The organism is Thioclava sp. F28-4 (genome assembly GCF_002020045.1).
GTDB lineage: Bacteria > Pseudomonadota > Alphaproteobacteria > Rhodobacterales > Rhodobacteraceae > Thioclava > Thioclava sediminum.
The window spans coordinates 1-55602 of sequence record NZ_MPZQ01000005.1; the positions used below are offsets into that span (position 1 = coordinate 1).

At 61.9% G+C, this 55602-nt stretch carries 57 protein-coding genes and 2 tRNA genes (1 of these 59 only partly in view); 13 read left to right on the plus strand and 46 right to left on the minus strand.

Features of this window, described 5'->3' with window-relative positions; all coding sequences use genetic code 11:
• The 16 genes from BMI87_RS11790 to BMI87_RS11860 all read right to left on the minus strand — a co-directional run.
• The coding region (locus BMI87_RS11790; protein WP_146681588.1) for a dTDP-glucose 4,6-dehydratase at positions 1-671 on the minus strand (671 nt) is incomplete at its 3' end.
• Positions 668-1240, minus strand: a complete 573-nt coding sequence (gene rfbC / locus BMI87_RS11795; protein ID WP_078521692.1) for a dTDP-4-dehydrorhamnose 3,5-epimerase — start codon at positions 1238-1240, stop codon at positions 668-670. The genes BMI87_RS11790 and rfbC, both read right to left, overlap by 4 nt.
• A 33-nt stretch (positions 1241-1273) precedes the next feature.
• Entirely contained in the window at positions 1274-2302 is a 1029-nt protein-coding gene (locus tag BMI87_RS11800; protein ID WP_078521694.1) for an EpsG family protein, read from the minus strand.
• 9 nt (positions 2303-2311) lie between these two features.
• Positions 2312-3415 (minus strand): glycosyltransferase family 4 protein, encoded by a 1104-nt coding sequence (locus BMI87_RS11805; RefSeq protein ID WP_078521696.1) that lies wholly within the window; start codon positions 3413-3415, stop codon positions 2312-2314.
• Positions 3416-3486: 71 nt separating this feature from the next.
• Positions 3487-4602 carry a glycosyltransferase family 4 protein gene (locus BMI87_RS11810; RefSeq protein WP_078521698.1) on the minus strand — a complete coding sequence of 372 codons (1116 nt, stop codon included), beginning with the start codon at positions 4600-4602 and terminating at the stop codon, positions 3487-3489.
• A gap of 194 nt (positions 4603-4796) precedes the next feature.
• On the minus strand, positions 4797-6008 hold the full coding sequence (locus tag BMI87_RS11815) for a glycosyltransferase (RefSeq protein ID WP_078521700.1): 1212 nt from the start codon (positions 6006-6008) through the stop codon (positions 4797-4799).
• A gap of 95 nt (positions 6009-6103) precedes the next feature.
• The gene (locus tag BMI87_RS11820; RefSeq protein WP_078521702.1) at positions 6104-7039 is read right to left on the minus strand and encodes a glycosyltransferase family 2 protein; all 936 of its coding nucleotides are present in this window, start codon (positions 7037-7039) and stop codon (positions 6104-6106) included.
• Positions 7020-8147 (minus strand): polysaccharide pyruvyl transferase family protein, encoded by a 1128-nt coding sequence (locus BMI87_RS11825; protein ID WP_078521704.1) that lies wholly within the window; start codon positions 8145-8147, stop codon positions 7020-7022. The genes BMI87_RS11820 and BMI87_RS11825 overlap by 20 nt, the downstream gene beginning before the upstream one ends.
• 145 nt (positions 8148-8292) lie before the next feature.
• Positions 8293-10089 (minus strand): ABC transporter ATP-binding protein, encoded by a 1797-nt coding sequence (locus tag BMI87_RS11830; protein WP_168175206.1) that lies wholly within the window; start codon positions 10087-10089, stop codon positions 8293-8295.
• Between the two features lie 139 nt (positions 10090-10228).
• The gene (tviB, locus tag BMI87_RS11835; protein WP_078522111.1) at positions 10229-11503 is read right to left on the minus strand and encodes a Vi polysaccharide biosynthesis UDP-N-acetylglucosamine C-6 dehydrogenase TviB; all 1275 of its coding nucleotides are present in this window, start codon (positions 11501-11503) and stop codon (positions 10229-10231) included.
• 10 nt (positions 11504-11513) lie between these two features.
• Positions 11514-11987 (minus strand): acyltransferase, encoded by a 474-nt coding sequence (locus BMI87_RS22125; protein WP_168175207.1) that lies wholly within the window; start codon positions 11985-11987, stop codon positions 11514-11516.
• Positions 11965-12537: an acyltransferase gene (locus BMI87_RS11840; RefSeq protein ID WP_168175208.1), complete on the minus strand. Its 573-nt coding sequence runs from the start codon at positions 12535-12537 to the stop codon at positions 11965-11967. Before BMI87_RS11840 ends, BMI87_RS22125 begins: the two co-directional genes overlap by 23 nt.
• Before the next feature lie 5 nt (positions 12538-12542).
• Positions 12543-13574 carry an NAD-dependent epimerase/dehydratase family protein gene (locus BMI87_RS11845; RefSeq protein ID WP_078521707.1) on the minus strand — a complete coding sequence of 344 codons (1032 nt, stop codon included), beginning with the start codon at positions 13572-13574 and terminating at the stop codon, positions 12543-12545.
• The gene (locus tag BMI87_RS11850) at positions 13567-13944 is read right to left on the minus strand and encodes a MarR family EPS-associated transcriptional regulator (RefSeq protein ID WP_078521708.1); all 378 of its coding nucleotides are present in this window, start codon (positions 13942-13944) and stop codon (positions 13567-13569) included. Before BMI87_RS11850 ends, BMI87_RS11845 begins: the two co-directional genes overlap by 8 nt.
• 562 nt (positions 13945-14506) lie before the next feature.
• A complete protein-coding gene (locus BMI87_RS11855; protein ID WP_078521709.1) occupies positions 14507-15775 on the minus strand; it encodes a DUF6538 domain-containing protein in 1269 nt (422 codons plus the stop codon).
• A 255-nt stretch (positions 15776-16030) separates the two neighbouring features.
• Positions 16031-17251: a M20 family metallo-hydrolase gene (locus BMI87_RS11860; RefSeq protein WP_078521710.1), complete on the minus strand. Its 1221-nt coding sequence runs from the start codon at positions 17249-17251 to the stop codon at positions 16031-16033.
• Between the two features lie 96 nt (positions 17252-17347).
• Between BMI87_RS11860 and BMI87_RS11865 the strand changes: the two genes are divergently transcribed.
• Positions 17348-18103: a FadR/GntR family transcriptional regulator gene (locus tag BMI87_RS11865; RefSeq protein WP_078521711.1), complete on the plus strand. Its 756-nt coding sequence runs from the start codon at positions 17348-17350 to the stop codon at positions 18101-18103.
• Between the two features lie 253 nt (positions 18104-18356).
• On the opposite strand, the gene BMI87_RS11870 is transcribed toward BMI87_RS11865, so the two are convergent.
• On the minus strand, positions 18357-19064 hold the full coding sequence (locus tag BMI87_RS11870) for a DUF1028 domain-containing protein (protein WP_078521712.1): 708 nt from the start codon (positions 19062-19064) through the stop codon (positions 18357-18359).
• Between the two features lie 101 nt (positions 19065-19165).
• Here BMI87_RS11870 and BMI87_RS11875 point away from each other — a divergent pair, with 101 nt between their 5' ends.
• The 6 genes from BMI87_RS11875 to BMI87_RS11900 all read left to right on the plus strand — a co-directional run bounded on the left by BMI87_RS11875 (position 19166) and on the right by BMI87_RS11900 (position 28013).
• The gene (locus BMI87_RS11875) at positions 19166-20755 is read left to right on the plus strand and encodes an ABC transporter substrate-binding protein (protein WP_078521714.1); all 1590 of its coding nucleotides are present in this window, start codon (positions 19166-19168) and stop codon (positions 20753-20755) included.
• Between the two features lie 76 nt (positions 20756-20831).
• On the plus strand, positions 20832-21779 hold the full coding sequence (locus BMI87_RS11880; protein ID WP_078521715.1) for an ABC transporter permease: 948 nt from the start codon (positions 20832-20834) through the stop codon (positions 21777-21779).
• Entirely contained in the window at positions 21776-23662 is a 1887-nt protein-coding gene (locus tag BMI87_RS11885) for a dipeptide/oligopeptide/nickel ABC transporter permease/ATP-binding protein (protein WP_078521716.1), read from the plus strand. The genes BMI87_RS11880 and BMI87_RS11885 overlap by 4 nt, the downstream gene beginning before the upstream one ends.
• Positions 23659-24627 (plus strand): ABC transporter ATP-binding protein, encoded by a 969-nt coding sequence (locus tag BMI87_RS11890; RefSeq protein ID WP_078521717.1) that lies wholly within the window; start codon positions 23659-23661, stop codon positions 24625-24627. The genes BMI87_RS11885 and BMI87_RS11890 overlap by 4 nt, the downstream gene beginning before the upstream one ends.
• Before the next feature lie 181 nt (positions 24628-24808).
• Positions 24809-27175 carry a Tex family protein gene (locus BMI87_RS11895; RefSeq protein ID WP_078521718.1) on the plus strand — a complete coding sequence of 789 codons (2367 nt, stop codon included), beginning with the start codon at positions 24809-24811 and terminating at the stop codon, positions 27173-27175.
• Positions 27176-27308: 133 nt separating this feature from the next.
• Complete coding sequence (locus BMI87_RS11900) at positions 27309-28013, plus strand: hypothetical protein (protein ID WP_078521719.1); 705 nt, start codon at positions 27309-27311, stop codon at positions 28011-28013.
• 113 nt (positions 28014-28126) lie between these two features.
• On the opposite strand, the gene BMI87_RS11905 is transcribed toward BMI87_RS11900, so the two are convergent.
• The 6 genes from BMI87_RS11905 to BMI87_RS11930 all read right to left on the minus strand — a co-directional run bounded on the left by BMI87_RS11905 (position 28127) and on the right by BMI87_RS11930 (position 31711).
• Positions 28127-28202: transfer RNA gene (locus BMI87_RS11905), tRNA-Phe, on the minus strand.
• Positions 28203-28300: 98 nt separating this feature from the next.
• Positions 28301-28492, minus strand: a complete 192-nt coding sequence (locus BMI87_RS11910; protein WP_078521720.1) for a DNA gyrase inhibitor YacG — start codon at positions 28490-28492, stop codon at positions 28301-28303.
• Positions 28489-29541, minus strand: coding sequence for a ribonuclease E/G (locus tag BMI87_RS11915; RefSeq protein WP_078521721.1), 1053 nt, complete (start codon positions 29539-29541; stop codon positions 28489-28491). The genes BMI87_RS11910 and BMI87_RS11915 overlap by 4 nt, the downstream gene beginning before the upstream one ends.
• The gene (locus tag BMI87_RS11920) at positions 29541-30110 is read right to left on the minus strand and encodes a nucleoside triphosphate pyrophosphatase (protein ID WP_078521723.1); all 570 of its coding nucleotides are present in this window, start codon (positions 30108-30110) and stop codon (positions 29541-29543) included. The genes BMI87_RS11915 and BMI87_RS11920 overlap by 1 nt, the downstream gene beginning before the upstream one ends.
• The gene (infA, locus tag BMI87_RS11925) at positions 30107-30325 is read right to left on the minus strand and encodes a translation initiation factor IF-1 (RefSeq protein WP_010397442.1); all 219 of its coding nucleotides are present in this window, start codon (positions 30323-30325) and stop codon (positions 30107-30109) included. Before infA ends, BMI87_RS11920 begins: the two co-directional genes overlap by 4 nt.
• 126 nt (positions 30326-30451) lie before the next feature.
• Entirely contained in the window at positions 30452-31711 is a 1260-nt protein-coding gene (locus BMI87_RS11930; protein WP_078521725.1) for an RNA-guided endonuclease TnpB family protein, read from the minus strand.
• A gap of 3 nt (positions 31712-31714) precedes the next feature.
• Between BMI87_RS11930 and tnpA (BMI87_RS11935) the strand changes: the two genes are divergently transcribed.
• Positions 31715-32134: an IS200/IS605 family transposase gene (gene tnpA / locus BMI87_RS11935; RefSeq protein WP_078521727.1), complete on the plus strand. Its 420-nt coding sequence runs from the start codon at positions 31715-31717 to the stop codon at positions 32132-32134.
• 72 nt (positions 32135-32206) lie between these two features.
• On the opposite strand, the gene BMI87_RS11940 is transcribed toward tnpA (BMI87_RS11935), so the two are convergent.
• The 4 genes from BMI87_RS11940 to BMI87_RS11955 form a co-directional block, all read right to left on the minus strand.
• On the minus strand, positions 32207-33085 hold the full coding sequence (locus tag BMI87_RS11940) for a carbon-nitrogen hydrolase family protein (RefSeq protein WP_078522112.1): 879 nt from the start codon (positions 33083-33085) through the stop codon (positions 32207-32209).
• A gap of 8 nt (positions 33086-33093) precedes the next feature.
• Positions 33094-33675, minus strand: a complete 582-nt coding sequence (locus tag BMI87_RS11945) for a GNAT family N-acetyltransferase (protein ID WP_078521729.1) — start codon at positions 33673-33675, stop codon at positions 33094-33096.
• Positions 33675-34082 carry a ketosteroid isomerase-related protein gene (locus tag BMI87_RS11950; protein ID WP_078521731.1) on the minus strand — a complete coding sequence of 136 codons (408 nt, stop codon included), beginning with the start codon at positions 34080-34082 and terminating at the stop codon, positions 33675-33677. Before BMI87_RS11950 ends, BMI87_RS11945 begins: the two co-directional genes overlap by 1 nt.
• 80 nt (positions 34083-34162) lie before the next feature.
• Positions 34163-34993, minus strand: a complete 831-nt coding sequence (locus BMI87_RS11955; protein ID WP_078521732.1) for an NAD(P)H-binding protein — start codon at positions 34991-34993, stop codon at positions 34163-34165.
• A gap of 111 nt (positions 34994-35104) precedes the next feature.
• Here BMI87_RS11955 and BMI87_RS11960 point away from each other — a divergent pair, with 111 nt between their 5' ends.
• Positions 35105-35479 carry a helix-turn-helix domain-containing protein gene (locus tag BMI87_RS11960; RefSeq protein WP_078521733.1) on the plus strand — a complete coding sequence of 125 codons (375 nt, stop codon included), beginning with the start codon at positions 35105-35107 and terminating at the stop codon, positions 35477-35479.
• On the opposite strand, the gene BMI87_RS11965 is transcribed toward BMI87_RS11960, so the two are convergent.
• The 6 genes from BMI87_RS11965 to BMI87_RS22550 form a co-directional block, all read right to left on the minus strand.
• The gene (locus tag BMI87_RS11965; protein WP_078521734.1) at positions 35480-35932 is read right to left on the minus strand and encodes a low molecular weight phosphatase family protein; all 453 of its coding nucleotides are present in this window, start codon (positions 35930-35932) and stop codon (positions 35480-35482) included.
• Positions 35933-35936: 4 nt separating this feature from the next.
• Positions 35937-36413, minus strand: a complete 477-nt coding sequence (locus tag BMI87_RS11970; protein ID WP_078521735.1) for a UPF0262 family protein — start codon at positions 36411-36413, stop codon at positions 35937-35939.
• A complete protein-coding gene (gene hisD, locus BMI87_RS11975) occupies positions 36413-37726 on the minus strand; it encodes a histidinol dehydrogenase (RefSeq protein ID WP_078521736.1) in 1314 nt (437 codons plus the stop codon). The genes BMI87_RS11970 and hisD overlap by 1 nt, the downstream gene beginning before the upstream one ends.
• A gap of 137 nt (positions 37727-37863) precedes the next feature.
• Positions 37864-38343, minus strand: a complete 480-nt coding sequence (locus BMI87_RS11980) for a DUF2948 family protein (protein ID WP_078521737.1) — start codon at positions 38341-38343, stop codon at positions 37864-37866.
• Between the two features lie 51 nt (positions 38344-38394).
• Positions 38395-39663, minus strand: coding sequence for a UDP-N-acetylglucosamine 1-carboxyvinyltransferase (gene murA, locus BMI87_RS11985; RefSeq protein WP_078521738.1), 1269 nt, complete (start codon positions 39661-39663; stop codon positions 38395-38397).
• A gap of 1 nt (position 39664) precedes the next feature.
• Positions 39665-39835 carry a hypothetical protein gene (locus BMI87_RS22550; RefSeq protein ID WP_165756964.1) on the minus strand — a complete coding sequence of 57 codons (171 nt, stop codon included), beginning with the start codon at positions 39833-39835 and terminating at the stop codon, positions 39665-39667.
• Positions 39836-39953: 118 nt separating this feature from the next.
• Here BMI87_RS22550 and BMI87_RS11990 point away from each other — a divergent pair.
• Positions 39954-40028, plus strand: a tRNA-Thr gene (locus tag BMI87_RS11990).
• A 29-nt stretch (positions 40029-40057) separates the two neighbouring features.
• Here BMI87_RS11990 and BMI87_RS11995 read toward each other — a convergent pair.
• The 5 genes from BMI87_RS11995 to BMI87_RS12015 form a co-directional block, all read right to left on the minus strand.
• Positions 40058-41365 carry a sigma-54 dependent transcriptional regulator gene (locus tag BMI87_RS11995; protein WP_078521739.1) on the minus strand — a complete coding sequence of 436 codons (1308 nt, stop codon included), beginning with the start codon at positions 41363-41365 and terminating at the stop codon, positions 40058-40060.
• Positions 41362-43125 carry an ATP-binding protein gene (locus BMI87_RS12000; RefSeq protein ID WP_078521740.1) on the minus strand — a complete coding sequence of 588 codons (1764 nt, stop codon included), beginning with the start codon at positions 43123-43125 and terminating at the stop codon, positions 41362-41364. Before BMI87_RS12000 ends, BMI87_RS11995 begins: the two co-directional genes overlap by 4 nt.
• Positions 43126-43147: 22 nt before the next feature.
• On the minus strand, positions 43148-43531 hold the full coding sequence (locus BMI87_RS12005; protein WP_078521741.1) for a DUF1850 domain-containing protein: 384 nt from the start codon (positions 43529-43531) through the stop codon (positions 43148-43150).
• Positions 43528-45609, minus strand: a complete 2082-nt coding sequence (locus tag BMI87_RS12010) for a TRAP transporter permease (RefSeq protein WP_146681591.1) — start codon at positions 45607-45609, stop codon at positions 43528-43530. Before BMI87_RS12010 ends, BMI87_RS12005 begins: the two co-directional genes overlap by 4 nt.
• 72 nt (positions 45610-45681) lie before the next feature.
• Positions 45682-46632, minus strand: a complete 951-nt coding sequence (locus BMI87_RS12015; protein WP_078521742.1) for a TAXI family TRAP transporter solute-binding subunit — start codon at positions 46630-46632, stop codon at positions 45682-45684.
• Between the two features lie 257 nt (positions 46633-46889).
• Between BMI87_RS12015 and BMI87_RS12020 the strand changes: the two genes are divergently transcribed.
• Positions 46890-47975, plus strand: a complete 1086-nt coding sequence (locus BMI87_RS12020) for an AbrB family transcriptional regulator (protein WP_078522114.1) — start codon at positions 46890-46892, stop codon at positions 47973-47975.
• Positions 47976-47983: 8 nt separating this feature from the next.
• Here BMI87_RS12020 and BMI87_RS12025 read toward each other — a convergent pair whose 3' ends face one another.
• The 4 genes from BMI87_RS12025 to tnpA (BMI87_RS12035) form a co-directional block, all read right to left on the minus strand.
• On the minus strand, positions 47984-48619 hold the full coding sequence (locus tag BMI87_RS12025) for a hypothetical protein (RefSeq protein WP_246831640.1): 636 nt from the start codon (positions 48617-48619) through the stop codon (positions 47984-47986).
• A gap of 52 nt (positions 48620-48671) precedes the next feature.
• Positions 48672-48806, minus strand: a complete 135-nt coding sequence (locus BMI87_RS12030) for an aa3-type cytochrome c oxidase subunit IV (RefSeq protein ID WP_078521743.1) — start codon at positions 48804-48806, stop codon at positions 48672-48674.
• A gap of 61 nt (positions 48807-48867) precedes the next feature.
• Positions 48868-48990 carry a hypothetical protein gene (locus BMI87_RS22935; protein WP_256376240.1) on the minus strand — a complete coding sequence of 41 codons (123 nt, stop codon included), beginning with the start codon at positions 48988-48990 and terminating at the stop codon, positions 48868-48870.
• A 67-nt stretch (positions 48991-49057) separates the two neighbouring features.
• Positions 49058-49459, minus strand: a complete 402-nt coding sequence (gene tnpA / locus BMI87_RS12035; protein WP_078522116.1) for an IS200/IS605 family transposase — start codon at positions 49457-49459, stop codon at positions 49058-49060.
• Positions 49460-49495: 36 nt separating this feature from the next.
• Between tnpA (BMI87_RS12035) and BMI87_RS12040 the strand changes: the two genes are divergently transcribed.
• Positions 49496-50773: an RNA-guided endonuclease TnpB family protein gene (locus BMI87_RS12040; RefSeq protein ID WP_078521744.1), complete on the plus strand. Its 1278-nt coding sequence runs from the start codon at positions 49496-49498 to the stop codon at positions 50771-50773.
• Between the two features lie 24 nt (positions 50774-50797).
• On the opposite strand, the gene BMI87_RS12045 is transcribed toward BMI87_RS12040, so the two are convergent.
• From BMI87_RS12045 to BMI87_RS12055, 3 genes are read right to left on the minus strand one after another with little or no spacing between them, the layout of a single operon-like run.
• Positions 50798-51172, minus strand: a complete 375-nt coding sequence (locus tag BMI87_RS12045; protein WP_078521745.1) for a hypothetical protein — start codon at positions 51170-51172, stop codon at positions 50798-50800.
• The gene (locus tag BMI87_RS12050; protein WP_246832690.1) at positions 51169-52221 is read right to left on the minus strand and encodes an MBL fold metallo-hydrolase; all 1053 of its coding nucleotides are present in this window, start codon (positions 52219-52221) and stop codon (positions 51169-51171) included. The genes BMI87_RS12045 and BMI87_RS12050 overlap by 4 nt, the downstream gene beginning before the upstream one ends.
• Positions 52218-53909 carry an acyl-CoA dehydrogenase gene (locus BMI87_RS12055; RefSeq protein WP_078521747.1) on the minus strand — a complete coding sequence of 564 codons (1692 nt, stop codon included), beginning with the start codon at positions 53907-53909 and terminating at the stop codon, positions 52218-52220. The genes BMI87_RS12050 and BMI87_RS12055 overlap by 4 nt, the downstream gene beginning before the upstream one ends.
• A gap of 114 nt (positions 53910-54023) precedes the next feature.
• On the opposite strand from BMI87_RS12055, the gene BMI87_RS12060 reads away from it, so the two are divergent.
• Entirely contained in the window at positions 54024-54986 is a 963-nt protein-coding gene (locus BMI87_RS12060) for an L-threonylcarbamoyladenylate synthase (protein WP_078521748.1), read from the plus strand.
• A gap of 76 nt (positions 54987-55062) precedes the next feature.
• On the opposite strand, the gene BMI87_RS12065 is transcribed toward BMI87_RS12060, so the two are convergent.
• Positions 55063-55602 carry the 3' portion of a YqgE/AlgH family protein gene (locus tag BMI87_RS12065; RefSeq protein WP_078521749.1) on the minus strand. It continues 21 nt past the right edge of the window, so 540 of the gene's 561 nt are visible here — the last part of the coding sequence; its start codon lies beyond the right edge, outside the window — the gene reads right to left on this strand; its stop codon occupies positions 55063-55065.

Below are 55602 nucleotides of genomic sequence, written 5' to 3' on the forward strand. Positions count from 1 at the left end.
ACATAGAGCCAGTCGCGCACGTTGGACCCGTCGCCATAGATCGGCAGCGGCTTGCCCGCGAGCGCGTTCAGGATCACCACCGGGATCAGCTTTTCCGGGAAGTGATAGGGGCCGTAATTGTTCGAGCAATTGGTGAGCACCACCGGCAGGCCATAGGTCTCGTGCCAGGCGCGCACGAGATGGTCCGAACCCGCTTTCGAGGCGGAATAGGGGCTGTTCGGGGCGTAGGGCGTCTCTTCGGTGAACTGGCCGGTGGGGCCGAGCGTGCCGTAAACCTCGTCGGTCGAGATGTGGTGGAAGCGGAAGCTCTCGGGGCGACCTTCACCCTCCCAAAAGCTGCGTGCCGCCTGCAGCATGTTGTAGGTTCCCATCACGTTGGTCTCGATGAAGGCACCGGGGCCGTCGATCGAACGGTCGACATGGCTTTCGGCCGCGAGATGCATCACCGCGTCGGGCTTGTGACGGGTGAAGATCGCCGTCAGCGCCTCGGGATCGCGGATATCGGCCTGCTCGAAGGCGTAGAGCGGACTGTCGGCGACGGGCGCGACATTCTCAAGGCAGGCGGCATAGGTCAGCGCGTCGAGGTTCACCACCTCATGCCCGCGCGAGACGGCGAGACGGACGACTGCGGAGCCGATGAAACCTGCGCCGCCGGTGACGAGGATCTTCATGCTGCGCCCTCCCAGCTGAAGGGGCTGTCGAACCCGGAGAAAAGCGGCGCCTCGGCATCCTTACCGGACAAAACAGGCTCTATTCCTGCGGAAAGCGGCCAGTCGATGCCCAGATCCGGGTCGTCCCAGCGGATCGCGCCCTCACACTCGGGCGCGTAGTAATCCGAGCATTTGTAGACGATCTCGGTGCCCGGCTCGAGCGTGACGAACCCATGCGCGAAGCCCGCCGGGATCAGGAGCTGCTTGCCATTCTCGGAGCTCAATTCGGTGCCGAACCACTGGCCGTAGGTCGGGCTGCCCTTGCGGATATCCACCGCAACGTCCCAGAGCCGCCCGCGCCCGCAGCGCACCAGCTTCGCCTGCGCGTGCGGCGGGGCCTGAAAATGCAGCCCGCGCACCGTGCCCACGGCCTGGGAGACCGAATGATTGTCCTGCACGAAACCGATCTCGATCCCGGCCTCGGCAAATCGCTTCGCCGAATAGCTCTCGGAGAAAAATCCACGGTGATCGCCGAATCGCTTCGGGGTGATCAGCAACAGACCATCGAGGCTGGTCTTTTCAATCTTCATGAATAGGAAACCTGTGAAGTTTGTTCAGCTATCTCAATAGATGCCGAATTGGTAAGGAACGTAGCATTGCTGGAAATGCCAGGAGAGCTGTGTCCAGACGAGGAAGACAGTCGTGAGCAAGGCATAGGGCGCCACGGTCCAGAGCTGCCGATTGTGCAATCCCTGAAGATAGGGAATTCGGGCGAAGATCACGAGCTGCAAGGGAATGAGATAGTAGCCGAAACGATCGCCAATCACCGAAGACACGAAGAAAAGCCCCAAGAAGGCCACCATGAGCCACGCCGCGATCGTAACCAGCTTGTAGTCCTTGGGAAACTGCTGCTTCCAAAGAGGACGAATTTTCAGCAGATAAACGGCTCCGGACAAGACGAGAACGAGAAGTCTAAACGCTGCCCCGGCTGCGTCCACGCCTGTCCCGACATAGCGGCTCGTCGCCTCATCCGCCGCCGACGAATGGGTCATCAAGTAGAGCCCTGGCAGAGCGACCAGAATCGAGAGCGCGATATTGCGTTTATTGAACTGCAGCGGAATGAACGGCGCAAACGCGAGAAAGATCATGGCACTGCGATGAAACAGGACTGCGAGTCCCACGAGTGCGACGTAGCGAAGCAGCTTGCGATCCACAAATGCGTTGAACGCGAAGCACATGATACCAATCGCCTCAGCTTGGCGGATCCCGGACATCGGCATGTTGATGACGAGGATCGGAAAAGCGAGCACCAGAACAGCGAGTGGATTTGGCTGCCGCCGCGCGAGGGAATGAAGGCCCCAGAAAAAAATCCCCGACGCGATGACAAGAAGGTAGGTGTAGCTGAACCCTGCTTGTTGCAGAAGCGCGATGATCGCCCAATGAGCAGGCTCACTATATTGAAGGGCAGCATTGAGCGAGCGGCCATCCATGATATACCAATTCGCGAGATATCCGCTCCAGTCGCAGCCGACCTCATATCTAAATCCAGCAACAACAAAGAGGCTCACGAGAGCGAGCCAATAAAGCCCCCCCCGCTTCGCGGCGCGGCCAAGCAAAATCAGGATACTATATAACGAGTAATAGACCAGCATGCGAATGACTCAGTCGCCGCGGCGTTTTTTCGAATGCGTCACGGCGACATCTCGAAGCATCTGGGCAACGCGCGGGCCCCACACCTGGAGCGAATACTGGTCTTCGACCTTCTTGCGCCCCGCCGCGCCCATTCGGGCACGCAAATTGGGATCGGTCAGAAGCGCGTCGAGCGCCTCGCGCCATTCCACCTCATTTGAGGCGAGGAACCCATTCACTCCGTGCTCCACGATTTCCGAGTTCACCCCCACAGGAGAGGCAATCACCGGGAGGCCGCAAGCCATGTATTGGATAAGCTTGTAACCGCATTTCCCGCGCGCCCAAGGAGTGTCCGTCAGAGGCATGATCCCGATGTCCATCTCTTGGATATCCGAGACTTCCGCTTCCTCGCGCCAAGGTCGCAATTCAACGGTCGGATCGGCTTCAGCGTCTCTCGCAGCGCCTATAGCGAGAATTTTCGCCCTGCGCTGTTTTGAAACTGAAGCAAGCATAGCCTGCATAGGAGACAAATATTCAGACCACGTACTCGGGGTGCCGATCCAGCCGATAACGGGTACATTATCGGCCGCTGTGGTCGACGGCGAAATGGGTTTGTAGACGGCCGTGTCCAAGACGGTGGGCACGATCTGAACATCTCGGCAATGCGGACGCGCATAAGCGGCAAGGTATTCGTTGCCCGCGAATACGCAATCTGACGCGCCAATTGCCGCATTAAGTTTGCGGCCCAATATAGCACGAACCGCAGCCCTGCGATTTAGGTCATAGTTGTGAAAAATCGCGTCATCGAAGTCATAAACGACCGGCACGCCCGCAAGTCGCACCGCGCGCTCGGCCACGCTGGGAAGAAAAGGGAACAACTCGTATTGCACCCAGAGTAAATCGATTTCTTGTTGCCGCACCAACTGTCGAAGTCTGTCTACATAGCGTATGGCAAGGTATCCATGAGCGTGTCCCACACCGGAATAGAGCCGCTTCAGATAAGTGTCCTCGAGAAGAGGCCATGCAACTGTCTCGCAATCTAGGTCGGTCAGCGCCGTATCATATTGATCGAACCGCTGCCGCGTTGCGGCAGCAAGTGGCCCATATTTCGTAAGTTTAGCAACTCGAAGGGTCATTCACCGTACCTACTTTACTCCTAGCCCTACCATCCACAGAAATTGGAGAGCGCCGAAAAGGTTACCTCGCATTAAGTCTCGGCTAGAAGGGTTTGCAAGCGCTGCGAAAAAGCCTGCGGCGAAAAGACTTTCATCACCCTCTCACGCCCAGCCGCACCCATCTTGGCGGCACGATCGGGATCAATGCAAAGGGAATGCATGGCCTCAACGCAGGCTGCAATATTGTCAACAGGAATCATAATTCCAGTCTCGCCATCGCGAACAATTTCAGCTGGGCCACCACATTTAGTAGCAATTATGGGCAAACCGCAAGCGCTCGCTTCCAGGACCGTGCGTGAAAATGACTCAGACCGCGATAGATTTAACGCAACAAACGCACCCTCAAGCACCGAACGCGGGTCCTTCACAAAATCTCCGAATGTAATTGCATCAGCTACACCCAGTGACGCGGCCTGTGTTTCCAACTTCTTTCGATAAATGCGGTTGCGAGAAAGCCCCATATCGCCACCATAAAATTTCAGCCGTGAATTAGGGAAGCTGGAAAAAATCTGAGAAAACGCCTCTATTGCAATGTCCTGCCCCTTTCCGTCGATGTAGTTTCCTACGAAGACAAAGGTAAGATGATCAGAATATTTCGCCTCGGGACATGGTAAGAATTCCGCGCTGACCGGATCATAAATTAATTCCGAGGATATCCTTTCCGGTAAAAGGCTTTGGATATGACGCGAAACTGCAATGATCCTATCGGAAAACAGACTGGAGAGCTGGAGCCAAAACCGTCCAACCCGTCCGAAAACGTCAGGGTCAATACGAACCCACGTAAATATCTGCGCTCGGTAGCCGAGAAAACGCAAGAGCGACGCTTCAACCAAGTAGAAATCATTAACCAAAAGCACTGCATTTGGATATCGCGAAAGTCGACGACGCAAGTACAAAGCAGTCCTCGCCAACCTCGGCAGGTAAAGAGACACATCTTTAAAATTGCGTCGCAATGGTCGGATGGGCAGTCGATGAACCTCTGAAAAATCAGACATTTCTTCGTCTTGGAGAAGCGCGGTATCGGGAGTGAGTAAGATGACATCCGCATCTTCTTTAAGTGAACGTGCCATTTCTCTCGCCGAAACAAAGGCTCCCGTCACAGCTATAGATCCATCAAGAATCACGACTATAGAACGCTGCTCAGTCATTCAACATAGACTCCACGCCACCTAACTGAAAATGCGATAAAATTCGCGCGACATCTCAAACGAAGCTTCAGCACTACGCTCTCCAATTCGCCTCCAAAGACAGAAACAAAATAGCGGCACGTTTCAACAAGGAAAAAGCAAAAGAAACCAACATAGAAACAATGCCTAGATGGGCGAGCCCCCCCAATACCCAGTTACTCTCGCAAAATTTGCATCCACTTTCGCAAACCCTCGCTATGATCCATTGCCAATCCCGCATCTTTCGCACTTGCCGCCAGTCTTTCGCGCAGCAGGGCGTTCCCCAAGAGCTCCAAGATAGCATTTACCCAAGCACGGTTAACAAGTTCATCGCCTGGAATAGGTGCGAGGATGCCATTACCAACAACTTGAAAATTAGTGTCGCACAAGGAAGCATCATCATAAGGCGAAGAAAGGATCTCCCGCGGACCAGTCGGGCAGTCCGAACTCACTATAGGAAGGCCGCAAATCATGGCCTCACACAAAGCCAGCGGGAAACCTTCCCAAGACGACGGAAAAAGAAAAATATCGGAACGCACCAAGTAGGCGTAAGGGTTTGAAACGTGGCCTAAAAAACACACCTCGAAATCTACGTCCATATTTTGAGGAGAATCATCCCATATGTCGTAGACTCTCAAACCACGCCTCTTCGCGACATCCAAAAGAAACGAACGTAGTTCGCCGTCCCCTAAGATCACGAGCCTTGCCGGCACACCACGCATACGCAGCTCGCAGACAATATCAATTAGAGACGCTTGATTTTTCTGTCGAGCCAACCGGCCAGATGTTACTAGAGTGATTGCACCGATAAATATTGGCTCTAATTTCTCATCAACACCAAAAGTTGACAAACTCAAGATACCGTCGACATCAAAAGTATTCTGAAGCGCAACCGAATTCTTAACGCCACAAGAAATCAACTCCTGAGTAATTCCGCCACTTACGCCCACCGATCTATTCGCGAGATTGTATAGGAATGGGAAAATAACGCGAATACGGAAAAACTGCAGTAGCTTTGAAATATTTCGATCATGCAAAATAGTACCGTGAACGACAAGGAACTTTTTGGCAGAAGAAAATGAAAGGATGTTCACCCAGTTTGCGCCATCCATATGGCTAATAACAACATCATAGCGTTTCTGCTTCACTAGCGATCTAAGCTGCAAACAACGTGAAACTAACCGACCCGCGGCTCCTAACTTACTCCACAAGCCTTTCCGATCCAACCGATGGGCAGTGAACCCAGTGTTATAAAACCGCTCACCTACACTAAAGTCGAAAACAGCCTCCTCGACATAGCACTCGCGCGACAAAAAGATTGCCTGATCATAAAGAACTTTCTCGGCCCCCCCGCGACCATAGTGGGGCGAAAGCAAAAGTATCCTCACCGCTTTACTTCTCCAAATCTCATGACTGAATCAACATCTACGTAAGGATAAAGCGCCTACCTTTACCTAACATCCTACACGCTCTTGTGCATTAATCACCACGGCAAACCCCGTAGAAGCAACAGTTTCAAGCCTGCAAGAAATGGACGCTTCATGAAAATCCAAGGCGCCGACAGGAAAGCACGGACAAGATACTTTTTCGCTTCTGAAAGCGAGACGCCATCAATGTAGAGAAATTGAAGTGCGACTTGCAAAAACAAGCTTGCAAGGAGACTACGATAGCGAATAAAGCCGAATTTGCGTCGAATTTCATTTTCGCGCCCGATAAGATAAACAATCAGATCATAAGAAGCTTTAAACCGGTTTGGATCAATATTTCGGACCGAACTTGCGGAGTTGACTTGATAAACAAAAGTTACGCGATCAACAAATTTAACGCCGAAGCGAGAGTATATCCGAATAAAGAATAACCAGTCTTCTCCATGAACTGCGTACCTGCTCTCCGGAAAGGGAAATGAAACCGCCACGTCTCGCCTGATGACAGCCGCACCTATCGCAAAAATGTTTCTAAATGCAAGAGCACGGCTTACATCATATTGCGAAGGATAAATCGCCTCATGCCAAGATCTTGCGGCTTTATCCTCGATCAGAAACGCACTATGAAAAAATCCTTCTTCACCATTCGATAAAATCGCTGAGTAAAACTCCCTAAGATGATTTGGAAGAATGCGGTCATCAGAATCAAGAGGCACGACATACCGACCGCAGCTCATACGAAATCCAAAATTTCTTGCTATGCTCCGCTCTTCATTTTCCTTCCAGAAATACCTGATGCGAGCGTCAGAGAAATTGCCAATAATTTCTTCAGAACATTCGCGATCCCCACCGTCATCAACAACAATAATCTCCCAAGAATCGAATTCCTGATCGATCACGGACTGGATGCAATGCGCAAGTTCTTCCGGACGATTAAAAGTAGGAACGATGATGGAAAAAAAAGGCTTTTCGCAGTTAAAGCTTGAAACACTCATCAATCATCGCCTCTAGTTTAAGAACATTTTTGCGAATATTTTTTTCCCAACCTCCATAGAATTCATTCCCATGCCCTTCTAGCTGCTTTCCGTCAAGAATCTGACGGGCGATAGTTGGGCCACCTTCGTGCTGCAACAAAATTTTCGTTTCTGGACTCATTTCCTGAAGTGACCTTAATTTTTCGCTATCGGCGATTGTTATACTTGGCACACCAAGCAACGTGGCGGAAATTACACCATGAAACCGATTCGAAATTACTACCGAAAATTTCGCGAGCTCACGAGCAAATTCATCAATTGTAAGGCTCCAAGGACGCCATACGATGCTTGCGTACCCGGCTTGTGAAACTGTCCGAATTAAGTCCGCGTCGTAACTCTCTTCAAAGAAGACAAAAGTCGGAGGACAGTCCCAGTCGTGACTTAGCGAAGCCTCAATCATCTCTAGACTGCTACGCTTCCTTCCACACAGTATCACACCAACACCCTTGCGATGAGTTGCCGGGACTTTCAGTTTCGAAAATGAGGCTGAATGCGCGAAAGCAAGATCTGTGCCAATTTCACAACATGCTCCCAGCCTGCGTCCGTTTTCTAAACTAGTACTATCACGAACCCAGATCTTATCTAGACGACCCAGTTGCTCCATATTGCGAACGAGGTTTTCTGCAAAGAAATTATGAAAATTGATGCTGTTTCCAATACCAATAGATCTCTTTGACACCCTTCGCTCCTGCTTTCCAAGCAACTTCCGCACAGGAAGCGCAACCTTCCCTATATGCCTCACCCTGAAAATATGAGCAAAAATGTTTTGTAACGTAAATTTCCACGACCTTCTTCCAGGCTGAAAAACCCCTCCTCCACCGTGAATTTCAAGATCAAAACTGCCTCTCGTGCGCCAGTCAATTATTGTGACGTCCCCCTCCAAGAGGCGATATATATAGTCTCGGTATCTCGCACCACTCATGCCCTGATCGCAAAAATCCATATTATTAGCTAAAACATATATTTCAGCTGTCGGATAAAATCCTCTTACGATCGCATGCGTCGCGATTAGAAGAAGATCGTCTCCAAAATTCCCAAACCCATAATAGCCCCGCAATAATATCTTCATGCAGAACCTCCGAGGACATTAATTTGCACGCTTGCGGAATCACCATTCCTTTGAAATTCCAATGAATTTCTAAGCTTCTCCAATTTAAAACCAGGCCGCACCTTATACTCTAGGACCATATTGCTTGACTGCTTGAGTCCAAATTTCATCCGATTGGATCCAGTTCGTCAGGTTGAAAAACTCGCACGATTTCACCGGAGCCTAACTCGATAATTCGGTCGCACCCCCTCAATGTCGTCAAACGGTGAGCAATCATAAGCAAAGTCTTGTCACGACCTAACTCGTGAATTGTCCTCATAATTCGTGCCTCTGTATCGCTATCTAGAGCGCTCGTAGCCTCGTCAAGAACGATGAGGTCAGCAGATTTGTAAAGTGCGCGAGCTATACCGATACGCTGACGTTGTCCGCCTGAAATCCGCATGCCACGTTCGCCGACTAACGTTGCGAAGCCAGCATCACCATCATTAACAAAACGTCCGATGCTCGCTTTCTGTGCGGAATCTATAACACATTCGCGATCTATATCGCTTTTCGAGACCCCGAAAGCAATATTTTCAGCGACACTAGCATCAGTCAGGTAAATGCTCTGTGGCACGTGGGCAACCTGTTTGCGCCAGGCGAAGAGATTACTTCGGTCGAGGGGCGTCTCGTCCACCTCTATTTCCCCTCTAGTCGGTGTCAAAAGCCCCATAATCAGATCAATTAGCGTGCTCTTACCCGCCCCAGTTTGACCGATGATACCAATTCTCTCACCTTTGTAGATCGTCAAATTGATACCGCGTAAAATGTAAGGATCCTCTGCGGAATAGCGGAACCAGACGTCTTTGAGCCGAATGTCTCGCGCAAACTTAGTTCCGTCTGACTTGGCGAGAGGAACGATATCCTCGCCTCTGACCTTGGCTTGAATTTCAACTAGATCGAGCGCATCGCGAACTACTGCGCGCCCGTTACGAATCGTGGCCCAGTTCTGGATCAGAAGTTGCGCTGCAGGCAGGATTTTCATAGCCCCAACCGCGACCAGAGAAAGCTGTGGAATTACCGAAATGGGATCATCCGCGCTCTTAAAAGTCCATAACGCAAGCCCAACGATTGTTAGCATGAAAGCCGCTTCCATGAAAAGACGCGGCGAGCTCGATAGGAAAGCGCCCCTGGCTTGGTAGTGACGCAGAGCGCGCTGTGTCCGTGACAGCTCATGCGCGAAGAACTGTTGAGTCCCGTCCAATATAATTTCTCGAATGCCTCCGCGCGCGACCTGCATTCGCTCGGTGAATTTTGGTTGCAGTCGCGCCACCATTTCGCCCGTATGCTTTAGCGGAGTTCGAAGTCCCAGCACCAAGACGCCGACAAGAGCCAGTACGAGCAACACAAGTAATATCGTCACGTCTGGCGCTATTAAGAACAGAGTGGCGACTATTGTCATTGCCAGAACAAGCGCCCCAGCAGCCGTCAGCAGAGGGATGAGGCCAACGAAGACAAGCTGTTGCATCTTTACCATCAAACCTGTCAACAGATGACTGCTGTTGAGCCGCGTCTGCTCTGCATATGGAAGTGTAAGCGTTTTTTGGAAGGCGGTTTCGGTGAAGTCTGAACCAATTGCGAAAGAGACGCGCATGCTTGCCCAAAGATACAAAAGACGAATTCCGGCAGCTACCAAAATTAGAATAACGAACAATAGTGCCATTGATAGACGAATTTGGTCAGTGGTATGCCCTCCAAACAACTCGAAAAAGCCGCGCAAAAACGTCGGCACACTTTCCGGCTTGGCGAGTGCATTTATGAGGGGAACGACCATCGTGACAGTGGCAGCTTCGCTGAGCACACTTACGATGAGGAGCATCACGAGCAAACCAAGCTGGTTCCGACGGCCAGCTGGAAGCAGTGCCCAGATACGCTGTATATTGCCCTTGCCTGTTTCTGGCCGAGATGAGGTTTCTTTAATCATGTCATTTTCCAGGTGCGCTGTTGCGTGTTCCAAGTGTCTTCCGCTTGAAGCCGAAAAGCGATAGCCGCAGGGCCAATCTTTTGTGTGCAGCATATCTTTGCGAAGTGCCGTCCCCCGTCCGGCGCGCGCATCAGATTACTCACAACCTCAGATCACTTAGCTCGTCGTCAAAAACGGCCTTCAGATCAAATAGCACACTCTTAGGGCGACCAAAGCGCCGCAGACCGTCAGCCTCCATGTTGCGGAATTCTTCGTGCGCCACCGCAAGCACAATTCCATCATAGGTGGCTTCTTTGGGTATTTTGACTGGATGCAAACCATATGCCGCAACTGCCTCCTCGTGATCCACCCAAGGGTCGCATACATCAACCTGCACACCGTAGTCAGAAAGTTCGCGTAGAACATCGACCACTTTAGTGTTGCGCAGATCTGGGCAGTTTTCTTTGAAGGTCAGCCCAAGCACTAACACCCGAGAACCCGCAACCGGAATACCGCGCTTTAGCATCGCCTTGACCAACCGCCCGGCGACATAGGCACCCATTCCGTCGTTGATCCTGCGTCCAGCAAGGATAACTTCGGGATGATAGCCAATCGCCTCGGCTTTATGCGTTAGATAATAAGGATCGACGCCGATACAGTGCCCGCCAACGAGACCAGGACGGAATGGTAGAAAGTTCCACTTCGTCCCGGCCGCACGCAACACCGCGTCGGTATCGATCTCAAGGCGGTTGAAGATTTTCGCCAGTTCATTGACCAACGCGATATTGAGGTCACGTTGAGTGTTCTCGATGACTTTCGCGGCTTCGGCGACGCGGATGCTTTCGGCTTTGTGAGTGCCAGCCGTGACGATTGAGGCATAGAGCGCATCTACCACATCCGCCGTTTCCGGAGTCGAGCCCGCAGTGACCTTCTTGATCGTCGTAAGCCGGTGCTCCTTGTCGCCAGGGTTGATCCGCTCCGGAGAGTAGCCGCAGAAGAAATCCTCATTGAAATTCAGACCCGAAACTCGTTCGAGCACGGGCACACAATCCTCTTCGGTCGCCCCCGGATACACCGTGCTCTCATAGATCACGATATCCCCACGCTTCAGCGCACGCCCCACGGTTTCCGAAGCCTTGATAAGTGGCGTGAGATCGGGACGCTTATGCGCATCGATCGGCGTTGGCACGGTGACTATGAAGATCTTGGCCTCCACCAACCGCGCCGGGTCATCTGTAAATTCGAGGTGGCGTGCCTGGGTTAATTCCTCAGGGGAAACTTCGCGCGTGTGATCACGCCCAGCGCATAACTCGGCGATACGATCGGGCTTTACGTCGAAGCCGATGACGGGTCGCTGCTTGCCAAATTCCACAGCGAGGGGCAGGCCCACATAACCGAGGCCAATAATTGCGAGAGGGGATGTTGGATTGGTCATGGTTTGAATGTCAGTCCGGTTGAAGAGAATGGGCGCGTCTAAGCCCTTGAGAAATTCGAGTAAGCACCGGCTTCTCATAAAGCAGGTGATAAAGGACTCCGGCCGCCACACCTGCAACGATGCAGGCGATGAAGGTCATCTCCCAACTGTCGAACCGACGTATGGCACGTGCGACTAGAGATTGGAGCGGGTTGTGAACAAGATAGATTGCATAGGAGGATGAGCCGAGCAGTAGGGCCCATTTCGGTGCCCGAAATCCGAACCTGGCTTCGGCCTGCGCCAGACCCAGCACAATTGGCGCAAGCGCCAAACCGAAAAACACACGATGCACGTCTGGTATCATGAAATAGGCGAGACATGCGAAGATCCCGATACCGAGCCCCACGAACCAGAATTCAGTTGGTAAGCGCCGCGCCAGCGCGGCCATCAACATGCCAGCGATGAATTCGAGGATAAGCGGATTAAATAGCGTCGACAAAAGCACTCGGTCCGCCCCCCCCCAAGCTGTTGAACCAGAGTGTCGAGATCGCCCAGGCGCACACCAAAAGCCAGAAGTGACGGGTAAGATAAAATGTTAGAAACATGATGTAGAAGGTCATCTCGAACACAAGCGTCCAAGCAACAGAAAGCGCCGGGGGGCTCCCCGATGGCAATAAAGTGAGCGACGTGAACAGACTCCAGTCGCGGTGCCCTTCGGACAAACCGGGCAAGACCAAGTAGGCTGTGATCAACGCGAGAGTGATCGGAAGGTAGGGGACATAGATCCGGCGTAGCCTTCTACCAAAATAACGTTGCGCCGCCTGCGACGTTCGAGCACCCGCTCCATGCACGTAGTAGATGATGAAGCCGCTGAGAACGAAGAAGAAGTCGACGCCAAGCCAACCCTCTGAGAGCCAGGTGCGATGCCCGTGGGTGGTGAAGGCACTACTCGCCAGCCCGGCGTGATGCGCGACCACTGCAAGGGCCGCGATACCGCGACCGATTTCCAGACTATTCAGCTTGGGCGTTGGGCCACGCTGACTCGCTTGTGCCACGGCGCTCACTTTCCGTAATACCCTCGGAACCAAGCAACGAACTGCGCGATACCATCTTTGAAATCAGTCTGGGGACGATAGCCGGTCAGGTTCTGAAGCAGCGTCGCATCAGCCCAAGTCGCTGGCACATCCCCCATCTGCATTGGCATGTAGTTGCGTTCGGCTTTCTGCCCGAGGCAGTCCTCGATCGCATCGATGAAGTCCAAGAGGCGCACTTTGTCGGAATTGCCAATATTCACCACCCGGTACGGCGCGACCGGAGACAAGCTATCCCACTCCGGAATCGTGTCGCGCGACACGGGACGCTCTGGAACCGCATCGATTAGCAAACGAATGCCCCGCACGAGATCATCCACATAGGTGAAGTCGCGATACATATCGCCGTGGTTGTAAATATCGATTGGGCGACCATCGAGAATGGCATCGACAAATTTATAGAGCGCAAGATCGGGGCGCCCCCAAGTGCCATAGACCGTGAAAAAGCGGAACATTGTCGTCGGCAGGTTCCACAAATGGGCATAGGAATGGCCCATCGACTCGGTGGCCTTCTTCGTAGCCGCGTAAATCGTCAACTGCGTATCGGCTTTCTCGGTCTCGATGAAGGGCATTTCTTCATTCGCGCCATAGACCGACGAGGTCGAGGCCATCAGAAGGTGCTGAACCTCTAACCGGCGCGCCGCCTCCATGACATTGAACGTGCCGATCACATTCGCATCGATATAGGCCCGCGGGTTCTCCAAGCTGTAACGGACGCCCGCCTGGGCCGCGAGATGCACGATAACATCGGGCTTGAATTCGTCCGCGACTTTGTCGAGCAGGACCTGATCTTCGAGCATCCCTTCCGTTGCCGAGAAGCTCTGGCTCTGCAGCAGCATAGCGTGGCGACGTTGCTTGAGGCCGACGTCATAGTAATCCGTCATTCCGTCATAGCCGTGAACGCGGAAACCTTCTGCTAGGAGTAGCTTCGCGAGATGGAAGCCGATAAATCCAGCGGTCCCGGTGATCAGAACGCGCCTTTGGCCTTGTGCCTCAGTCATTTTTTGAATTTCCGTCCGTGTCTTTATTTGCGCCGTGACTAACTTCGGCTTCGAGCGCTTTGATCTCGGCCTTCAGCGCCTCATATTCCGCAACTTTGCGTTCAAGAAACCGGCGCGTCAGCGAGCTTTTTTCGGCAACCCCTTTCGGCGTCAAAATATATGCGTAACGATGCTTGTGTTTTGACGCCGAGAAATTGCCGAGCTTAACTAAGCCCTTGTCGACGAATGCTTTAAGGACGTAGTTAATCGCCCCTACACTGATGCCGACATGTTGAGAAAGCTCGCGCTGACTGATTGAAGGCTTCTCTTCGATAAGACGTAGGATGCGATATCGAGCATCCTCGCGAGCTCGGTCCTGAACCTCACTCACCGCGCTTCACGCCCATCAATCGCTACCGCACGAGAACTGACCGTGGTCCGTCTCGTGACAATGGTTTGATCTGATGAATACATGGCAAGCATGGCGTTCAATTTTGAACGTAGCTCATCGCCCGAGGATGCACAACCGATGAGAAGGAAGCAGCGTGGACCTTTCGCCCATGTCAGCAGAAGACCGCCCAGCGCTGGCCACCTGATGGAGCGCCGCTTCCCGATAGGCAAGCGAAATACATATCTCTAGCAGCTAAGTGCGAAGTTCCGCCCATCAGCGACAAGGTTTACGCGTTTAAGTCCCTAAGACCTTCATTGAGGGAGACCGGGTGCAACGGACAAGAGGCGCCCCGCCCGGAAGACCGCGCGGTGACTGAGGCAGCCCTGCAAACGTTGAATGAAGCCGGAGGGATCAAGAAGGTCATTTCCTGAGCACGGCCCTGAATTGCGGGTGACTTTCTATGTCAGCTTTTCTTTTCATTGAGTTGAAGGAGACAGGAAGAAAATCTGACAATCCGAGCAAAGCGACCTCAGCCATGCATTGGCACCGGCAGAATTACTACTCAGAATGCGATCGGCTCGAGAAGCCCGGCGATCACCGCAAGCCGCCCGCCTTCCCCGTAGCGCTCGCGCCCAAGAGCGTGCCCCATGATGTCGCGCCGGATTCGCTCGTCGATACCAGCGGCGAGCATGCGATCCTCAAGCGCGTGCCGCAGGCTGTAGAGCGAATGCCGCTCGCTTTCCAGGAGCCCAGCATCCCTCAAATAGGTATTCACTGTAGCACTCAGCGTGGCCGAGCTTTCGCGATAGCGCGAAAACCCATCCGGGAACGCGCGCATCGCCTCAAGCGACACGCCGTGAAGCGGCATGACGCGCTCCGCGTTCTGCGTCTTGAGAACCCGCCCGATCGGCTGCAGGAGCAGATGCGGGATCGGATCATCGAGCCGGATCTCCTCGGGCCGCAGCGCTGCGATCTCGCTCGGACGGAGCCCAGTATTCACCATCACCAATAGGATTGCCCGCGCCTGCGGCTCCAGCCCATCGAGCGCACCGGGGGCCAGCAAGCGGTCCCGGGTCCAGTCGTCCGAGAAGGAGGGCCGCCGCGCCGCTTTCCCCTGCCGGAAGCCGAGATCTTCGAGCGGCAGCTCGAGCCCGAGCCGCTTGTCGCGGTTCACGCGCCTCAAGACCGCACTGAGATGCGTCAGATCCTTATTCGCGGAATTCGCGGTGAGCCCTTCGCACGCCATCCGCTCTGCCCACCAATCGCGAAAATCGAGGAAATCATCGCGCGTCAGATCATCAAGCGGCTTGTCCCCGACAACCGCGATGAAATTCTGCACCCCCTTGATATGCGGGTAGCGCCACCGTCGAATCTGGTCCGCACTCTTGCCCAAGGTCTTATCGCGTGCGAGCCCCCAGAACAGCGCGAGCGCCCGCGACACGGTGATCAGCGGCAGCTCCGCCCCACCAAGAAGGGAGTCCGCCCCAAGGAGATCGCGCATCTCGTCACTGGCAACCAGATCGATACGCGCGAGCAGCTCTTGCACGGGCAGACGCGCCACCTTGCGCGCATCGAGAAACCGGTAGCCTCGCGCCTTCGCAAACCGCTTGGCCGCAGCGAACCGTTCCTCCGCGTCTTCCGTGTCGCCATCGAGCATCGCCTCCCAGACCTCGACCTGCTCGGCCCAAAGCACCGACGCCTTCTCTCGCGCCTCCCTCTCTGACCCAGTCCGAAGACTGATCATCACCTCGCGGCGCGGATCGACAGAGGCATACCCCTTGGGAACCCGCCGACGCAGATGCCAGACTTCGCCACGCTTGGTGATATTCATCGCACATCTCCGGGAAAGAGCCTTGTGTATCACCATGTGTAGCACGAAAGCCTTCCCTGAGGAATCGAATTCAACATAAATATCTGATTTAATTATTTTTAGTCACGATCTTTAGTTGCAATTCGAGATGAATGTGTCGGAGAGGAATTCCGATTATCGCGCTCTCCTTCTGCGTCTCCACTCAAGCGGCTCGCGCGCCCGCCAGGTGCGATCTTCGTAATCCAACTCGCCTAACGTTCTACTAAGGAAGGCGCCTCAGACTTCCGGGGAGTAATCAGAGAGGAACGCGGCCAAAGCAGAGACCGCCTGCCCCATATCCACCGCACTCGCATATTCGGCCGGGTTGTGGCTGATCCCGCCCTTGCAGCGCAAAAACAGCATCGCGATCGGGCAGAGATCGGCCATCGCGGAGGCGTCATGCGTCGCTCCCGAGGGCAGCTCGGGCGCGGGCGCTCCGGTCGCGGTGCGAACGGCTGCGGCGAGCCCCTCTCGCAGCCCTGCATCGCAGGCTTGGGCGGGTTGGGCATAGGTCTTCTCAATCTCGATCTGCGTCGCCGTGGCCTCGGCGATCTGCGCACAAAGCGGGCTGAGCGCCGCGCCCATCGCGGTGCGGGCCGGGTCTTCGGCGGCGCGGATCTCGATGGTCAGATCGACCCGCGCGGGGATCGCGTTGACCACGTTGGGCGAAACATCGAGCTGCCCGACCGTCGCCCGGATACCTTGATCGCGCGCCATGTCATGCACGCCACGCACCAGATCCGAAGCTGCCAGCAGCGCGTCATGGCGCATCTCCATCGGCACGGTGCCCGCATGGCCCGCCTCGCCGGTGATCGTGACCTGGTGCCGCTCTATCCCGGAAATCGCGGTGACGACGCCGAGCGGCTTGTCCGCGGCCTCAAGCACCGGGCCTTGCTCGATATGCAGCTCCAGATAGCCTGCGATCGTGGCAGGGTCGCGCGCCAACGCCGCCGTGCCTTCTGGATCGCCGCCAAAGGCCTCGAGCGCGGCACCGAGGCTTACGCCCGCCTTGTCCACCATCGCGAAAACGCCTTGGTCGAGCGTGCCCGCCAACGCGCGCGGCCCGATCAGCGCGGTCGGGAAGCGCACGCCCTCCTCATCGGCGAATGCCAGCACCTCCACGGCAAACGGCAGCGTGCGGTCGCCAAGCGCTTCGAGTGCAAGGCATCCCAGCGCCACCCCCATGATCCCGTCGAACGCACCGCCATGACGCACGCTGTCCTGATGCGAGCCGATCAGGAGCGTGGGCGCGCCCGCAGGCCCCGCGCGCCGCCCTATCAGCGTGCCCGCCGCATCGCGCGTAACCGTGCAGTCCGCCTGGTCCATCCATCCGGTGATGATCTCCAGTGCAGCCTCGTGCTCGGGACCGAACGGCAGCCGGGTCACGCCGGGACCGGGCTCGGAGGCTTTCGCGATCGTCTTCAGCCGCTCTTGCGCAACTGCACTCCAGTCCTGCATGGCATCACCTCTATTTATCATGATAAATAGCTGTCTACTCTTTTGATGCCAATTGGTCTAGGAGAAACGCCAGTGAGTTTCCCCTCAAGAGATCCGATGCCCCGCAAACCCGCCACCGAACCCAAGCGCTCTCGCCCCGCCCGCGTGGCCGATCAGATCAAGGACTGGGTGGTCGCGCAGCGCTTGAAGAAGGGCGACCGCCTGCCCGGCGAGACCGAGATGATCGAACGGTTCGGTATGGCGAAGGGCACGATCCGCGAGGCGATGCGGCTGCTGGAGGCGCAGGGGCTGGTGACCACGCGCACAGGGCCGGGCGGCGGGTCCTTCGTGGGCGAGGTCAGCGAGGAGCGCGCCCGGGCGCTATTGGGAAACTACTTCTATTTCAAGGATCTGACGGTCGCCGACATCTACCAGATCCGCCGCGCGCTGGAGCCCGAAGTGGCCGCGAGCCTTGCCGGAAAGCTCTCAGAGGCGGATCTGGCCGAGCTGGAGGCGCTGGTCTCGCAATATGCCGCCCCCGCCGCCACGCCCGAGGAAGAGCGCGAACAGCATGTGGATTCCCTGAAATTCCACGCGGTGCTGGCGCGGCATTCCGACAATGCGCTGCTGGCCTTCCTGATCCGCTTCATGGCGCAGATCCTGTCGGACCTGACGGTCTATCGAAAACTCTACGCGCCCCATAATCGCGAGCTGTGGGAGAGCGGGCGCAACCACCAGATCGCCCTGATCGCCGCGCTGCGTGAGGGCCGTGCCGAGGATGCCCGCACGATCATGGCCGACCACATGGCCACCGCCCAGCGCTTCATGGAAGCGCAGGAGGCCGAGGTGATGAAACGCTTCATCGCCGAGTGACACGGGCTTTCGCGCCGAGGGCCGCGCCCGAGCCTCGGGCGGGCGCTTCGCAACGCGTGTGGCTTAGCGATTTATCTCGCAAACCCGAAAATCGGTGATGCATGCGCCGACGCCGCCAATGCGCCCTCCCGTGGGGAAGGGTAAGCCGGGAAAGAGGGGCTTTCCAGTGGAAGGGCACCCCGGCGAACGCCTGAGCCTTGCGAAGGCCGGACGGGCGCGGCCTGGGGCTGGTCGCCCCGCGCCAAGTTCCGAGCTACTCCGTCCCGGTCTCGGGCAGCGGGAGCGCTTCGGGCTCCACCAGATCGGGGGCACGATAGGGATCGTCGAGCGTCGGCACGACGCGGGTCCAGCCGTAATAGGGCTCGGCCCGGGCGGCGGCGAGCAGGTCGGTCAGATCCTCGAGCGGCTTGGCGGAGCGGTCGATGCGCAAAGTGAGCGGCGTCGTCGCGCGCGATGCTACCAGAAGCGCCGCTGAGAGCAGCCCGCGACTGTCGCCTCCCGCACGCGCGCCTGCCACCAGCGCGGCCATCAGCCGGTCGGGCATCGCGCCGAGCGTGGAGAGGTAGGTATCGCGCACCGCCTCGATCACCGACCAATCGGCAAGCATATTGCCCGACACCACAACGCCCGGACCTTCCAGCGCGCCGCAGACCGGCACCGACATCTCGCCGGTGAAATGGCCCGTGCGCCCGCGAAGGTCGATGGCGGCGAGTTGGCGGTGGGCGCGTCCGGTATCCGGGCCTGTCACCTCGGCCACGGCGTCAGGCGCGGACATGCCCGCCTTCATCTTCGCCAGCACATCCTCGCCCCAAAGCGTCGAAGGCGCGGTGCCCTGACTGGCCGACAATCCCGATTCGGCGCCGCCGCGCAGCACCCAGCCGCCGACGCAGAGGCTGCCGGTCATGGCCGCCCCGCCAAAGACGCCTGTTTTTTCGTCATATGCCAGAATTGATACCGTCACGGCGGAACTCCGTTAATCTGCGCCCTTGCATTTATCATGATAATTTGCCCTCATGCAATCATCACCAATAAAAATCAGCCATGCTGAACAGGAGAGGTACTATGGCAAAACTCACCCTTACGCGGCGCGGTCTTCTGATCTCGGGCGTGGCGACGGGCGTCCTGATGGGAACCGGTCTGCCTTCGATGGCGGCGACCCCGCCCGGCGTTCTGGTCGTCGGCCAGATCGCGGAGCCCAAAGCGCTCGACCCGGCGGCGGTCACCGCCGTGAACGACTTCCGCATTCTGATGAATCTCTATGACGGGCTGGTGCGCTACAAATCCGGCACGCTCGAAGTCGAACCGGCCCTCGCCGAGAGCTGGGACATCTCGGATGACGGCAAGACCTACACCTTCCACCTGCGTCAGGGTGTGAAGTTCCATGACGGGTCCGATTTCGACGCCGAGGCGGTGAAGTTCAACTTCGAGCGGATGCTCGACGAGAACCACCCCTATTACCACACCGGCCCCTTCCCGCTCGCCTTCTTCTTCTCGAGCGTGGACACGATCGACGCGAAAGACCCGCAAACCGTGGTCTTCACGCTGAAAGAACCCTATGCGCCTTTCCTGTCGAACCTCGCCTATCCGACGGGGCTGATCGTCTCGCCGACGGCGGTGAAGAAATTCGACAAGGATTTCGGCCGCAACCCGGTCGGCACCGGCCCCTTCACCTTCAAGGAATGGCGCCCGAACGAGGCCGTCGTGGTCGAGGGCAACCCGGATTACTGGGACACGCCCACCTCGCTCAAGGCGGTGATCTTCCGCCCGATCACGGACGCCAATACCCGCGTGGCCGAGATGCTCGCGGGCGGGATCGACCTGATGGTCGAGGTGCCCCCGGTGGCGCTCAAGGAGTTCCAGAACGACAGCTACAACCTCGTCGAACAGGCGGGCCCGCATCTGTGGTTCCTGATCCTCGATTGCGCCAAGGGGCCGTTCAAGGACAAGAAGGCCCGTCAGGCCGCGAACTACGCGATCAACAAGGAAGCGATCGTCAACGATGTGCTCGAAGGGACGGCGACCGTGGCCAACGGCCCGACGCCCGCGGCCTTCGCCTGGGCGCATGACGACAGCCTCGACCCCTACCCCTACGACCCGGAAAAGGCCAAGGCGCTGCTGAAAGAGGCCGGCGTGGCCGAGGGCACGGAAGTGACCTTCTACGTCACCGATGGCGGCTCGGGGATGCTCGACCCGGTGGCGATGGGCACAGCGATTCAGGCCGACCTGAAAGCCGTGGGACTGAACGCCAAAATCGAGACCTTCGAGTGGAACACCTTCCTCGGCAAGGTGAACCCGGGGCTCGACTCGAACGGCCAGCATGTCGACATGGCCGAGATGGCGTGGATGACGAACGATCCCGACACCCTGCCCTATCTCGCGCTGCGCACCGATGCCTGGCCCGACAAGGGCGGCTTCAACTCGGGCTATTACTCGAACCCCGAGGTCGACAAGCTGCTCGAAGAGGCGCGCACCGCGACCGATCAGTCCAAGCGCGCCGAGCTCTACAAGAAGATGCAGCAGATCGTGCATGACGACGCGCCTTGGGTCTTCGTGGCGAACTGGAAGCAGAACGCGGTGACGAACGACAAAGTGTCGGACTTCACGCTGCAGCCCTCGTTCTTCCTGCTCCTCAAGGACGTGACGAAGGCCTGATCCTTCCGGGTGCGCGGGCCGCGACAGGCCCGCGCACTCTTTTTTCATCATTTGCGCGTCACCCAAAGGGAGACCAATGGGCAGCTATATCCTCAAACGGCTCTTGCTGGCGGTGCCGGTGATCCTTGGGATCACGGTGATCGTCTTCCTGATCATGGCGATGATCCCGGGCGACCCGGCGACCGCGATCTTGGGCAGCTATGCCACGCCCGAGAACGTGGCGCGTCTGAACCGCGATCTAGGTCTCGATCAGCCGCTGGTGGCGCGCTATTTCATCTGGCTGGGGAACATGCTCCACGGCGATTTCGGCCAGAGCTTCTCGCTCAATCGCCCCGTGATCGACGAGGTGCTGGAGCGGTTCAACAACACGCTGATCCTTGCGGGCACCTCCTTCGTTCTTTGCACGGTGTTCGGCATTCTCGCGGGCGTGGTCTCGGCCGCACGTCAATATGGCTTCGCCGACAAGGCGATCACCTTCGTGGTGCTGCTGGGCATCTCGATCCCGTCCTTCTTCCTCGGGATGATGATGATCCTGATCTTCGCGGTGGACCTGCAATGGCTGCCGGTTTCCGGGATGTATGCGATCTATGGCGGCGGCGATCTGCCCGACTTGATCCACCACCTCACGATGCCCGCGCTGGCGCTCGCCGTGGTGGCGACCGGCGTGGTGGCGCGGCTGTCGCGCTCGGCCATGCTGGAGGTGCTGCGACAGGATTTCATCCGCACCGCGCGAGCCAAGGGCGTGAAAGAGGGCCGCGTGATCTGGGGCCATGCGCTGCGCGCGGCGATGGTCTCGATCATCCCCGTGCTCGGCATTCAGGCGGGCTTCGTGCTCTCGGGCGCGGTCTATATCGAGATCGTGTTCCAATGGCCCGGCATCGGGCGGATGCTGGTCGATGCGATCTTGCAGCGTGACATCCTGCTCGTCCAAGGCGGCGTCGTCTTCGTCGCGGCCTGCTACGTCATTTTCAACATCATCGTCGATGTCGCCCAGAGCCTTCTCGACCCGAGGATCAAGACATGAGCGCGTTCTTCAAACTTCTCGCGCGCAACCGGCTGGCGCTGGGTGGGCTGATCGTGATGGGGTTGGTGGTGGCTCTGGCGCTGATCACGCCGCTGCTGCCGCTCGTCGATCCGGATGCGACGAACACCGCGAACCGCTTCCTGCCGCCGTTTTCCGATGGCGCGCTGCTGGGCACCGATGCGCTGGGGCGCGATCTGCTCTCGCGGCTTCTGTGGGGCACGCGGCTGTCGCTCGCCGTGGGCTTTGCCGCCGCTCTCTTCGCCGCCGTCGCGGGCGCGGCAGTCGGCATCATCGCGGGCTTCTATGGCGGGCGGGCGGACAACATCATCATGCGCGCCGTCGATATGCTGATGGCCTTCCCTTATATCCTGCTGGCACTCGCGATCGTCGCCGCTCTCGGCCCCGGTCTCGTGAATGCGCTGATCGCGGTGTCGGTGGTCAACATCCCCTTCTTCGCACGCAACATTCGCGGCATCACCGTGGGACTTGCCAACAAGGAATTCGTGGATGCGGCGAAGCTCGCGGGCATGTCCAATGCGCGCATCATCACCTCGGAAATCCTGCCCAATGTGGTACCCGTCATCGTGATCGCGATGTCCACCACGATCGGCTGGATGATCCTCGAGACGGCGGGTCTGAGCTTCCTCGGCCTCGGCTCGCAGCCGCCGCAGGCCGATCTCGGGAGCATGCTGGGTGAGGCGCGCTCGGCGCTGATCACCAACCCGCATACCTCGGTCATTCCCGGCATCATGATCCTGATCATCGTGATGAGCATCAACCTGCTGGGCGACGGCGTGCGCGATGCGCTGGATCCGCGGCTGAAATCGGGCGCGCTGAGCCGTCCGATGGCCGCGACCCGCGTGGATCGCAAACACACCCCCGCGCCGGAAGTCGCGACTGACGGCATTCTCAGCCTCGAGAACCTGCGCACAGAATTCCACGTCAAGGACCGGATCTACAAGGCGGTGTCTGGTGTCTCTCTGTCGGTCAAACCCGGCGAATGTCTCGGCGTGATCGGCGAGTCCGGCTCGGGCAAATCGGTCACGGCACTGTCGATTATGGGCCTCGTCGCCTCCCCGCCCGGCGTCATCACCGGCGGGGCCGCGCGCCTTGAGGGCCGCGATATGATCGGTGCGCGCTATGGCGATCTGAGAACCCTGCGCGGTCGCCGCGTCGCCTATATCTTCCAGGACCCGCTGGCGACGCTACACCCGCTCTACAAGGTCGGCGATCAACTGGTGGAGGCGATCTCCAGCCATCGCTCGATCTCGAAATCCGAAGGTCGTGCAAAGGCCATCGAGCTGCTGAAATCCGTGCGCATCCCCAATGCCGAGGAGCGCGTGGACAGCTACCCACACGAGATGTCGGGGGGCATGCGTCAGCGCGTCGGCATCGCGATGGCGTTGGCCAACGATCCCGACGTGATCATCGCGGACGAGCCCACCACCGCGCTCGACGTGACGGTGCAGGCGCAGATCCTCTCGCTGCTCGACGATCTGCGGCGCGAACGCGGGCTCGCCATCATCTTCATCACCCATGATTTCGGCGTTGTGGCCCAGCTGTGCGACCGCGTGGCGGTGATGTATGCGGGTCGGATCGTCGAGGAAGGTCCGACGATGGAGATCCTGCGCGCGCCCGCCCATCCCTACACCGCGCGGCTAATCGCCTGCGTGCCCGAACTCGGCGCGGGCAAACGCAAGCTGGAGGCGATCCCGGGTCTGCCGCCTTCGGTCGATGCGCTGCCCGCAGGCTGCGCTTTTGCCGATCGCTGCCTGAAGGCACAACCGTCGTGCAAAGAAGGCGAGATACTGCTCGAAGGGACTGGATCGCGCGCCGTGCGCTGCCTCTACCCCGAGCTCTCTCTCGCGGAGGAAACCGCATGAGCATCGCCCTGCAAATCACCGACCTGTCGAAAACCTTTCCCGTTGGCAAGAAGCTGTTCGGCGGCGCCACCGGCGGGGTGAAAGCAGTTCATCCGATGACGCTCTCGGTCCAGACGGGCGAGACGCTGGGAATCGTAGGGGAATCCGGCTGCGGCAAGTCCACGCTGGCGCGGATGCTGGTGGGCCTCCTGCCCGCGACGACCGGCACGATCGAAATCGAGGGTTCGGCGCTCGACAACGCCGACCCGGCCGAGTTCGGCAAGCGCATCCAATATGTGTTTCAGGACCCGATCTCTTCGCTGAACCCGCGCAAGACGATCCGGCAGATCATGGATGCGCCCTTGAAGCTGCTGCACGGAATGGACCGCAAGGCACGCGAGAAGCGCATCCTCGAGATCTTTGACAGCGTGAACCTGCGCGCCGATTTCCTCGACCGCTACCCGCATGAGTTCTCGGGTGGTCAGGCGCAGCGCATCGGCATCGCGCGGGCGCTGGCGGCGCAGGCGCGCATCCTGATCCTCGACGAACCCGTCTCGGCGCTCGATGTGTCGGTGCAGGCGCAGGTGCTGAACTTGCTCGCCGATCTGAAACGCGAATTCGGCCTGACTTACCTCTTCATCAGCCACGATCTGGCGGTGGTCGAGGCAGTCTCTGACCGGATCGCAGTGCTGTATTTCGGCTCGGTGGTCGAGGAAGGGCGGGCCGAGGAAATCTTCGCCCATCCGCGCCACCCCTACACGAAGCTGCTGGCCGAAAGCGCGCCGGTCGTGGGGCGTGCGCTGTCCGACCCCGAAGACGGGCACGCGGAATTGCCGAACCCGCTCGACCCGCCACCCGGGTGCGCATTCGCGATGCGGTGCCCCTACGCGACCGATACATGCCGGGACGCAGCTCCCGCGCTCGAACAGATCGGTGACGATCAACGGGTCGCCTGCTTCCACCCCTTGCCTGCCGGGCCCCTCTGACAATTGCCCGGACCTTGGTGCGGCTACGGCGAAAGCCCGACTCCCGGCTCGAAGCCTCAAACTGTTCGAACGGCTGCGGGTAGGCGGAGACCGGAGCAATCCGCCTACCCGCAGCCTTGCCCCTTTTCCCCGCCCGAGCAGGCGGCTATTGCTGGCAACCCGACCGCATCAGGAGACAGCCTTGGCCCAAACCGATTCCGCCCCCGTTCAAGCCCGCATCGCGCAGACCATCGCCACGGATATCGCGGCGAAGCCCGCACAGGTGACCGCAGCGATCGGACTTCTAGATGGCGGGGCGACCGTGCCCTTCGTGGCGCGCTACCGCAAAGAGGTCACGGGGGGGCTCGACGATACGCAGCTGCGACAGCTCTCGGATCGGCTGGGTTATCTGCGCGAAATGGAGGCGCGGCGCGAGACGATCCTCAATTCGATCCGTGAGCAGGGCAAGCTGACCGACGATCTGGCACGCTCGATCGCGCGGGCCGAAAGCAAGGCGACGCTCGAAGACATCTACCTGCCCTTCAAGCCCAAGCGCCGCACCAAGGCGATGATCGCGCGCGAGAACGGGTTGGAGCCGCTGTTGCGCGCGATTCAGGAAGACCGGAGCGCCGCGCCCGAGACGCTGGCCGAAGGCTACATTACCGAGGCCGTGCCCACGGTGAAGGACGCCCTGAACGGCGCGCGCGACATCCTGACCGAGGAACTGTCGGAAAACGCCGAACTGCTCGGCACCCTGCGCGACTTCATGCGCGCCGAGGCCTTCATCGCCGCGCGCGTCGTGCCCGGCAAGGAAGAGGCGGGCGCGAAGTTCTCGGATTATTTCGACCATCGCGAGAAATGGGCCGACATTCCCGGCCACCGGGCGCTCGCCATTCTGCGCGCCGCGAAGGAAGAGATCGTGACGATGGAGATCGCGCCCGATCCCGAGACCGGTGAAGACCGCGCGATAGGCCAGATCGCAGCGACCCTCGACACGCAGGCCGGGCGTCCCGGCGATCTCTGGCTGCGCGATGTGGCACGGTGGGCGTGGCGGGTGAAATTTTCGGTCTCGCTCTATGTCGATCTGCTGGGCGAGCTGCGCCAGCGCGCCCATGACGTGGCGATCAAGGTCTTCGCGCGCAACCTGCACGACCTGCTGCTGGCAGCCCCCGCCGGTCCGCGTGCGACGCTGGGCCTCGATCCGGGCATCCGCACCGGGGTGAAAGCGGCCGTGGTGGACGCGACTGGCAAGGTCTTGGAGACCGCGACGCTCTACCCGTTCCAGCCGAAGATGGACCTGCGCGGAGCCGAGGCGAAGATCATCGACATGGTCAAGCGCCACGGCGTCGAGCTGATCGCGATCGGCAACGGCACCGCCAGCCGCGAGACCGAACGCATGGTCGCCGACACGCTCAAGCTCCTGCCGTCGGGCGTGCGCGCGCCGACGAAAGTGGTCGTCTCGGAGGCGGGCGCCTCGGTCTATTCGGCCTCGGAACTGGCCGCGCGCGAATTCCCCGATCTGGACGTATCCTTGCGCGGGGCGGTCTCGATCGCGCGGCGCCTGCAGGACCCGTTGGCGGAACTGGTGAAGATCGAACCGCAGAGCATCGGCGTCGGCCAGTATCAGCACGACGTGGATCAGCGCCGTCTGTCGCAGGCGCTGGAGGCGGTCGTTGAGGACGCGGTGAACGCGGTGGGCGTCGATCTGAACATGGCTTCCGCGCCGCTTCTGGCGCAGGTGGCGGGGCTTGGTCCCGCGCTGGCGCAGGCCATCGTCGTGCATCGTGACGCGCACGGCGCCTTTCCCTCGCGGCGCGCGCTGATGAAGGTGGCGGGGCTCGGCCCCAAGGCCTTCGAGCAATGCGCGGGCTTCCTGCGCATCCGCGATGGCGAGGAGCCGCTCGATGCCTCCTCCGTCCACCCCGAAGCCTATGCGGTTGCACGCAAGATCGTGCAAAGCTGCGGCCGCGACATCCGCGAGATCATGGGACAACCGTCCGCTCTGAAAGACCTGCGCGCGGAGCAATTCGTCACCGGCGATTTCGGTCTGCCCACCATTCGCGACATCTTCGCGGAACTGGAAAAACCCGGCCGCGACCCGCGCCCCACCTTCAAGACCGCGCAGTTCACCGATGGCGTGGAGGACATCAAAGACCTCAAGCCGGGGATGAGCCTCGAAGGCACCGTCACCAACGTCGCGGCCTTCGGCGCTTTCGTGGATATCGGCGTGCATCAGGACGGGCTGGTGCATGTCAGCCAGCTCGCCGATCGCTTCGTGAAGGATCCGCATGAGGTGGTGAAGGCGGGCGATGTGGTGCGCGTGCGTGTGACCGAGGTCGACATCCCGCGCAAACGGATCGGCCTGTCGATGCGCAAGCAATCCGAGGGCGGCGCTCCTGCGCGGGGCAAAGGCCCGGCGCGGCAGGACAAGGGTCAGGACCGGGGCAAACCCGGCCCGCAAGGCCCACGTGGCAAAGGGCCCGGCAAGGGCCAAGGCAAAGCGCCGGCAAAAGACAGCGGCAATGGCGCATTCGGCGCGGCGCTGCGCGATGCGATGAACCGGCGCTGAAGCTGGCCAAGCGGGTTGAGCGATCGAGGATCTACCAGAGGTGAGCTGCGACACAGGAACAGCGCCGCAACTTGCCTTCCCCGGCCCCCGCCGATAGCGTCACGCGCAACCACACAAGCGGGAGATGCGGACCATGGCGCTTTGCAGCGATGCGGCGATGGTGCTGTTTTATGACATCGACGGCGACACCGCCGACCACGACCACTGGCACAGCCATGAGCACCTGCATGAGCGCCTCTCGGTCCCCGGGTTCTTGCGGGCGACGCGCTGGATCGCGACCGAGAGCGGGCCACGCTACATGGTCACCTATGAAGTCAGCGGGACCGACGTGGCGACGTCGCAGGGCTACCTCGACCGCCTCAACGACCCCACATCCTGGACCGGTGCGATCATGCCGAGATTTCGCGGCATGATGCGCGGTTTCTGCACGATTCCGGCGAGCGAGGGCTACGGTCTGGGCGGTTTCGCCACCGCCTTCCGCTTTCAACCCGGTCCCGGGCACGAAGACGCTGCGGCGTCCTGGATCGCGCAAGAGGTGCTGCAGGAGATCGCCTATCGTCCGGGCGTCGCCAGCGTTCAGCTGCTCCGCCCGACTGCACCGCCGCCGATGACGCGCGAGCAAGCACTGCGCGGCGCCGACACGCCACTTCCTTGGCTGCTCATTGCCACCGGCTATGACGCGGCGCTGCTGGGTCAGGCAGTGGAGCGCGGTTTCGATCCGGCTTCCGAAGCCGCTGCCGGGCTGATCGGCGACGTCGTCGCGACGCATTATGTGCTGAATCACACCGCGACTGCTGACGAGGTCGCGCGCACGCCCAAGCCGCAGTTTCCGCGCTAGGTTATTCCTGTCGGGGCGCGGGGACGGGCTTTCACCGACACGGAACCGCTCCAAGCCTCGCTTAAGACAGAGCGAAGCCGGGCCAAAACATATTGTCTTTTCGAGGACTTTAGTGGTGCCCGGAGGCGGACTCGAACCACCGACACGCGAATTTTCAATCCGCTGCTCTACCAACTGAGCTATCCGGGCACTGCGACCTTTCGGTCTTGGTGGAGCGGTTACTAGACGAGGGCGCGGGGGGTGTCCAGAGGGATTTCGCAGAAATTTACGCGAACTTGCGAAACGTCTCAGTGCGGCTTGCCGGGGGGCGTATCATCGCCCGCGGGACCGGCCGGCGCACGCTCTTCTTCCTCGGCGATATCGCCGGGAATGACGTAGGAACCATTCAGCCAGCGCGCCAGATCAACGTCGGCGCAACGCTTCGAACAGAAGGGGCGATATTTCGGGTCGGCATCCTTGCCGCAGATCGGACAGCTCATTTCGCCTCCCTGTTTTGGCCCCGCAGCAGGCGCGCGAGCGGGACGCGGTCGCGCTTGCGTTGCATCTCGAAATTGCCCAGCGGCGTCCAGCCGGCCAGCGACGTCTCGGGCTCGCCTTTGACGGCGCGGCGCAGCTGCTGCTCGAGCGCCTGACGGTCGCGCTTGGGCATCGGGGCGAAGTCGATCACGACCTGCCCTCCGAGGCCGCGCAGACGCAGCTGACGGGGCAATTCGCGGGCCGCGGCGATATTCGCCTTGAGCGCCGCGGCGGGCGTCGTGTCGTTCCCGGTATTGACGTCGACCGCGATCAGGGCGCGGGTCGGCTCGATCATCAGATGCGCCCCGCCCGGCAGGTCGACCCGCGGGTGCAGAAGCGCTTCGATCGCGTCGGTGACGCCGTGGTCGTCGAACCCGCCCTCGATCACCTCGTCGGGCAGGGGTTCGGCCCAGTCGCGCCAGGCTTCTTCATGCGGATCGGGCGCGTCGACGAGAAGCTCCGGCCCGCCTTCAGTATCGTTAGTCACGGCCTCGGCCAGCTCGCGCATCGCGGCAACATCCTCGGCCACTTCTTCGAGCGGCACATGGGCCGCGGCAGAGCGCAGGATCACGCCCATATCCGAGCCTTCCATCACCGCCTCAGCCGCCGCCTGCAGATCGGCGCGCAGATCCTCTTCATGGATCCGCCGGGAGACGTTGATGCCGGGCGCGCCGGGGGTGACGATGGCGTAGCGCGACTTGAACAGCACGCGCAGCGTCACCGGCAGCGCCTTGCCGGGCTCGGTGCCGCCAGAGACCATGCAGATCACGGTCTGGCCGGGGGCGAGCCCCTTCACCTCTTTCAGAAAGCCACGCGTGCCTTCGGGCAGATCGACGAAGACGCCGCCCTGCCCTTTCATCTGGCGGCCGATGGTGCCGCGCAGGATCGCACCGGGGGCGAAGCTGATCTCTTCGGAGGTGTCGATAATCAGGTCTTCAATTTGGCCGTCGACCATCAGCGCCGCCGCTTCGCGACCGGCGATCTCGTCCAGCAGAACCACACGCCCCTGCATTATACGTCCCCTCGAATGCCCGCACTTGCGAGCAGGTTTGCGGTTTCTGCGAGCGGCAATCCCACGACAGCGGTGAAGGATCCCTGGATCCACGGCACGAAAGCGCCGCCGCGTCCCTGGATCGCGTAGCCGCCCGCCTTGCCGTGCCATTCGCCCGAGGCGAGATAGCCGTTCACGTCCTCGTCGCTGAGCGGTTTGAACTTCACCACCGTATCGACGAGCCGTTCGCGCAGGCCCTGCGCCGTGCGCACAGCCACAGCGGTAAACACATGGTGCCGACGCCCGGAGAGCAGCCAGAGAAACTCCGCCGCCTCTTTCTCGTCTTCGGGTTTGCCCAAGATACGGCGCCCGCAGGTCACCGTGGTATCCGCGCTCAGCAGCACCTCGTCATCGGCCACATCGAGCGCCATCGCTTTCTCGCGGGCCATACGGGCGACATAGTCGCGCGCGGCCTCGCACTTCAGCGGCGTCTCGTCGATATCGGCGGGGCGCACGTCAAAAGGCTCCAACCCTAGCTGGGCCAGAAGCTCTCGCCGTCGCGGGCTCGCCGAGCCGAGGATCAGCTTCACTTGAAGCGGTAGTTGATACGACCCTTCGTGAGGTCGTAGGTGTTCATTTCCACCTGAACCTTGTCGCCTGCCAGAACACGGATGCGGTTCTTACGCATCTTGCCTGCCATATGCGCGATGATCTCATGGCCGTTTTCCAGCTCGACCCGAAACGTCGCGTTAGGCAGGAGTTCCTTCACGACACCGGGAAATTCGAGCATTTCTTCCTTGGCCATGGTCACTCCATAAATGGTTACCCGCGTCATCTGCGGGCGAGCGTTTAAATGCGCCCCTAGGCCGCGAAATTCAAGTGGAATATGAACCTGCCCCCACGATCTACCGAGATTCGCGGGAGTTTCGGGTCAGATCGAGACCTGATCCGCGACCGTCCCGGCCGCTTTGTCTACGTCGCCGCCCAGAGATTTCAGCCGAGCCTCTTCAGTCAGGCCCCATTGAAGAAGCACACGCGCGGCGGCTTCGTCGCGGCTGAGCGAACATCCGCATTCGCAAATATGCTGCCGCTCCGAGAGCGCTTTTCGCTTTTGGGCCCCGCAATCTGGGCAACGTTGCGAAGGTCTGAGCTTGCGTGTCGGCGCCTCAAGAAACTCCACACCAGCTTCTTCCGCTTTGTATCGGAGCATTTTCAAAAAATTTGACGGAGCCGCATCAAGAATCGCTCGGTTCAAGCCAGACTTCTGAGCAACGTTCTTGCCGGGACACTGCTTACTGCCTTTCGCCGAACGGGTCATGTTTCCCACATCGAGCCGCTCAGTCGCAATTAAGCGGTGGCGGGCCACCAGGTCGGCAGAAACCTTGTGAAGAAAATCTTTTCTTCTAGACGCAATTTTTGCGTGGCGACGCGCGAGTTGCTTCCGATGACGTTGAAGCGAGCGCAACGAAACCTTTTTCGCCTTGGCGGCAGAAGAGAGGCGTCGCTGCGCCTCTACCAGCTCCTCCATCTCACCTCGGAGATGGCGCGGGTTTGCCACCGCTTCATATTCGCCATTCTCGTTCGCAAGAGTTGCGAAATCGGAGACACCCCAGTCAAGTCCGGCGGCCGGCCCGTGCGCCTCTTCACGCTGCGCGCAATCGGTTTCCACCACCACGTTGAGCATCCACCCACGCGCAGAACGGAAAACATCAGCCTTCAGAATGCGCCCCGGCGTCCTTGCGACGCCTCGCATGCGCATCCGCCCAACACCAAACAGAGTCACGTGCCCGTGCCTCCCCCCTGGGCCCAGCTCAACCTTAAAGCCATTACAGTGCTGCTTATACCCCCAGCCGCGAAACCGTTGCCGCGAACGGAAACGGGGAAAGCCCGAACGCTCTCCGGCCCGCACTCGCTTAAAGAAGTTCTGAAACGCGCGATCGAGCCGCTTCAGAACGACCTGAGCTTCGTGAGAATGGACACACCCAGACCAGTTTTCAACATCGACTCGAATGTGCTTAAGCGCCTTTTCCTGATCAGAAAGGCGAAGATGCACACCGTGACGCCAAGCCCCAATACGCTCCTCAAGCGCCGCATTCCAAAGATCAACGAGGAGGCAGTGCTTTTGCCAAAGCCTGTCGCGTTGCGCGCGACTGGGGTAGAGCTTGAATGAAAGGGATCTGATCGAACTCATGATATGGATAATATTGGTTCAGACATGAAAAATCAACACTACAGCAATGAAAACAATTGCTTTTTTGACATTTCATATAAAATGGTTCTGGTAACAAAAGGACGTCAATCAACCCTGTCACGTGAGATGCATAGAGTCGCGAAACATGTGACCCTTGAACGCTGCCGCGCTCGCAACGGCGACCTTCTCGAGTTTTCAGGCGCAGAGGACCATTTGGAAATTTCTTTTTCCCTCCCCCCTAGTGAGGCGGTGTCTTCTTTTGCGAATGCAGTAAAGACAAGCATCTCAAGACGTCTTAGGCGGGATTTCCCCGAGCTGAAGCTGCTCGGCGCAGGGTTATGGGCGCCAAGTTATTTTGTTGCGAGCCTCGGCAACCCGCCCGAAGCAGCGATACAGCATTACCTACAAAGCGAAGGCGGGTAGTCAGAAGATTCTGCGATGCGGCGAGGCCATGAAGGAAATTCCGCAAACGACATCGGCCCCGCTTTGCAGAACCTACCTCGGAACGATTAGAGGAAACGCAACCACCTGAATCTGCTCGGACCAATGTTTGTAGGGCAAAACAGTCCCTGCAGTCCGGCTTTCTGCGACGCGATCCAAGTCCACCGTCGCGAAGGTCCAGCCGGGTGAGTCGGGCGCTCCTTCGGCCACGATCCCGCTTTCCGGCCAGAGCCCGTCGGGCGGCGCGAAGATCGCAGCCGTGCCGCGGTTCTCATCAATCGCCGGACACCAGAGCGCATCGCCAACGGTGGGGGCCTGCACGGTCACGCATTGGTTTTCCAGCGCCCGAGCCATCGCACCGATCCGCACCCGGTTGTAGCCCGCGAGCGTGTCAGTGCAGGAGGGCACGAGGATGATCTCCGCCCCCGCCTCGGCCAGCGCGCGCGCCAGCAGGGGGAATTCGCTGTCGTAGCAGATCGTGACGCCGATCTTGCCGAGCGCCGTGTCGAAGAGCACCAGCCCTTCGCCCGCATCGACATGCCAGATCTCGCGCTCGAACCGCGTCATGATTGCCTTGTCCTGATGCCCGATCAGCCCGCCGGGACCGAACAGGCTCGCCCGGTTCACGCGTTTGGTGCCGTCGATGACGGGTCCGGAGGGGGCGAGAATATGCACGTCATGCTCCGCCGCGAGACCTGCGAACAGCCGCTCCATATCCGCCCGCAAGCCCGCTACATGGATCAGCGCGGCTTCCAGATCGCCCGCGACCTCGGCGCCGCCGAGGCTCGCGAGTTCCATCGCGCCATATTCGGGAAAGACCAGAAGCTGCGCGCCCTGCCCTGCGGCCTCAGCCACCCAAGCGGATACCTTCGCCGCGTAGCCCGCCCAGTCCTCGAACCAGTCGAGCGGATAGGCGGCTGCCGCGATCATCACCTCGCGGCTCACAGCGTGCGTCCCCAGAATTGCAGCGCCTTCTCGGTCTGCTGATCCTCGCCCAGATCGGTCCATTTGAACCGCGCGATTACGCCCTCCATCGGCGCATAGCCCCGCTTGCGCCAGAACCCGTCGAGCGGGCGATACTCGGCGGGCCTCAAGGGATGATCGTCGGGCCGGATCACGGAGCAGAAGACCGAATGGCTGCGCCCCAGCTCGCGCGCATGGGCCTCTCGGTGGTCGAAGAAGGCGTGCCCGAGGCCCTGCCCGCGATAGTCCGGCAGAAGAACCGACTCGGCGCAGTAGAACACGTCCTGAAGCTTCAGCCCGGTGCCTGCGAAAGGCGCCGCGAAATCACCGGCGTGATCTTCCAACGGCGTGCCGGTCGCAGCGCCGACCAGCGTCGCCCCGTCGAACGCGCCGACAACCACCGCCGCATCGCTCTCCCGGTAGCTCCGCAAATATTGCCGCTCATAGTCGAGCGATCCGTCATAGATATACGGCCAGTCCCGAAACACCGCGATCCGCAGCCGCGCCACGTCGTCGAGCGCTGCGGATCGCGCCTCACCGGTCAGCCGCCGCACCTCCATTACGAAACCTGCGCGATCCAGTCGGCGAGGTTGTAATAGGTGACGACGCGCGTGATCTTGCCCTCGTCGAGCGTGAAGAACGCCCCCGCCGGCAGAACATAGCTTTGCCCATGCGCCTCGGGCAGCCCGTCATCGGTCTCCAGATAGACGCCATTGACGATGAACTCCGCCGCCGCCCGCGTGCCTGAGTCATTGGCCATGATGACCATGTCGGTCAGTTGCTCGCGATAGCAGCGGCTCATATGCTTGTTGAATTCGCGGAATGCCTCGATCCCGTGGCGGATCTTCCCTTCGTTCACATGATGCGCGAAGGGCTCGCCCAGCTGGGCCTCCATTCCTGCCGTATCGCCTGCGTTGAAGGCATCGTAATAGCGGCTGATCGTGTCGAGAGTGCGGGCGCGCGGCATGGCCATTCTCCGTAAAGCTGTCTGGCCTTGAGTGCCACGCGCCACACGCCGCGTCAAACGCGGTTAGGCGCCGTCGCGGGTCACCCCAAGGCGGCGCGCACGATCCCGGCCAGCGGCGTGGTCGGGCGACCGATCAGCCGCGACAGGTCGTGGCTGTCATCGAACAGCGCACCATTGGCGGCCTGCGCATCCGAATCCGCGATGATCGCGGCGAAGGGGCCGGGCAGGCCCATCGTCTCGAGCAACGCGCGATACTCGGCCTCGGAGAGGTGCGAGACCTCGACCGCCCGACTGGCCTGTGCGGCGATCTCGGCGGCCAGCTCATCGAGGGTGAAACCCGCATCGCCTGCCAGCTCATAGGTCTTGCCCTGCAAGCCGGGATCGAGCGCCACGGCGGCCAGCGCCTCGGCGTAATCCGCGCGCGCGGCTGCCGCGATCCGGCCCGCGCCCGACGCCCCGGCGATCGTGCCCGATTGCGCAGCATAGCCGATCGCGCTGTCGTAATTCTCGCCATACCAGCCATTGCGCAGCAGCGTGTGGCTCAGCCCCGATGCGGCCAGCGCCGCCTCGGTTGCCACGTGCTCCTCGGCCAGTTGCATCTTCGAACGCTCGGCATGCAGCAGAGACGTGTAAAGGATATGACCGACCCCATGCGCCTTGGCGGCCTCGATCACGTTGCGATGCTGCGGCGCGCGCTGGCCGACCTCGCTCGACGAAATCAGGATCAGCGTGTCGACACCTGCCAGCGCGTCGAAACTGTCGGGGTCGGAATAGTCGAAACGCCGCGCGGCGCCCGTCAGCTTCTCAGGGCTGCGTGCAAGCCCGATCACGTCGGTCGCGCCGCGCGCGGCCAGTGCGGCAAGGGTGAGTTGGCCAAGATGGCCGGTGGCTCCGGTAACGGCGATGGTCATGGCGACCTCCTTTTGTCTTTCGCTTACGGGAAGCTGCGCCCTTTACTGCGCAAAAGGAAGTACCTACATTTTGGTAAGTGTTCAGCAGTACCGCACAGGAGCCTCCGCATTATGCAACAGATCGATCCCGCGCTGCCCGTCGCAGATGTGTTCAACGCCGATTGCCCCTCGCGCATGATCCTGTCGCATGTCAGTTCGCGCTGGGGTGGGCTGGTTCTGGTCGCGCTTCGCGACGGGCGGCTGCGCTTTTCCGAGTTGCGTCGCAGGATCGGCGGCATTTCCGAGCGGATGCTGGCTCAGACATTGCAGGTGCTCGAAGCGGATGGGCTGATCTCGCGGCGCGATCATGGCGAGGTGCCGCCGCGCGTGGACTATTGCCTGACGGAGGCGGGAGAGGCGATCGCGATCCGCTATTTCGAGGTCGCGCAGTGGATCGAGGCGAATCTGGACCGACTTGGCACGCAGCCTGCACAGTCTGGCGGCTGATCAGACGGTCGGCTCTCCGAAACGATCGATGAGATGGCGACGGATCTGGTCGCGGGTGTCGCGATAGGCGGCGAGCTTGGCCTCGCGCGTCTCGCCGATGCCGGTCGGGTCTAGGATCGGCCAATATTCCACGTCGAGATGAAAAAACCGCGTCAGCTCCAGCGCCTGACGCTGCGAGGCGGGCGACAGCGCGATCACCAGATCGAAGGCAGACAGATCGTCGCCCCATTCCTGCAACTCGGTGAAAGAGCGCGCACGGTGACGCTCCAGATTGACACCGATCTCGGCCATCACTGCGATGGTGAAGCCGTCGATCTCCAGATCGGCCTTCACGCCCACCGACTGCACGTAGCATTCGGTGCCGTAGAATTTCTTCATCATCCCCTCTGCCATCGGGGAGCGCGTGGAATTATGATCGCACGCAAAAAGAACGGAGTTGGGGATCTCGCCCATCCGTTTACCTCGGGGCGAGAACGGCAACGAGGGTGAAGAGGCGCCGCGCCGTGTCGATGTCGATCTCGGCCTTGCCTTCAAGGCGTTCCTGCAGAATGCGCGCGCCTTCGTTATGGATGCCGCGCCGGGCCATGTCGATCGCCTCGATCTGGCTCGGCGGCAGCTTCTTGACCGCCTCGAAATAGCTCTCGCAGATCTGAAAGTAATCCTTCACCGCCTGCCGGAACGGGCCGAAGGACAGATGAAACTCCGCCACTTTCGCGCCGCTCTCGGTTTCGGTGTCGAAAACCAGCCGCCGGTCGCGCACGCCAAGCGTCAGCGCGAACGGCCCTTCTGGTGCAGGTTGCCCGTCGCGGCCCGGGATATTGAAGCTGTTATCCTCGAGCAGATCGTAGATCGCGACCTTGCGCTCCTGCTCGATTTCAGGCGAGGGCGCGGGCAGCCCGCCCGTGTCCAGCTGGATATGCGAAATCCGGGCCATCACCCCTCCCCTTCCTCATTGAGCGCATCGAGCCGCGCACGCACCGACAGCCCATGCGCCTCGAGGCTTTCCGATTTCGCCAGAATCTCCGCCGAAGGGCCGATTGCCTTCAGCGCGCCGGGCGTCATCTTCGCCAGCGTCGTGCGCTTGATGAAATCCATCACCGACAGGCCCGAGGAGAACCGTGCCGAGCGCGCCGTAGGCAGAACGTGGTTCGGCCCGCCGATATAATCGCCGATCGCTTCTGGCGTGTAGGCGCCAAGGAAGATCGCGCCGGCATGGGTGATCGCCTCAGACAGCCAATCGGGATCGGCGACGCAAAGCTCCAGATGCTCGGGGGCGACCCGGTTCGACAGCTCGGCCGCCTCCATCAGATCGCGCGCGACGATCACCGCCCCGAAGTCACGCCAGCTCGCGCCTGCAATTGCGCGGCGCTCCAGCGTTTCGAGGCGCTTCTCGACCGCCGCAATAACTGCCTTGCCGAAGGCCTCGTCGGTGGTGATCAGGATCGCCTGCGCGCTCTCGTCATGCTCGGCCTGGCTCATCAAGTCGAGCGCGATCCAATCCGGATCGCCCGTGCCATCCGCGATCACGAGGATTTCCGACGGCCCCGCGATCATGTCGATGCCGACGCGCCCGAACACGCGCCGCTTGGCCGCCGCCACGAAAGCGTTGCCCGGCCCGGTGATCTTGTCGACCGCCGTGATCGTCTCGGTCCCGTAGGCCAGCGCGGCAATCGCCTGCGCGCCGCCCATCCGATAGACCGTATCGACGCCTGCCAGTTGCGCGGCCAGCAGCACCAGCGGGTTCACCGCCCCGCCCGGCGTCGGGCAGGCCACGACCAGACGTTCCACCCCCGCGACCTTCGCGGGGATCGCGTTCATCAGCACCGAAGAGGGATAGCTCGCCAGCCCGCCGGGCACATAGAGCCCCGCGGCTGAGACCGGCCCCCAGCGCCAGCCAAGCTCCGCCCCGCTCGCATCGATCCAACGCGCGTCATGCGGCATCTGGCGCTCGTGATAGGCGCGGATACGTTCGGCCGCTAATTCCAGCGCCGCGCGCTCCTCGGCGGGCACTTTCGCGACCTCGGCCTCGATTTCCTCGGGCGAGAAGGCCAGCGTCTCGGGCGTCAGTTCCAGTCGGTCGAATTTCGCGGTCAGCTCGATCAGCGCGGCATCGCCCCGCTTGCGGATATCCGCGATGATATCGGCTACGACAGCATCCACATCGGGGCTGTCCTCGCGCTTCATCCCCAGAAGTTCGACAAACCGGGCCTCAAAGCCCTCTTCGCGCGTGTCCAGAAAGTGCGGCATCGACAGTCTCCTATTCCGCTCTTCGGATTAGAGACTCCCGTCCTGCCCCGCAAGCACGACCCTGCCCGCAAGGGCAATTCCACTTCGACTTGGCGTAAATATCCCCGCCGGAGGCATCTCCGGCGACAAAACGCGGCTTACTCGGGATGATGCGGCACCTTGCCGGAGGGCGCCCGATAGGGCCGCTCCACGTCGCGCAGATCGACATCGAGACATTCGACATCCGCCGCCAGCGCGCCATCGCCCGCCAGCGTCAGGGTCACGCGACCCGCGCCGTCCTCGGTCTCTTCAAAGGTGATATCGAGGATCGAGAGCACCACGTCGCGATCCGAACGATCGATCCCCATGCTCGCGACATGGGTGACGTCCGAGATCACCAGCAGCGACCGCACCCGCTCATAGGGGCGCTTCTCGGCCTCGGCCTGCGCCTTGTCTTCCCAGCGGAAGCGGTTGATCAGCAGCGCGAGACGCCGGGATTTCGCCTCCCAGGCGATCTCGGTGATCGGCAGCACGGCATCCTGCACCAGCGCCGCGATCACGGGGAGGTCGTCTTTGGTCTCGGCGCGCAGCGCGATCGCGCCTTCGCCACCATCTTCGAATTTCGCATCACGGGTCATTGGGTCACCTCTGCATTCGATATGGGGAAGACGGCGGGAATTGCCAGCCGATCAACTCGCTTTCACGCGCTCGATATGCGCACCGACGCCCGCCAGTTTCTCCTCGACGCGCTCGTAGCCACGATCGAGGTGATAGACACGGCTGACGACGGTCTCACCTTCCGCGGCCAGCCCTGCAAGGATCAGCGACACGGAGGCGCGCAGGTCAGTCGCCATCACCGGCGCCCCTTTGAGCTTCTCGACGCCGTGGACCGTCGCATGACCGCCATGGACGTCTATATTCGCCCCCATCCGCACCAGCTCGGGCGCGTGCATGAAGCGATTCTCGAAAATCTTCTCTTCCAGAACACTGGTGCCCTCAGCGGTGCAAAGAAGCGCCATCATCTGCGCCTGCAGGTCGGTCGGGAAGCCGGGGAAGGGCTCGGTCGTCACGTCGACTGCGCGGATGCGGCCATTCTTGCGCGCGACCTTGAGGCCGGTATGGGTCTGCTCGACCGAGATGCCCGCCGCGTCGAGCTTCTCGCAGAAGCTCTCCAGCAGATCGATTCGACCGCCAAGACATTCCACCTCGCCGCCGCAGATCGCGGGTGCGAGCATATAGGTGCCCAGCTCGATCCGATCCGCCACGACCGGGTGGGTCGCGCCGTGCAGGCGGTCCTTGCCCTCGATCACGATTTCGGAGGTGCCGTCGCCCTCGATCTGCGCCCCCATCGCGCGCAGGCATTTCGCCAGATCGACGATTTCCGGCTCGCGGGCTGCATTCTTCAGCACCGAGGTGCCCTTCGCGAGCGAGGCCGCCATCAGGAAGTTCTCGGTCGCGCCAACGGAAGCGAAGCGCATCTCATGGGTGGCGCCTTTCAGCCCGCCCTTCGCTTCGGCATGCAGATAGCCATCCTTCAGCTCAATCTCTGCCCCGAGCGCTGCAAGCGCATCGACATGGATATCCATCGGGCGCGCACCGATCGCACAGCCGCCCGGCAGCGACACGACCGCATGGCCCAGACGCGCCAAGAGCGGCCCGAGCACCAGATTCGAGGCGCGCATCTTGCGCACGATTTCATAATCCGCGACCGGGTTGATCTCGCCGTGACACGAGGTCGCCAGAACCTTGCCCTCCTGCAGCGCGGTCACTTCCGCGCCGAGGCTCGCCAGCAATTCGGTCATCGTGCGGATATCCGACAGGCGCGGCGCATTGGTCAGGGTCAGCGGCTCATCGCTGAGTAGCGTGGCCGGCATCAGCGCGAGACAGGCGTTTTTCGCCCCCGCGATCGGGATTTGGCCGGAAAGTGGCCCGTTGCCGCGTACGACGATGCTGTCCATGTCAACTGCCCTCGGATTCGTTGTTATTCGGCGGCTTGGATTCGGATTTGCGGGCGCGCGCCTGCGCCTTGCGCCGCTGCAGATTCGCGCGCAGCGCCTGCGCCCGACGCTCTTCGCGGCTCAATTCCGCATCGCGGGACGTGCCCGATCCATCTTTCTTTCCGCCTGTCATGGCGCCTCGTTTAACCCGCCTGTGAAATCCTGTCGAGAGAGAGCAAGATTTACCCTTGCACCCCTTCGCGATTGCGTCTAAATCCCCGCCACGGTCGAAGCGACGGACCGAAACCGGCGCTGCTGTAGCTCAGCGGTAGAGCACTCCCTTGGTAAGGGAGAGGTCGAGAGTTCAAGTCTCTCCAGCAGCACCACCTTCCCCCTTCCCGAGTAAAACCACCGCCTAATCGGCGCGAATCCCGTAGCGGCTGATCTTGTCGTTCAGCGTCCGCCGCGCGATGCCGAGCGCCTGGGCGGCCCGTTCGGTATTGCCCCGGCAGCGTTCGAGCGCGGCGCTGATCTCGCGCGCCTCATAGGCCGCGACCCTGTCGGCGAGGCTTTGCGGGGCCGAGGGCGCCTCGGTCGGCGCGTCGGGCAGATCGAGGCCAAGCGCGAAGCGTTCCGCCGCTGCTTTCAATTCGCGGACATTGCCGGGCCAGGGGCGGCGCTTGAGCTGTTCGCGCAGGCTATAGGGCAGGTCCGGGACCTCGCGGCCATAGCGGCGTGCGGCAAGCTCCGCGAAATGGCGAAACAGCAGAACGATATCCTCGCCCAGAGAGCGCAGCGGATCGAGCGTGATCTCGGCTCCGGCGAGGCGATAGAACAGATCGGCGCGGAAGCTGTCATCGAGCGTGCGCGCGCGCAGGTCCGATTTCGTCAGCGCGATGATCCGCAGATCGAGCGGGCGCAGGCGGTTTTCGCCCAGACGCTCCACCTGACGTTCCTGCAAGGCGCGCAGCAGTTTGGGCTGCACCGCCGCCGGCATAGCCTCGACCTCGTCGAGCACCAGCGTGCCGCCCGAGGCCGCCTCCAGCTTGCCAGGCTTGTCCTGCGCACCGGGAAAAGCACCCGCGACATGGCCGAAGATCTCGATCTCGAACAGCGTCTCGGGCAATGCGGCACAGTTGAGCGCAACGAACGGACCCTGCGCGCGCGGGCTGGCCGCATGAAGCGCACGGGCGACCAACTCCTTCCCCGTCCCGGTTTCCCCCGTCACCACGAGGTCGATCTCCAGCGGGCCGAGCGCCGCGATTCGCGCGCGCAGCGCCGCGATGGCCGCCGACTGGCCAAGGATCTCCGCCCCGTCGCGCCGCGCGATCTCGTCTTGCAGCCGCCCCAGCTCGGTCCGCGTCGCGCGGGCCCGAAGCGCCCGATCGACCACCGCCAGCAGGTGCCGTGCGTCATAGGGTTTCTCGAGGAAGTCCTCCGCGCCGAGCTGCATCGCCTTCACCGCATGCGAGACATCGCCATGCCCGGTGATCATAAGCACCGGCAGATCGGGACTGCGCGCCTTGAGCGCCTCCAGCAAGCCGAACCCGTCGATCCCTGGCATCCGCAGATCGCTGACCACCAGATCCGGCAAACTTGACGCATCGAGCGCCGCCTGCGCATTGGCAAACCCCTCGCAGTCATAGCCGCCCGCCTCGATCAGATCGGCGAGCGCCGCGCGGTGGTCGTCATCATCTTCCACGACATGGATCAGTGCGGTCATACCGGCTCCTTTTCGCGCACCCGTGTGAGCGTCACGATCATCTGCGTGCCCGCCCCCGGCGTCGAGCGGATATCGAGGCGCCCGCCGATCTCGGACAGGATCGCCTGCGAGATCGCAAGGCCGAGGCCAAGCCCCGAACCCTCCTCCTTGGTCGAGAAAAACGGCTCGGTCACACGCGGGACGTCTTCGGGGGCGATGCCGGGGCCGTTGTCGCGGACGCTCAGATGCAGCTCTTCTTCCACGCCCTCCAGACGCAGCTCGACTTCGGGCGCGGGCTGCCCCTCGACCGCATCGAGCGCATTCAGGAGAAGGTTCACCAACACCTGTTCCAGCCGCACCCGTCCCGCATTGGCGTAAAGCGGACCATCGGGAACCACCACGCGCGGCTTGATCCCGAGCGCACGGGCGCGCGGCGCGACCAGCTCCAGGGCACTTGCCGCCACCGCGCCGATCTCGATCCGCTCCAGCGCGGCGGTGTCCTTGCGCGAGAAGCTTTTCAGGTGCTTGATCGTGCGCTGCATCCGGCGGATCAGGTTGCGCGCGGTCTCGATGCGGGCGACCGTCTTTTCGGTGCTGCGCGCGGCACCCATCTCGGCGGCGGCAAGGGTCGCCTCCATCGCGGCGAGCGGCTGGCTGACCTCATGCACGATCGCGGCCGACATCCGGCCAAGCGCGGCCATCTTCTCGGAATGGATCAAGCCTTCCTGCGCGGCGCGCAGTTCCGCCTCGGTCTGGCGGCGGGCCTCGATCTCGCGGCCAAGGGCGCGGGTGCGCTCGGCCACCTTGTGTTCCAGCATCTCGGATTGGCGCAAGCGCAGCGCCACGAGCTGCCGCCGCTGCGCCTGTGTTTTCGCCAGCGCCAGACCCAGCACCGAGGCCAGCGCCGCCGTCACCCCCGCGATCAGCGCCGAGAGTATCGCGGGCTGCACCGGGGCGGCGGCCACCACCGTCCAGCCCTCGCCGAAAGCAGCAGTCTGGCTGCGCAGCCGCGCGCCGCTCGCATCGAACATCCACGCGGCGCTGCCTTGCATCAGCGGCCCCTGTGTCGCCGGATCGCGCCCGGGATAGGTCTTCAGATCGGCCAGCCGCGCGCGCGCCTCGGGGGCGAGCGGATGGAGCGGGTGATAGAGCCAGTCGGGATTGCCCGAGAGGAACACCACCCCATCGGGATCGGCCACCGCCACCGCCTGCCCCGCCTGTGCCCAGGCCTGTTGCAGCGGGTCGAGGTCGACCTTCACCACCACCACACCGGGCGGACCATCGCGATCCCCGATCCGCGCAGAGAGGAAATAGCCCGGGACCCCGGTGGTCACCCCGATCGCGTAGAAGGCGCCCTGCCCGGTGGCGATCGCATCGCGGAAATAGGGGCGGAAGCTGTAGTCGTGGCCTACGAAAGAGGCCGGGCTGTCCCAGTTCGACGCCGCAAGCGTTACGCCCTGCCCGTCCATCAGGTAAAGCTGATCGGCCCCCGAGAGCCCCAGAACCTCGGCAAGGTAGCGGTTCGCCGCGAGATCCGCGCCGGGTGCATCGGGCGTGCCGATCACCGCGCGGATGCGGGCATCCTGCCCCACCACGGCGGGCAGGTAGCGGAAGCGGTCAATCTCGGTTTCCAGCGCGCGCAGGGTCAGGATCAGGCTGCGGTCAAGCCGCGCGTCGATGCCCGACAGCGCGATGCGCCACGCGCCCACCGCCGCCGCGACGGAGATCGCGCAGACCGCGATCACCCGCCAGAATGTCATGCGCGCGGCAGGCTTGGCCATGCGCCCTCCCTCTCGATCGCTCTCAGCCGTCGCCCGGCTCGGCGGGGCAAGGCGCGATCCGGATCGGTGCCTCGCGCTCGGCTCCGATCACCTGACAATCGACCGAGCACAAAGTCCAGCCCGAGACCGTCGCCCCCGAGGCTGCCAGTTCCAGATCGGGCACGTCGGGGCCGGTCGTGCTCCAGACCCACCAGCCATCCTCGAAATGACCGCCCGGACCCGGCTCCATCCCCGCGCCCGAGCCTTTCACCGCCGCGCCCACAAGGCGCAGCGTGTCGTGATCGGTCACCTGCCAATGTTCGCGCCAGCCCTCTTTCTCGACCGAATGGGTCCATTCCAGCGAGAACTGGCCCGAGGGCGCCAGCGCGATCATCGCAGCCCCAACCATGAGGCAGGTCGCGCTCATGCCGTGGCCCGCGCGCGGCGCAGCCAGAGCGTCGCGCCGAAGGCCGCGACCAGTGCGAAGCCGATCTCATCGGTCAGCGGCAGCGCGGCGATCAGCGTGAAGCCCGCGACCATCGCAAGCGCACGTTCCCAAAGCGCCAGAGGACGGCCCAGCCAGCCGATCACCGCCACGCCCCAGAGCGCGAGCGCCAGCAGCGCCTTGATGATGATATAGGCGACGGCGGGCCAATAGCCGATCTCGGCGGCAAGCGGGCCGCCATCCTGCAGCATCAGCGCGGGCGTATAGACCGCCATGAAGGGCACGACGAAGCCGGCGGCGGCGACCTTGATCGCCTCGAAGCTGATCCGCAGCCCGCTTTCCTTCGCGATCGGCGCGGCGGCGAAACAGGCCAGCGCCACAGGTGGCGTCAGGTCCGCAAGGATGCCGAAATAGAAGACGAACATGTGGCTCACGATCAGCGGCACGCCGAGGTCCAGAAGCGCCGGGCCTGCGATCGAGGAGGTGATGATGTAGTTCGGGATCGTCGGAATCCCCATGCCCAGCACGATGCAGGTGATCATGGTCAGGATCAGCGAAAGGAACAGGCTCGACTTGCCGACGCCGACGATGAACTGCCCGAAGGTGGTCGCGGCCCCCGTAAGCGTCATCACCCCGATGATCACGCCGACCAGCGCGCAGGCAATCCCCACGGGCAGTGCGGTGCGCGCGCCATCGGCAAGGCTGTCGCGGCAGATCGCCAGCGTCTCGCGCCCGCCCTTGTTGAAGGCGTTGATCGCGACCAGCACCGCCACCGCGCCCAGCACCGCCCAGATGCCGATCTCGAAGAAGGCGGCTGCGACCAGCGCGATCACGACCCAGAAGATCATCCGCAGCACCTGGTTCGGCAGGCCCAGCGCGACCGAGCCGCCGAGGATCAGCAGACCCGTCAACGACAGACCCACCGTGCCCGCGAACAGCGGCGTGTAGCCCGAGAACAGCAGGTAGACGAGCACCGCGAGCGGCAACAGCAGATACCAGCCCTCTTTCAGCGCCTTGCGCGGGCTAGGCAGTTCGGATTTGGCAAGACCGCGCAGATCGCGCTTGCCAGCCTCGAGATGCACCATCCAGAAGGCGCCCGCGAAATAGAGGATCGCCGGGATCAGCGCGGCTTTCACCACCTCGACATAATCGACGCCCAGCGTCTCGGCCATGATGAAGGCGACCGCCCCCATCACCGGCGGCATGATCTGCCCGCCCATCGACGAGGTCGCCTCGACGCCGCCCGCGAAGGCCGGGCGATAGCCGAAGCGCTTCATCAGAGGGATGGTGAATTGCCCGGTGGTGACGACATTCGCCACGCCGGACCCCGAGATCGTGCCCATCAGACCCGAGGACAGCACCGAGACTTTCGCGGCACCGCCCATCTTGTGGCCGACCATGCCAAGCGAGACGTCGGTGAAGAGTTTGATCATCCCGGCTTTCTCAAGGAACGAGCCGAAGAGGATGAAGAGGAAGATATAGGTCGCTGAGACATAGGTCGGGATGCCGTAAATCCCTTCGGTGCCGAAGCTCATCTGCTCGATCACCTGCTCGAACGCGTAGCCGCGATGGTTGAGCGGCGAGGGCAGATATTGCCCGAACATCGCATAGGCGAAGAACGTGCCCGCGATGATCGGCAGCGCTGGCCCCATCAGCATCCAGGCAGCGGTGAAGACGGTGATCAGAAGCACCACGCCGACCACGAGATCGAGCGTGTTCGGATCGCCTGCGCGCAACAGGAGCGGCGTGTATTCGATCCATTGATAGGCGGCGACGGCCACGCCACCGGCGGCGAGCAGGTAGGCGACGGAACGCCCGAGCGGGCCATAGCCCTTGGCAAGCGAGAGGAGCGGGAAGCCAAGCGCCAGCAGGAAGCCCACATGGACCGCCCGCGCGATCTGGCTCGAGGGGTTGATCACATGCGCGGCGAAGGCGATCTGCCAGACCGAGAAGGCCACCGCGAGCCAGAACAGCACGCGCCCCTCGCGGCTATGCGGGAACCCGTCTGCCAGCGGGTCATGCACCACGGCATCGACCGCCGCTTCCTTATCCATATCCATCACTCTCTCCTCCCTCGAAAGGCGAGGGCGACCCGCCCGAGCGCGCCGCCCTGCCCATGTGTCTGCGCGGCGTTACTTCAGGATACCGATTTCCTTGTAGTAACGCTCGGCGCCCGGATGCAGCGGGATCGGAAGACCCTGCACCGCCGCCTCGGCCGAGATCCCATTGGCCGCCGAATGCGCCGCCTTGAGCGTGTCGAGATGTTCGAAGAGCTGCTTGGTCATCTGGTAGGCTTCCTCGTCGGACACGCCTTCACGGGTCACGAGGATATTCGTGATCGCCACGGTCGGCACATCCGCGTCCTGGCCCGGATAGGTGCCCGCCGGGATCACGCCCGCCTTGTAGGGCGCGCCCAGTTTCTCGGCGATATCGGCCGGGATCGCGACGAAGGTCACGTCCTGCGTGGTCGAGAGGTCCTTCAGCGCCGCGTTGCCGAGGCCCGAGGACTGGAAGGTCGCGTCGAGCTGGCGGTTCTTCATCAGTTCGACCGATTCCGAGAACGGCAGATACTCGACCTTGCCCAGATCGTCATAGCTCATGCCCGCCGCGTCGAAGATCTTGCGCGCGTTCAGTTCGGTGCCCGATTTCGCGGCGCCGACAGAGAGACTCTTGCCCTTGAGATCGGTGATCGTGGTGGCACCCGCATCCTTGAGGGCCGCGACCTGAATGAAGTTCGGGTAGATCGCCGCGATGGCGCGCAGCTTGCCCAGCGGCGCCTTGAAGCCTGCCTCGGGGTTACCCTCCCAGGCGTCCTTCACCGAATCCCCCAGCGCAAAGGCCAGCTCGCCCCGGCCCTGCTGGAGCAGGTTGAGGTTCTCGACCGAGGCCTTGGTCGACTGCACCTGCACGCGCGCGTCAGGCATCGTCTCGCCATAGACTTCCGACAGCGCCACGCCGAGCGGATAGTAGACGCCCGAGGTGCCCCCGGTGAGAATGTTGATGAAGTTCTCGGCCTTCGCGACGGGCGCGCTCAGCGCCACGGCCCCGGCGATCAGCGCGCCGAGCTTGATGTTCTGGAACATCCTTTCCTCCCATATGACATTGCCCGCATTGAAAGCGGGACTGGCTCTAGGATGCCCGGTTTCGCGCAGGGATCAATTCAACTCACACCGCTGCGACAAGAAAGCTGGCAGATCTCTGCGCGGGCTCTGGCGGGGTTCTGCCACGAGCGCCGCGCAAAGCCGATATGCCGGGCAATTTCCGCCCCTATTTCGCTGGGCGCTTGACGCGCATCGCCCTATCTGCTCGGAAATACCTGATTTTCGTCTTCAAAGTCCCCATGCGCTCTTTGCCTCCCTTCCGATACGCCCCCGACCACTGGCCCCCTGCATTGCGCTGGGCGGTCCTCCTCGCGGGCTCTGCGCTTCTGGCCTTCGCTCTGAGTCTCGCGCATCTCTCGGCGGCGCTTCTTCTGGGGCCGATGGCGGTCGCGATCGCGCTTGCCGCGAGCGGCGGGGCGGTGCGGCTGCCGCCTTTGGGCTTCATCGCGGCGCAGGGTGTCGTGGGCGTGATGATCGCCTCGAAGCTTCCCGCCTCGATCCTGCCCGAGATCGCCCGCGACTGGCCGATCTTCCTTGCCGGAACGCTCTCCACCGTGCTGGGGGCGAGCGCGCTCGGCTGGGTGATGGCGCGGGCGGGCGGCTTGCCGGGCACGACGGCGATCTGGGGCTCCTCCCCCGGAGCCGCGACCGCGATGACGCTGATGTCGGACGATTACGGCGCTGACATGCGGCTCGTCGCCGTCATGCAATATACCCGCGTCGCCTGCTGTGCGATCGCCGCCACCGCTGTCGTGCAGATTTTCGGCGTGGCGCAGGCTAGGGAAGTCGGCGCGGCACTCGCCGAGCAAGGCCCGATGGACGTCCTCGCCGCGGTCGAGACGCTCGCGCTCGGGATCGGGGCTGCCTTTCTGGGCGTGCGGCTGCGCATTCCGGGTGGCGGCCTGCTGCTGCCGATGGCCTTCGGACTGATCGCAAGCGCCTCCGGCTTGCTGACGATCACGCTACCCCAGACCGTGCTCGCGATCAGCTATGCGGTGGTCGGCTGGGGGATCGGGATGCGCTTCACACGCGCCGTGCTGCGCCATGCCGCACGGCTGCTGCCGCGCATCCTCGGCTCGATCATCGCATTGATCGCCCTCTGCGCGGCCTTCGCGATGGGATTGGTCTATTTCGCCGGGATCGAGCCTGTGACCGCCTATCTCGCCACCAGCCCGGGCGGCGCGGATTCGGTGGCGATCATCGCGGCGGGCACACAGGTAGATGTGCCCTTCGTCATGGCGATGCAGATCGGCCGCTTCCTGCTGGTGCTGATCGCAGGTCCCGCACTCGCCCGCGCATTGTCACGCAGGCGAGGCGATGTCTGAAGGCACGTTCAGTTTCTGAACTGGGTGTCGCCGTGATTGTAGGGCTGCTGCTGGATCATCAGCACGCCCGAATTGTCATCGGGATCGTTGTCGTAGTGATCCTTCTCGGTCACGCCCGGCAACTGCCCGAACGCCTTCGACAGTTTCAGCGGCGAGAAGGTGAAGGGCACCTTGTCGTGCAGCCACGGCATGTCGCGCAGCGCGCTCGACACCGAATCCGCGCACATCATCTTGTTGACCGAGCCGTTGCGCTCCACGCGGGCCATCAACTGATCGGCCTGCGCCATCGTGATCGGAAGCTTCTGGGCGCGCACATACCAGCTCTCGCGGGCATGGTAGTCGATGTAGAATTTCCGCATCTTCTCGGTAATGCCGAAATGCACATCGTGGCGCTCGGGCGCCCAGGGATGATTCCAGGTGCCTGCCGGATCGAAGATGATCCGCTCACGCCCGTTGATCAGCAGCGCCGAATGCCCGCCCGAGCCGGTATTGGTCGAGATCACGGTATAGAGCGTGACCGAAGGCGGTTCGTCGGAAACATAGCGATATTTGGCGACCTCGGCATCCGAGGCATAGATGTTATCCGCCCCGCAGCCAGCCAGAAGAAGCGGCAGCATCAGGCAGACAAGAAGCACGCGCATCATCTGCCCGATCTCCCGTTCCCAAGCATGTCTTTTTCAGCCGCCGCCGGTCGCGTCAGCCGCCTACGAGAGCGAGAAACACCAGAAAGCAGATGATCACAATCACCGAAATCGTGACGAAGCGAACAAAACCGCTGAATGTTCTCTCCTGGTCACGAATGTCCATATTGCCCGGTTTATACTCGGCCATTGCGCGTTCTCCCTTTTGCGCTGTCTCCCAGAGGGAAAACTAGCCGAGCCGCGACAAGCTGTCACGCCTCGTCTTGAGGGTTCGCGCTGTCAGATGCATTTTCTTCTTCCAGCGCGCGGGCGAGCCGGAAGCCGATACGGCGCGCCGCTTCGTCCGCGACCGGTTTCGGCTGCGCGATCAGCATCACGTTGAGCTGGTTCGCCCAATGCCCGGGAACCCCGTCCTTTAGGGCGGGGAGGGATAAGGCAGTTTTATGCCGTCGGCGCTCTCTGTTTCCGCACATAGTCGCGGATGACATCGAGGGGCGGCCCGCCGCAGCTGGCGGCAAAGTAACTCGGCGACCAAAGGCCCTTCGGGCTGCGGCGCCGCAAATCTTCACGGTCGCGCAGCAATAGCCGCGACCCGACCCCTTTCAATGAGTTGACAAGCTTCGCAACCGGCACTGTTGCTGGATACTCCAGCAACAGATGCATGTGATCGTCCTCGCCATCGCATTCAACCACAGTGGCGCCGAAGCCTGCGGCGACTTTCTCGAAGGCACCTTTAAGACGCTGATGAGCATCAGCGTCAAGAAGACCACGCCGGGACTTGGTTACAAAGACCAAGTGGACATGGAGGTCGCTAACAACTTGTCTTCCCGATCTATATTCCATATTGAGAACCCTAAGACCAAATGTTATAATTTGACTATGCAGACGATCCGTGGCCATGTCTACCGGCTCAAGCCGACGCCGGAGCAGGAAGTCCTGCTCGCGCAGACGGCTGGCGTCACGCGCCTAGTCTACAATCTGGCGCTAGAGCAGCGGCGAACATGGGGCGGCCGGCCTTTTGCCGGCGGCGATCCAAGGAATTTCGGTGCGAAAGGTCTTTCGCGCGAGCTTTCAGAGCTTCGTAGCGACTTCGACTGGATCCGTGCCATCAGCCAGACTGCGCAGAACCAGGCCCTGATCGATCTCGATCGAGCCTATGCGAATTTTTTCGAGGGGCGGGCCGGATATCCGCGCCCGCGCAAGCGGGGCGCGGCGGACAGTTTCCGCCATGTTGGCCGCGAGATCGCGCTGCGAAAATTGAACGCAAAATGGTCAGAGGTCCGCATCCCGAAGATCGGCTGGATCCGCTATCGCGACACCCGTCCGCTGCGCGCCCGGGCCGATGGCACGGTCGAGATCCGCAACGCGACGCTCCGGCGCCGCCCCGACGGCGGCTGGGAGATCTCGATCGCAACCCGCTGCGAGATTGAAGAGCGGCTGGTTCCGGCCGCCGCCGTGGGCATCGATCGCGGCGTGGCCGTGCCCTACGCGCTTTCGACCGGGGAGATGGTCCATCTTCCGAAGACGGTGAAGCGGCGCCGGGCCGCGATCCGCCGCGCCCAGAAGACGCTGTCGCGCCGCAAGCGGGGATCGGCCCGTTATGCGCGGGCGCGCCGCCGCCTGGCCACCCTGCGGGCGCGGGACGCCCGGGTCCGGGCCCACCTGGCCCATGTGCTGTCGCGCCGATTGGCGCGGGATCATGGGCTGGTGGCGATCGAGGATCTCAAGATCGGCGCCATGACCCGCTCTGCGCGCGGCACGGCGGAGGCGCCGGGGCGTAACGTGGCGCAAAAAGCCGGGCTGAACCGGGAGATTCTGAACGTCGGCTGGCATGCGCTGGAGCGCATGCTCGGCTACAAGCTCGAGGAAACGGGAGGGATCCTGATCAAGGTCCCGGCCGCTTACACCAGCCAGACCTGCGCCGTATGCGGCCATGTGGATGCGAGGAGCCGCGAGAGCCAAGCTCTCTTCGCATGCACCGCCTGCGGCGCGCAAACCAATGCCGATATCAACGCGGCGAAGAATATCCTGGCCCGGGCCCTCGCCCGGGACGAGGATCAGCGGGGGAACGCTCCGTTGCTGGACGTGGAGGCTCAGGCATCAGCCGCCCATGAAGCGTCAACTCATCTCGGCCCGGAGCGGTTCGATGCCGCATAGGGCCGAAGTGGAAATCCCCGCCCTTCAGGGAGGGGAAGATGTTAAATGCTGGATGAGCTGCGTGCGCGCGCCGTATTCGTCGGTGCCGTCGAAAGTGAGGATGTCGGGGTCGAAAAAGCCGATCCCCTCGATCTGCAGCACGCCCGCCTCGCCGCCGGTGAGGCCAAGAACGACCTCCTCGTCTTCCTGCAGCTGCTCTTCGAAGTTCTGGATATAGAGCAAAACCCGCTCATAAGCCCATTGCGCCGGGCTCTTATCCTCGGGCCGCCCGCGCGCCAGTTCGGGCGGAAGCGGTTTGACCTCGGCGGTCTTGGGCGCGTTCTCCGAAGTATGCACCACCTTCGCATTCGGAAGGGCGGCTTCCTCATGGGCTTCGGCGGTGGTGCGTATCTCGGTCATTTCAGGCTCCAGAGCCAGGCGCCGTCCTCTCGCAAGGTGCGGCTCACCTCCCCTTTGTGCCAAAGATGGTTGAGATGCGCCATCGCTTCGACCATCGCGAGCCCGTGGGTGCTCTGGTCGATCTGTCGTTTGAACAGCGGCGGGAAGCACTCGCAGGCGGTGCGCGGGGTGTCGAGATGCTTGCGCAGTCGTTTCAGCGCGCCCTCATGGTTCTCGATCATCTGGCGCAGCCGTAGCGGCAGCCCGGTGAAGGGCAGCTTGTGGCCGGGCAGCACGAGGTGACGATCCTCCGCGATCTCGGCAAAGCGCGCGCAGGAGGTCAACCAGTCGGCCAGCGGGTCGGCCTCGGGTTCGGTCGCATAGACGCCGAGATTCGCCGAGATCGAGGGCAGAAGCTGATCGCCGCCCAGAACCAGATCGTCGTCCAAGCTCCACAGTGTCGCATGTTCGGGCGCGTGTCCGTCGCCTATCTTCACCGCCCAACGCCGCCCGCCGAGGGTGATCTCGTCGCCCTCCACGATCCGGGTAAAGCCAAGCGGCAGCGCATGCACGCAATCGGCGAAGTTGAAGGGACGTTCATTGGCGCGCTTGTCCAGAAGCGCCGGGTCCATACCGGCGCGCCGGTAATAGGTCAGCGTCTCGGCCACGGGCCGGTCCTGCGGGTCGAGTTGCAGCATCCGCGCGAACAGCCACGAGGTGCGTGTCGTGATCAGCTCGGCCCCCTGCTCCTGCAGCCAGCCCGCCAGCCCAATGTGATCGGGGTGGTAATGCGTCACCAAGACCTTCGTGACCGGCTTGCCACCCAGCGGACCATCCATTGCCGCCTGCAGCGCCGCGCGGCATTTGCGCGTGTCGATGCCGGGATCGACCAGCACCCAGCCATCGCCTTCATCGAGCGCGAAGCAATTGACGTGATCGAGCGCCATCGGCAGCGGCAGACGGATCCACATCACCCCGGGCGCGACCTCGATCGCCCCGCCCGGCCCGGGCGGCTCCGCCCAAGGGTAGCGGATGCCATTCATCGACACGGGAGCGCCGTCGCCCCTCATGCCTCGAGATCTTCGACGCTCAGCGCGTAGAGCCCTTCCGCCCCTTCCTTCGCCTCGGCCAGCGAAGCGGCGTAGGCGGGCATCAGGCGACGGATATAGACGGCGGCCAGATGCCCGCGCGCGGAATCGCGGCCCTCGGCCATCGCGGCGCGCAGGTGGTAATAGCCACCCAGCACCCGCGCGAAGGCGTCGAGATAGGGCACGGCACCGGCGAAGCGGTCCTGCATGCCCCGGCTGACCATCCATTCGGTGTGCTCGCGCAGCTCCTCGGCGGCCTGCCAGACGTCTTCGGCCAACACCGGGAAATCGCCCCGCGCGCCCTGCGCCTCGTCCTCGATCTCCTGAAGCAGACGGAAGGCAGCCTTGCCCTCGTCCATCATCTTGCGGCCCACAAGGTCCATCGCCTGAATGCCGTTGGTGCCTTCGTAGATCGTGGTGATCCGCACATCGCGCAGATATTGCGCCGCGCCGGTCTCCTCGATGAAGCCCATGCCGCCATGGACCTGCACGCCGGTCGAGGCCACGCGGATGCCCATATCGGTGCCGTAAGCCTTCGCGATCGGCGTCAGCAGCGCCGCGCGGGCCTGCCAGTTCGCATCACCCGTCGCGCGGCCCATATCGATCGCGACGCCACAGGCCAGCGCGATCGAGCGTGCCGCGAAAATCTCGGCCTTCATGCACGCCAGCATCCGGCGCACATCGGCATGCTCGACGATCGGCGCGAATTGCACCCGGTCCTTCGCATAAGCCAGCGCCTGCTGATAGGCGGCCTCGGCCACACCGATGCCTTGTGCGCCGACGTTCAGACGCGCGTTGTTCATCATCGTGAACATCGCGGCCATGCCCTTGTTCTCCTCGCCGACGAGCCAGCCGGTCGCACCCTCATAGCTCATCACGCAGGTGGGCGAGCCGTGGATGCCCAGCTTGTGCTCCAGCGAGACCACTTTCAGCGAGTTGGCCACGCCCGGCTTGCCGTCGGCATCCGGGATCAGCTTCGGCACCATGAAGAGGCTGATCCCCTTCGTGCCGGGGGCCGCATCGGGAAGACGCGCCAACACGAGATGGCAGGTATTCTCGACGCAATCATTGTCGCCCCAGGTGATGAAAATCTTCTGCCCCGAGATCGCATAGGTGCCGTCATCGTTTGGCACCGCCTTCGTCTTCAGCGCGCCGACGTCGGAGCCCGCCCCCGGCTCGGTCAGGTTCATCGTGCCCGACCATTCGCCCGAGATCAGCTTGGGCAGATAGAGCGCCTTGATCTCGTCGGAGGCGTGATGTTCCAGCGCCTCGATCTGGCCCTGCGTCAGCAGCGGGCTGAGCTGCAGCGACAGGTTTGCGCCCGAGAGCATATCGTTGAAGCCGACATTGAGCGCCTGCGGCAGCCCCATCCCGCCATGCTCCGGGTCCGCCGCGATGCCGATCCAGCCGCCCTCGGCCAGCGCCGCGAAGGCCTCCTTGAAGCCGGCGGGCGAGCGCACAACCCCGTTCTCCAGTTTCGCGGGCGTCAGATCGCCCTCGCGATTGGTCGGCGCGATCACCTCGTCGCACAGTTTGCCGCCTTCGGTGAGGATCGCCTCGACCATATCGGGGGTCGCCTCGGCGAACAACTCGGTGGCCGCGACCGGTGCGAGCGGCACGACATGGTCGAGAATGAAGCGAATATCGGTGACGGGGGAACGGTAAGTCATGGGTCTCCTCCGGGCAGCTTGGCAATTGCCGCGCGCGCGTCTATGTCCTGTCGGGTTGCCGATACCCTACCGCAAGGGCAGCCCCCTTCAACTCCAACGCTGCGTCACGACTGCATGAGCCAAGACACGAAACTCCTTTCCGCCGATGCCGAGGGTTATGCGAAGGCAGCCGCCCTACTACGCGCGGGCAAGCTGGTCGCGATGCCGACCGAGACGGTCTACGGGCTTGCAGGAGACGCGCGCAACGACCGCGCGGTGGCGGCGATCTTCGCGGCGAAGGGGCGTCCGAAGTTCAATCCGCTGATCGTGCATCTGCCGTCGATCGAAGCCGCGGAAGAAATCGCCGTGGTCTCTGACGATGCACGCCAGATCGCCGCGCGCTACTGGCCGGGACCGCTGACGCTAGTCCTGCCGCTGCGCCCCGAGGCCGGGCTCTCCGATCTGGTAACGGCCGGGCATGACACGGTCGCGATCCGCCTGCCCGCGCATCCGGTCGCCCGCGCGCTGCTGACCGAATTCGGCGGGCCGCTGGCCGCGCCCTCGGCCAACCCATCAGGCAAGATCAGCCCGACCACAGCAAAGCATGTGATGGACGGGCTGAACGGCAAGATCGCGGCGGTGATCGATGGCGGCCCCTGCGAGGTCGGGGTGGAATCCACTATCCTCGCGCTCGACCCGCCCGCGCTGCTGCGCCCCGGCGGGGTCGCGGCCGAAGAGATCGAGGCGCTGATCGGCCAGCCGCTGCCCACGGGCGGCGACGCGGCCAAACCCAACGCGCCGGGGCAACTCAAATCGCATTACGCGCCGGGCGCCGCGGTGCTCCTGGACGTGACCGCACCGCGCCCTGATGCGGTCTGGATCGGTTTCGGCGGCGATTGCCCGACCGCCGATCTGAACCTCTCGCCCTCGGGCGATCTGACCGAGGCCGCGGCGAACCTCTTCGCGATGCTGCGCAAGGGTGACGCGCTTGCCCAGACGCGCGGCCTCGCCACGCTCGCATTCGCCCCGATACCGGAAACCGGCCTCGGGCGTGCGATCAACGACCGCCTGCGCCGCGCAGCAGCTCCGCGCGACTGACCGCCTCTTCGTTTTGGCTTAAATATCCCGGGGGTGAGGCGCGGACGCGCCGAGGGGGCGGAGCCCCGATCAGCCCTCAGGCATGCCCCGCCGCAGCCGAAAGCGTCCGGGGGTCGATCCCCATGCCTTCCAGCGCGCGCACCCATTTCGTCTCATGCTCGGCATCGAGCGCGAGATCGGCGTCGCTGTCGGCGGTGAGCCAGCCATTGTCGAGGATTTCCTCCTCCAGCTGACCCGGCCCCCAGCCCGCATAGCCCAGCGCCATCAGCGCCTGGTTCGGGCCGCGCCCCATCGCGATATCTTCGAGAATGTCGCGCGTGCCGGTCATCCGCAGGCGATCGGTGACCTCCATCTGCCCCTCGCCGGTCGTCCAGTCGGGCGAATGCAGCACGAAGCCGCGCCCGGTCTCGACCGGGCCGCCAAAGAGGATCGGTTGGTCGAAGCGGATATCCGCACCGGGTCGTTCGATATCTAGGCTTTCGAGAAGGTCCGAGAAGGCGGGCGTCGGCAAGGGTTTGTTGATGATCAGGCCCATCGCACCCTCGTCGGAATGGGCGCAGACGGCGATCACCGAATGCTCGAATCGCGGATCGCCCATACCGGGCATCGCGATCAG

Coding starts and splice junctions, on each gene's coding strand:
- BMI87_RS12010 (WP_146681591.1), bottom strand. CDS start 45,609: ATGGATATGGATAAGGAAGCGGCGGTCGATGCCGTGGTGCATGACCCG.
- tnpA (WP_078521727.1), top strand. CDS start 31,715: ATGGATAATATTGGTTCAGACATGAAAAATCAACACTACAGCAATGAA.
- BMI87_RS11950 (WP_078521731.1), bottom strand. CDS start 34,082: ATGCCGCGCGCCCGCACTCTCGACACGATCAGCCGCTATTACGATGCC.
- BMI87_RS12045 (WP_078521745.1), bottom strand. CDS start 51,172: ATGACCGAGATACGCACCACCGCCGAAGCCCATGAGGAAGCCGCCCTT.
- BMI87_RS22550 (WP_165756964.1), bottom strand. CDS start 39,835: ATGACAGGCGGAAAGAAAGATGGATCGGGCACGTCCCGCGATGCGGAA.
- BMI87_RS11965 (WP_078521734.1), bottom strand. CDS start 35,932: ATGGGCGAGATCCCCAACTCCGTTCTTTTTGCGTGCGATCATAATTCC.
- BMI87_RS12025 (WP_246831640.1), bottom strand. CDS start 48,619: ATGATGCGCGTGCTTCTTGTCTGCCTGATGCTGCCGCTTCTTCTGGCT.
- BMI87_RS12040 (WP_078521744.1), top strand. CDS start 49,496: ATGCAGACGATCCGTGGCCATGTCTACCGGCTCAAGCCGACGCCGGAG.
- hisD (WP_078521736.1), bottom strand. CDS start 37,726: ATGCCGCACTTTCTGGACACGCGCGAAGAGGGCTTTGAGGCCCGGTTT.
- BMI87_RS11800 (WP_078521694.1), bottom strand. CDS start 2,302: ATGCTGGTCTATTACTCGTTATATAGTATCCTGATTTTGCTTGGCCGC.
- BMI87_RS11865 (WP_078521711.1), top strand. CDS start 17,348: ATGCCCCGCAAACCCGCCACCGAACCCAAGCGCTCTCGCCCCGCCCGC.
- BMI87_RS11820 (WP_078521702.1), bottom strand. CDS start 7,039: ATGAGTGTTTCAAGCTTTAACTGCGAAAAGCCTTTTTTTTCCATCATC.
- BMI87_RS11970 (WP_078521735.1), bottom strand. CDS start 36,413: ATGGCCCGGATTTCGCATATCCAGCTGGACACGGGCGGGCTGCCCGCG.
- BMI87_RS11860 (WP_078521710.1), bottom strand. CDS start 17,251: ATGCAGGACTGGAGTGCAGTTGCGCAAGAGCGGCTGAAGACGATCGCG.
- tviB (WP_078522111.1), bottom strand. CDS start 11,503: ATGACCAATCCAACATCCCCTCTCGCAATTATTGGCCTCGGTTATGTG.
- BMI87_RS11890 (WP_078521717.1), top strand. CDS start 23,659: ATGAGCATCGCCCTGCAAATCACCGACCTGTCGAAAACCTTTCCCGTT.
- BMI87_RS11875 (WP_078521714.1), top strand. CDS start 19,166: ATGGCAAAACTCACCCTTACGCGGCGCGGTCTTCTGATCTCGGGCGTG.
- BMI87_RS11855 (WP_078521709.1), bottom strand. CDS start 15,775: ATGAATATCACCAAGCGTGGCGAAGTCTGGCATCTGCGTCGGCGGGTT.
- BMI87_RS11955 (WP_078521732.1), bottom strand. CDS start 34,993: ATGACCATCGCCGTTACCGGAGCCACCGGCCATCTTGGCCAACTCACC.
- BMI87_RS11805 (WP_078521696.1), bottom strand. CDS start 3,415: ATGACCCTTCGAGTTGCTAAACTTACGAAATATGGGCCACTTGCTGCC.
- BMI87_RS11830 (WP_168175206.1), bottom strand. CDS start 10,089: ATGATTAAAGAAACCTCATCTCGGCCAGAAACAGGCAAGGGCAATATA.
- BMI87_RS11930 (WP_078521725.1), bottom strand. CDS start 31,711: ATGAGTTCGATCAGATCCCTTTCATTCAAGCTCTACCCCAGTCGCGCG.
- BMI87_RS12050 (WP_246832690.1), bottom strand. CDS start 52,221: ATGAGGGGCGACGGCGCTCCCGTGTCGATGAATGGCATCCGCTACCCT.
- BMI87_RS11845 (WP_078521707.1), bottom strand. CDS start 13,574: ATGACTGAGGCACAAGGCCAAAGGCGCGTTCTGATCACCGGGACCGCT.
- murA (WP_078521738.1), bottom strand. CDS start 39,663: ATGGACAGCATCGTCGTACGCGGCAACGGGCCACTTTCCGGCCAAATC.
- BMI87_RS11915 (WP_078521721.1), bottom strand. CDS start 29,541: ATGCAGGGGCGTGTGGTTCTGCTGGACGAGATCGCCGGTCGCGAAGCG.
- tnpA (WP_078522116.1), bottom strand. CDS start 49,459: ATGGAATATAGATCGGGAAGACAAGTTGTTAGCGACCTCCATGTCCAC.
- BMI87_RS12000 (WP_078521740.1), bottom strand. CDS start 43,125: ATGGCCAAGCCTGCCGCGCGCATGACATTCTGGCGGGTGATCGCGGTC.
- BMI87_RS12015 (WP_078521742.1), bottom strand. CDS start 46,632: ATGTTCCAGAACATCAAGCTCGGCGCGCTGATCGCCGGGGCCGTGGCG.
- BMI87_RS11980 (WP_078521737.1), bottom strand. CDS start 38,343: ATGACCCGTGATGCGAAATTCGAAGATGGTGGCGAAGGCGCGATCGCG.
- rfbC (WP_078521692.1), bottom strand. CDS start 1,240: ATGAAGATTGAAAAGACCAGCCTCGATGGTCTGTTGCTGATCACCCCG.
- BMI87_RS11995 (WP_078521739.1), bottom strand. CDS start 41,365: ATGACCGCACTGATCCATGTCGTGGAAGATGATGACGACCACCGCGCG.
- BMI87_RS11880 (WP_078521715.1), top strand. CDS start 20,832: ATGGGCAGCTATATCCTCAAACGGCTCTTGCTGGCGGTGCCGGTGATC.
- BMI87_RS12030 (WP_078521743.1), bottom strand. CDS start 48,806: ATGGCCGAGTATAAACCGGGCAATATGGACATTCGTGACCAGGAGAGA.
- infA (WP_010397442.1), bottom strand. CDS start 30,325: ATGGCCAAGGAAGAAATGCTCGAATTTCCCGGTGTCGTGAAGGAACTC.
- BMI87_RS11960 (WP_078521733.1), top strand. CDS start 35,105: ATGCAACAGATCGATCCCGCGCTGCCCGTCGCAGATGTGTTCAACGCC.
- BMI87_RS11885 (WP_078521716.1), top strand. CDS start 21,776: ATGAGCGCGTTCTTCAAACTTCTCGCGCGCAACCGGCTGGCGCTGGGT.
- BMI87_RS22935 (WP_256376240.1), bottom strand. CDS start 48,990: ATGCTGATCGCGCAGCCGAAACCGGTCGCGGACGAAGCGGCGCGCCGT.
- BMI87_RS12020 (WP_078522114.1), top strand. CDS start 46,890: ATGCGCTCTTTGCCTCCCTTCCGATACGCCCCCGACCACTGGCCCCCT.
- BMI87_RS11825 (WP_078521704.1), bottom strand. CDS start 8,147: ATGAAGATATTATTGCGGGGCTATTATGGGTTTGGGAATTTTGGAGAC.
- BMI87_RS12005 (WP_078521741.1), bottom strand. CDS start 43,531: ATGAGCGCGACCTGCCTCATGGTTGGGGCTGCGATGATCGCGCTGGCG.
- BMI87_RS11900 (WP_078521719.1), top strand. CDS start 27,309: ATGGCGCTTTGCAGCGATGCGGCGATGGTGCTGTTTTATGACATCGAC.
- BMI87_RS12060 (WP_078521748.1), top strand. CDS start 54,024: ATGAGCCAAGACACGAAACTCCTTTCCGCCGATGCCGAGGGTTATGCG.
- BMI87_RS11810 (WP_078521698.1), bottom strand. CDS start 4,602: ATGACTGAGCAGCGTTCTATAGTCGTGATTCTTGATGGATCTATAGCT.
- BMI87_RS11945 (WP_078521729.1), bottom strand. CDS start 33,675: ATGGAGGTGCGGCGGCTGACCGGTGAGGCGCGATCCGCAGCGCTCGAC.
- BMI87_RS11910 (WP_078521720.1), bottom strand. CDS start 28,492: ATGAGCTGTCCGATCTGCGGCAAGGATGCCGACCCGAAATATCGCCCC.
- BMI87_RS12055 (WP_078521747.1), bottom strand. CDS start 53,909: ATGACTTACCGTTCCCCCGTCACCGATATTCGCTTCATTCTCGACCAT.